35 protein-coding genes (1 of these 35 only partly in view) are annotated in these 57,671 nt (G+C 40.6%); 29 read left to right on the top strand and 6 right to left on the bottom strand.

Annotated elements, in window-relative coordinates:
• Window positions 1-42: 42 nt before the first annotated feature.
• Together DC498_RS18655 and DC498_RS18650 are read left to right on the top strand one after the other, a co-directional pair.
• Complete coding sequence (locus tag DC498_RS18655) at window positions 43-330, top strand: DUF3817 domain-containing protein (protein WP_116875665.1); 288 nt, start codon at window positions 43-45, stop codon at window positions 328-330.
• 101 nt (window positions 331-431) lie between these two features.
• Window positions 432-1,811: a sulfatase family protein gene (locus DC498_RS18650; RefSeq protein WP_165813892.1), complete on the top strand. Its 1,380-nt coding sequence runs from the start codon at window positions 432-434 to the stop codon at window positions 1,809-1,811.
• A gap of 123 nt (window positions 1,812-1,934) precedes the next feature.
• Here DC498_RS18650 and DC498_RS18645 read toward each other — a convergent pair whose 3' ends face one another.
• On the bottom strand, window positions 1,935-2,462 hold the full coding sequence (locus DC498_RS18645) for a hypothetical protein (RefSeq protein ID WP_116875663.1): 528 nt from the start codon (window positions 2,460-2,462) through the stop codon (window positions 1,935-1,937).
• A gap of 160 nt (window positions 2,463-2,622) precedes the next feature.
• Between DC498_RS18645 and DC498_RS18640 the strand changes: the two genes are divergently transcribed.
• The 4 genes from DC498_RS18640 to DC498_RS18625 all read left to right on the top strand — a co-directional run bounded on the left by DC498_RS18640 (window position 2,623) and on the right by DC498_RS18625 (window position 12,324).
• Entirely contained in the window at window positions 2,623-4,404 is a 1,782-nt protein-coding gene (locus DC498_RS18640) for an alpha-L-rhamnosidase-related protein (protein WP_206197695.1), read from the top strand.
• A 67-nt stretch (window positions 4,405-4,471) separates the two neighbouring features.
• Window positions 4,472-7,309 (top strand): glycoside hydrolase family 78 protein, encoded by a 2,838-nt coding sequence (locus tag DC498_RS18635; protein WP_116875662.1) that lies wholly within the window; start codon window positions 4,472-4,474, stop codon window positions 7,307-7,309.
• Between the two features lie 348 nt (window positions 7,310-7,657).
• On the top strand, window positions 7,658-10,756 hold the full coding sequence (locus DC498_RS18630) for a SusC/RagA family TonB-linked outer membrane protein (protein WP_116875661.1): 3,099 nt from the start codon (window positions 7,658-7,660) through the stop codon (window positions 10,754-10,756).
• A 44-nt stretch (window positions 10,757-10,800) separates the two neighbouring features.
• On the top strand, window positions 10,801-12,324 hold the full coding sequence (locus DC498_RS18625; protein WP_116875676.1) for a RagB/SusD family nutrient uptake outer membrane protein: 1,524 nt from the start codon (window positions 10,801-10,803) through the stop codon (window positions 12,322-12,324).
• A gap of 78 nt (window positions 12,325-12,402) precedes the next feature.
• Here DC498_RS18625 and DC498_RS18620 read toward each other — a convergent pair whose 3' ends face one another.
• The 3 genes from DC498_RS18620 to DC498_RS18610 form a co-directional block, all read right to left on the bottom strand.
• Window positions 12,403-13,233: an aminotransferase class IV gene (locus DC498_RS18620; protein ID WP_116875660.1), complete on the bottom strand. Its 831-nt coding sequence runs from the start codon at window positions 13,231-13,233 to the stop codon at window positions 12,403-12,405.
• Window positions 13,230-14,360 carry a DmpA family aminopeptidase gene (locus DC498_RS18615; protein WP_116875659.1) on the bottom strand — a complete coding sequence of 377 codons (1,131 nt, stop codon included), beginning with the start codon at window positions 14,358-14,360 and terminating at the stop codon, window positions 13,230-13,232. The genes DC498_RS18620 and DC498_RS18615 overlap by 4 nt, the downstream gene beginning before the upstream one ends.
• 193 nt (window positions 14,361-14,553) lie before the next feature.
• Window positions 14,554-17,196, bottom strand: a complete 2,643-nt coding sequence (locus DC498_RS18610; protein WP_116875658.1) for a DUF7133 domain-containing protein — start codon at window positions 17,194-17,196, stop codon at window positions 14,554-14,556.
• Between the two features lie 550 nt (window positions 17,197-17,746).
• Between DC498_RS18610 and DC498_RS18605 the strand changes: the two genes are divergently transcribed.
• The 20 genes from DC498_RS18605 to fbp all read left to right on the top strand — a co-directional run bounded on the left by DC498_RS18605 (window position 17,747) and on the right by fbp (window position 52,141).
• Window positions 17,747-19,117 carry a hypothetical protein gene (locus DC498_RS18605; protein WP_116875657.1) on the top strand — a complete coding sequence of 457 codons (1,371 nt, stop codon included), beginning with the start codon at window positions 17,747-17,749 and terminating at the stop codon, window positions 19,115-19,117.
• Window positions 19,118-19,145: 28 nt separating this feature from the next.
• Window positions 19,146-20,228 carry a hypothetical protein gene (locus DC498_RS18600; protein WP_116875656.1) on the top strand — a complete coding sequence of 361 codons (1,083 nt, stop codon included), beginning with the start codon at window positions 19,146-19,148 and terminating at the stop codon, window positions 20,226-20,228.
• A gap of 119 nt (window positions 20,229-20,347) precedes the next feature.
• Window positions 20,348-20,926, top strand: coding sequence for an RNA polymerase sigma factor (locus tag DC498_RS18595; RefSeq protein WP_116875655.1), 579 nt, complete (start codon window positions 20,348-20,350; stop codon window positions 20,924-20,926).
• 101 nt (window positions 20,927-21,027) lie between these two features.
• A complete protein-coding gene (locus DC498_RS18590; RefSeq protein ID WP_116875654.1) occupies window positions 21,028-22,236 on the top strand; it encodes a FecR family protein in 1,209 nt (402 codons plus the stop codon).
• Window positions 22,237-22,458: 222 nt separating this feature from the next.
• Window positions 22,459-25,860, top strand: coding sequence for a TonB-dependent receptor (locus tag DC498_RS18585; RefSeq protein ID WP_206197694.1), 3,402 nt, complete (start codon window positions 22,459-22,461; stop codon window positions 25,858-25,860).
• A gap of 18 nt (window positions 25,861-25,878) precedes the next feature.
• Window positions 25,879-27,831, top strand: coding sequence for a RagB/SusD family nutrient uptake outer membrane protein (locus tag DC498_RS18580; protein WP_116875652.1), 1,953 nt, complete (start codon window positions 25,879-25,881; stop codon window positions 27,829-27,831).
• Between the two features lie 35 nt (window positions 27,832-27,866).
• Window positions 27,867-31,001: a SusC/RagA family TonB-linked outer membrane protein gene (locus DC498_RS18575; protein ID WP_165813891.1), complete on the top strand. Its 3,135-nt coding sequence runs from the start codon at window positions 27,867-27,869 to the stop codon at window positions 30,999-31,001.
• Window positions 31,002-31,057: 56 nt separating this feature from the next.
• Window positions 31,058-32,821 (top strand): RagB/SusD family nutrient uptake outer membrane protein, encoded by a 1,764-nt coding sequence (locus DC498_RS18570; RefSeq protein WP_206197693.1) that lies wholly within the window; start codon window positions 31,058-31,060, stop codon window positions 32,819-32,821.
• A 208-nt stretch (window positions 32,822-33,029) separates the two neighbouring features.
• Window positions 33,030-34,472 carry a hypothetical protein gene (locus DC498_RS18565; RefSeq protein ID WP_116875650.1) on the top strand — a complete coding sequence of 481 codons (1,443 nt, stop codon included), beginning with the start codon at window positions 33,030-33,032 and terminating at the stop codon, window positions 34,470-34,472.
• Window positions 34,473-34,479: 7 nt separating this feature from the next.
• Window positions 34,480-35,643, top strand: coding sequence for a hypothetical protein (locus DC498_RS18560; protein ID WP_133176898.1), 1,164 nt, complete (start codon window positions 34,480-34,482; stop codon window positions 35,641-35,643).
• Between the two features lie 20 nt (window positions 35,644-35,663).
• Window positions 35,664-37,646: a hypothetical protein gene (locus DC498_RS18555; protein ID WP_206197692.1), complete on the top strand. Its 1,983-nt coding sequence runs from the start codon at window positions 35,664-35,666 to the stop codon at window positions 37,644-37,646.
• Between the two features lie 97 nt (window positions 37,647-37,743).
• A complete protein-coding gene (locus tag DC498_RS18550; RefSeq protein ID WP_206197691.1) occupies window positions 37,744-39,522 on the top strand; it encodes a hypothetical protein in 1,779 nt (592 codons plus the stop codon).
• 111 nt (window positions 39,523-39,633) lie between these two features.
• Window positions 39,634-41,364 (top strand): hypothetical protein, encoded by a 1,731-nt coding sequence (locus DC498_RS18545; RefSeq protein WP_133176897.1) that lies wholly within the window; start codon window positions 39,634-39,636, stop codon window positions 41,362-41,364.
• Window positions 41,365-41,566: 202 nt separating this feature from the next.
• Window positions 41,567-42,823, top strand: a complete 1,257-nt coding sequence (locus DC498_RS18540; RefSeq protein ID WP_116875647.1) for a glucuronyl esterase domain-containing protein — start codon at window positions 41,567-41,569, stop codon at window positions 42,821-42,823.
• A gap of 4 nt (window positions 42,824-42,827) precedes the next feature.
• Window positions 42,828-43,763 (top strand): sugar phosphate isomerase/epimerase family protein, encoded by a 936-nt coding sequence (locus DC498_RS18535; RefSeq protein WP_133176896.1) that lies wholly within the window; start codon window positions 42,828-42,830, stop codon window positions 43,761-43,763.
• A gap of 394 nt (window positions 43,764-44,157) precedes the next feature.
• A complete protein-coding gene (locus DC498_RS18530) occupies window positions 44,158-45,645 on the top strand; it encodes a sugar ABC transporter ATP-binding protein (protein ID WP_116875645.1) in 1,488 nt (495 codons plus the stop codon).
• A gap of 111 nt (window positions 45,646-45,756) precedes the next feature.
• Window positions 45,757-46,689, top strand: a complete 933-nt coding sequence (locus DC498_RS18525; protein ID WP_116875644.1) for an ABC transporter permease — start codon at window positions 45,757-45,759, stop codon at window positions 46,687-46,689.
• Window positions 46,690-47,145: 456 nt separating this feature from the next.
• Entirely contained in the window at window positions 47,146-48,090 is a 945-nt protein-coding gene (locus tag DC498_RS18520) for a sugar ABC transporter substrate-binding protein (protein WP_116875643.1), read from the top strand.
• 348 nt (window positions 48,091-48,438) lie between these two features.
• Window positions 48,439-50,883: a mechanosensitive ion channel domain-containing protein gene (locus DC498_RS18515; protein WP_116875642.1), complete on the top strand. Its 2,445-nt coding sequence runs from the start codon at window positions 48,439-48,441 to the stop codon at window positions 50,881-50,883.
• Between the two features lie 253 nt (window positions 50,884-51,136).
• Entirely contained in the window at window positions 51,137-52,141 is a 1,005-nt protein-coding gene (fbp, locus tag DC498_RS18510) for a class 1 fructose-bisphosphatase (protein ID WP_116875641.1), read from the top strand.
• A 58-nt stretch (window positions 52,142-52,199) separates the two neighbouring features.
• Here fbp and DC498_RS18505 read toward each other — a convergent pair whose 3' ends face one another.
• Both DC498_RS18505 and DC498_RS18500 read right to left on the bottom strand, forming a co-directional pair.
• Window positions 52,200-52,526, bottom strand: coding sequence for a hypothetical protein (locus tag DC498_RS18505; protein ID WP_206197690.1), 327 nt, complete (start codon window positions 52,524-52,526; stop codon window positions 52,200-52,202).
• Between the two features lie 279 nt (window positions 52,527-52,805).
• Entirely contained in the window at window positions 52,806-53,261 is a 456-nt protein-coding gene (locus DC498_RS18500; RefSeq protein ID WP_133176895.1) for a hypothetical protein, read from the bottom strand.
• A gap of 165 nt (window positions 53,262-53,426) precedes the next feature.
• Here DC498_RS18500 and DC498_RS18495 point away from each other — a divergent pair, with 165 nt between their 5' ends.
• The 3 genes from DC498_RS18495 to DC498_RS18485 all read left to right on the top strand — a co-directional run.
• On the top strand, window positions 53,427-54,698 hold the full coding sequence (locus DC498_RS18495) for a dienelactone hydrolase family protein (protein WP_116875639.1): 1,272 nt from the start codon (window positions 53,427-53,429) through the stop codon (window positions 54,696-54,698).
• Between the two features lie 186 nt (window positions 54,699-54,884).
• The gene (locus DC498_RS18490; protein ID WP_116875638.1) at window positions 54,885-57,209 is read left to right on the top strand and encodes a PSD1 and planctomycete cytochrome C domain-containing protein; all 2,325 of its coding nucleotides are present in this window, start codon (window positions 54,885-54,887) and stop codon (window positions 57,207-57,209) included.
• A gap of 36 nt (window positions 57,210-57,245) precedes the next feature.
• On the top strand, window positions 57,246-57,671 hold the 5' end (the start) of the coding sequence (locus DC498_RS18485; protein ID WP_116875637.1) for a DUF1501 domain-containing protein. Its footprint extends 1,029 nt past the window's final position; 426 of the gene's 1,455 nt are visible here — the first part of the coding sequence; the start codon lies at window positions 57,246-57,248; the stop codon falls past the right edge of the window.

Raw genomic sequence — 57,671 nt, 5'->3', positions numbered from 1 at the left:
ATAAATTTACATTTGCGCTTTATATAAAGCATATTCATTCTTATGTCATCTACCTTGCATACATTCAGAAAAATTGCATTTGCCGAAGGCGTTTCTTATATATTGTTGTTGTTTATCGCTATGCCGCTGAAATATTTTTTTAATCAGCCTGCTGCTGTTAAATACGTAGGCTGGGCGCATGGGGTATTGTTTATTGCATATGTTGGCTGGCTGATAGCCTGTTGGGTAAGATACAAATGGAGCGTTAAGAGGTGTTTACTTTTTTTTATCGCTTCATTATTGCCCTTTATGCCCTTTGTTGTAGAAATACGATTAAAAAAAGAAGAATAGGATTGCTGCATTTTTGTGTGTTGTTTTATACATCGCTTACCAGGTAAGCGCAGGATAATTGATGTTACGTATATATGTATATTAGCAGGAGCTTAATACATATGAAAAAATATATACTTGGCTTATCAGTATTGATTTCTTTTTTTATTCAAGATAGCTTTGCACAGGAAAAAGAGCATCACTCACGTCCCAATATTATTTTTATTCTTACAGACGATCAGCGGTATGATGCATTAGGTGCGGCAGGTAATAATATTATTCACACTCCTAATATTGATTCTATTGCACAGCGCGGTGTATTATTTCGCAATGCGTATGTTACTACAGCTATCTGTTGTGTAAGCAGGGCAAGTATATTAACCGGGCAGTATATGTCCCGTCATAAAATTGAAGATTTTGCAACACCTTTTAGTGATGCTGCCATTCAGCAAACCTATCCCTTGCTGTTGCGCAGTGCAGGGTATAATGTTGGCTTTATAGGAAAGTTTGGTGTGGGTGCTAAATTACCTGCTGCTGCTTTATTTGATTACTGGAATTGTTCAATGGACTTTGACCAAAAATATTACCTGGATGATAGTAACGGTAAGCCTGTGCATAACACGGATAGCGTAGGAAGTTCAGCAATCGATTTTTTGCAGCAATATGCAGGCAAAGAAAAACCATTTTGTCTTTCCATAAGTTTTAAAGCGCCGCATGAGTTAGATGGCCATCCGCCAACATACCCGGTACAGCAAAAATTTCTGAATTTATATAGTGATGTAAATATTCCGGAACCATTGACAGCAGGCCTGAAATACTGGAACAGCTTTCCTGATTTTTTTAGAACAGACAACAATATAGGAAGAGAAAGATGGAAACCGTTGTTTTCTACTCACGCATTATACCTGCAAACAGTAAAAAGTTATTACCGTTTGATAAGTGGTGTTGATGACGTTGTTGGCAGGATAGTACATACCCTAAGGCAATTGAACATAGACAGGAATACTGTCATTATTTTTATGGGTGATAACGGTTTTTGCCTGGGAGAGCACGGACTTCAGGGTAAGTGGTATGGATTTGAAGAATCAATCCGCGTACCCCTGTTATTATATCATCCCGGCAGTAAGCAGCTAAAGGGTGTAAAAGATGATCGTATAGTATTGAATGTTGACATTGCGCCGACCATTTTATCATTGGCAGGTATTTCAGCATTGCCGGGTATGCAGGGCAAAAGTTTGTTTGATATTATGGATGGAAAATATAAGCGTGATGATTTCTTTTATCAACATACATTTTTAGGCAGTCCGCGGTTGCCAAAGGTAGAAGGCGTAGTTTCAACTACATTTAAGTATCTGCAATATACAGAGCACGGTTACGAAGAATTGTATGATTTAAAAAATGATCCTCACGAAACTAAAAATCTTGCTTCAGATAAGAAGTATAAAAAGCAGTTAGCTCAAATGAGAGAAAGATATAATTATCTGAAACAGGAAGCTAAATAGATTGCCGTGCTTACTCCTTTCGGGGATTGTTTGTAAACGCTGCTACGATGGAGCATAAAAGTTCCTGATAGGGGGAGTATGGATTTTAGCATTTGACTGATGAAATACTTATTAAAGCAACCGCTACACCTGCGTATTTCCTATTGTATTAATTGCTTTTACCTCTGCTTTTACCTTTGTCTTTTTTATGAGACGATCGATCCATAAAATAAGTGCAAGCGCTATTAAATTAATTTCTATTTCAAGCCTTTCAGTTTCAATATTGAAATTGAAGGTAAATGAAGAAATTCCTGCGCCAACACTGAAATCATATGAATCGGTAAAATCAATTCCTATGGATAAATATATACCTGATGCATATTTAAAGGCGTAACCCATAACAGCAAAACTGAACAATTGAAGCAGTTGGTTTATAAGTGAGACCTGTAAAGCATTTTTCTTATTGTAAAGACAGCATATTCCTGCATAAATAGAATAAGCAAAAAAGAGAATAACCAACAAATACATTAACAGAACCTGTAAGCTGAATGTACCGTTTTTAAAGATTCCCCAAACTATAATTATTATTCCAACTAAACCTCCAGCTACCTGGTAAAGCCCAAGCGTTTTTATTAACTGCGGCTGCATTTCGCTATAAACTGGATGTTTCATAATTGGGGTTCAACAACCGGGTTGATTATTTGTTGTTGCCCCAAATTAATTAATAATTATAATTCCAAACTTATTTCCTGCTCTCACCTGCATTCATCAGGATAGCACAGGATGAACGTTTTCTTTTTTGCCTTTACCTTGACGGCGAAATTGTATTGCCATGAGGTATATTATTCGCTCTAAAAAATTCCTTTTTTCTTTTTTTGTTTTCAGCATAGTATTCAGTTCAACAATGCATGCGCAGTTACCACCGGTATTTGACCAGGCAACTGCAGCAACTGCACAATCTGTTGAAACCGTTATCCGCTATCTTTCTCCACAAAAAATACTCTGGCAAACGGAAAATGCCGGAGAGCAGATTAAAAACGCGCAAAGATTATTAAAGCCTGGTAACGGGCAGGCTGATCTTGCCAACAGGGATATGTGCGTACTTAAAAGCACCTGGGGCATTAAGCCTGCATTGCTATTTGATTTTGGCAGGGAACTGCATGGCGGCTTGCAGATTGTAACCGGTATGTATCCTGGTAATAAACCTGTAAAGCTTCGTGTTCGTTTTGGTGAATCTGCCAGTGAAGCCATGAGCGATATAGAGCCAAAGCAAAACGCTACCAACGATCACGCCATGCGTGATATGATTGTTGAAGTGCCCTGGCTGGGAAAATTGGAGATTGGCAATACCGGATTCAGGTTTGTTCGTATTGATATGTTAGATGCAAATGTGGAATTGCAATTAAAAGAGGTAAGAGCCATTTTTACTTTCAGGGATATCCCTTATCTCGGCTCATTTAATAGTAGTGATACTTTGCTGAATAAAATCTGGATGACAGGAGCCTATACCGTTCATCTGAATATGCAGGATTATTTATGGGACGGTATTAAGCGTGACCGCTTGGTGTGGGTAGGAGACATGCATCCTGAAACATCAACTATAGCAACGGTATTTGGTAATAATGATGTTGTTTCCAAAAGCCTCGACCTGTCAAGAGATATAACACCCATTCCCAACTGGATGAATGGTATCAGCACCTATTCTATGTGGTGGATCATTATTCATCGTGACTGGTATATGCATAACGGTGATTTAAATTACCTGCAGCAGCAAAAAGACTATCTCCTTAAGCTGATTGATCATATCATTACTAAAATTGATAACAACGGAAAAGAAACATTGGATGGAACAAGATTTTTAGATTGGCCCTCAAGCGAAAATGCAAAAGGCGTTGATGCAGGTTTACAGGCAATGATGGTATGGTCGTTAACTGCCGGTGCGGAGTTATGTAAAATATTGAATGAACCTGCCGCTGCGCAAAAAAGCGAAGCTGCTGTAGCCCGTTTAAAAGCATATGTGCCTGATGCCAATAATTCAAAACAGGCGGCGGCTTTAATGGCGCTCACCGGGTTAATGCCTGCTGATAAGGCTAATAAAGATATCCTGAGCGTAAATGGTGCGCATAATTTTTCTACTTTTTATGGTTACTATATGTTGCAGGCAAAAGCCTTGGCAGGCGACTACCAGGGAGCCATAGACGCTATTCGAGAATACTGGGGCGCAATGCTTGGGCTTGGTGCTACAACCTTCTGGGAAGATTTTAATCTGGACTGGTTGCCTAACGCTTCCCGTATTGATGAATTGCCAAAGCCTGGGCAAAAAGATATTCATGGCGATTATGGCGGTTATTGTTATGTAGGATTCAGGCATAGTTTAAGTCATGGATGGGCATCCGGGCCAACACCATGGCTAACCGAACATGTGCTGGGTATAAAAGTGATGGCGCCCGGTTGTAAGGTAATTAAAGTGCAGCCCCATCTCGGCGATCTGCAATTTGCTGAAGGTACTTTTCCAACACCTCTCGGTATCGTTAAGGTTAAGCATACAAAATTGGCGGATGGAAAAGTGAATACTGTTATCAATGCGCCTAAAGGCATAAAAGTAATAAAGTAGTATATAGCAGGCAGGTTGACCCTACTCTAACTGTCTTCGGCCAGGGCCTTGTATAAAATAAATAATTATGAAAAAGATATTTCTGCTTACAGTTGCCGCATTGTTGGCCTTAATGAGTTATGCTCAGTCAGATATTGCAGCAGTAAATCTAAGGGTGGAATATAAGCCCAATGCATTTACGGATGTGGAAAAACCAAGATTTAGCTGGGAGTTAACATCCTCGGTTAATAACCAGGTGCAAACTGCATGGGAGCTTATTGTAGCATCTTCTGAACAGATACTACAATCTAACAAAGGTGATGTGTGGACTTCAGGAAAAGTAAATAACAATATAACTAACCAGGTTGAGTATAACGGTAAGTTACTGCAGTCTGACAAAAAGTATTATTGGAAGGTTCGCAGTTGGGATAAGAAAGGGGTTGCGGGCAAATGGAGCAAGGCTGCAAGCTTTAGTACAGCGCTTTTGAAACAATCGGATTGGAAAGCTTCGTGGATAGGATTTGATTTAAATAATGAATCGATAGATAAGGAATATCATTTACCTCCTGCTGCATATATGCGTAAGGAAGCACAAGTAATAAATGAAATTAAAAAAGCAAACCTGTATGTTTCATCGCTTGGGATATATGAGTTTTACATTAATGGTAAAAGAATAGGGGATGACTATTTTGCTCCGGGATGGACTGATTATAATAAACGAGTTTATTATAACGTATATGATGTAACAAAGGACATAACAAAGGGGAAAAATGTATTGGGAGCAATTGTTGCAAATGGATGGTACGCCGGTTATTTGGGGTATGCGTTACTGGTAGGTTCACCAACTACCTATGGTTTTTATGGAAAGGTTCCCCTCCTGAAGGCCCAGGTAGAGATTGAATACAAAGACGGACGAAAGGAAACGATTATAACAGATGGCTCGTGGAAAGCTTCTTCTGGTGCAATACGTGAGGCAGATATACTTAATGGGGAAAGATATGATGCGAGACGTGAATGGAAAGGATGGAATACAGGAGGTTTTGATGACGCCCAATGGCAGCAGGTATATACAGATAATAAAAATGCGGCTCTTTTACAATTATATCCAGGCAACCCGGTAAAAATTATTGAAGAGCTGAAACCATTGTCTGTAATTGAAAATAATGGAAAATATATTATTGATCTTGGACAGAATTTTTCAGGATTGATAAAATTTACATTAAATGGAAATAGAGGAGATAGCGTTGTGCTGAGATATGGTGAAATGTTGCATACAGATGGAAGGCTGGTTACAGAAAATCTTCGCCGTGCAAGGGCAACTGACACATATATTTTTAAAGGTGAAGGCAAGCCGGAAACATGGATGCCTGCATTTACTTATCATGGATTTCGTTATGCTGAATTATCAGGTTTAAACCATAAGCCATCGGTTAATGACATAAAGGGTATGGTGTTAAGTTCCGCTACACCAACTGCAGGAAATTTTGAAACCGATAATGCCATGCTGAACCAACTGTATAAAAATATTGTGTGGACGCAACGCTCTAATTATGTTGATATACCAACCGATTGCCCGCAAAGGGACGAACGTCTTGGCTGGACGGGCGATGCGCAGATATATATGCGTTCCGCAGCATTTAATAATGATATCGCAGCCTTTCATACAAAATGGATAACAGATCTGAACGATGCGCAGTGGAGCAATGGCGCATATCCCGTATACGCGCCTATACCTTCTGAAAACGGTGTGGCAACCATCCGTAAGTCAGATACCTATTCGCCGGGTTGGGCAGAAGCTGGTATTGTATGCCCTTACAATATTTATAAAATGTATGGAGATACAAGAATCATAAAAGAAGCATGGCCATATATGGAAAAATATATGAGCTTTCTTGAAACAAAGGGCAAAGGAAAATATGTTTTTCCTGAAGCTAGTTTTGAAGAAGTAGATCCAAAGGGAGGTTTTGGCGACTGGCTTTCAGTAGGTAAAAAAACACCACCAGACATGTTGGCAACTATGTACTATAACTATTGCGCATTATTGATGGCGGAAATGGCAGACGGTATTGGAAATATGGAAAAGGCTGAACATTACAGGAATATCTCAAAAAAAATTAAAACTGCCTTTGCTGCTCATTATATGGATACCGATGGAAAATTAAAAACAAATGCGGCTGCATATGGCGATGGGAAAGGATATGTAGATGGAAGTCTCGGTTTTTCAGGACATACACAAACGGCATATGCCAACGCTATATACCTGCAAATTCTATCCGAAGATAATGTTGTAAAAGCAGGCAATTATTTAAAAGAGCTGGTTGCGGAAAATAATAACCAGATCAGTACCGGCTTTTTGGGCTTCAAACCCATGTTTCCCGCACTTTCGGCTACACATAACAGTGAGCTGGCTTATATGTTGTTGAAAGATACGGCATATCCTTCCCTGGGTTTTGAAGTAGTGAATGGTGCTACCACCATTTGGGAAAGATGGGATAGTTATATTAAAGGAGAAGGGTTCAGGCATAATGCAAGCATGAACTCATTCAATCATTATGCCTTTGGTGCGGTATGTGAATGGATGTTTCAGAACATGGCAGGCATTAGTCCAGCAGATGCAGGGTTCAGAACATTTATCATTAAACCGGAAATAGCCTCTTCGGGAATAAATTATGTTAATGCATCGTATCACTCCATTAACGGTGAAATACGGTCATCATGGAAGAAAGAAAATGGAAAATTAATACTTCGTGTATCCGTTCCTGTTAATACAGATGCTGAGGTTGTAATACCTTCCGCTCCCGCTAAACACATTCGTATCAATAACAGGCCAATTAATGAATTTAATCATCGCAGCACCGGGAAGATAGAAGAGCTCATTAGTATAAGTCTTGGGTCGGGTAACCATAATATCATGATAAACGAGTAAAAAACATCTACAAAACCAGCATAGAACAGGATGGTCAAGTAAAATGTCATTTTTACATTTGTTTAACACGTTTAAAAAACGATTGAAATATTATTAACGACTAAAACTGCCTGATATGAGAAAAGTAATTTCTTCTTCCTGAAATTTTGTTGAATAATTTCCATCTTATTTTTTGCCAGAGAGAGCTTTTGTAAGCAATTTGATTTTTATCCTTACACAATACATATCCGTTCTCTTCTACAAATTCTTGCTGACTTTATTAGCTTAAAGCTCATCTGTTATTAATCAGAAGATTATCACATTAATACTTCTGAAGGGTTTCTATTTTTCATACTAATAAAAATTGCCATGCTGAAAAAGAAAATTAACTATTACGTTAAATGTATCTCAACTATTGTAGTTGCGATGTCTCTGATCGTATGCTGTGCATATGCACAGGATCGGACAATTACCGGTACGGTTACAGATGAAGCCTCATCTGCAGGAATCCCCGGGGTAACAGTGCATGTAAAAGGCACAAGAATTTCCACTCAAACAGATCCTAATGGAAAATTCTCATTGAATGTAAAAAATGGAAAAATACTTGTTTTTTCTTATGTTGGATACCTTGAAAAAGAAGTGGCGATAGGAGGAGGTTCAGAAGTGAATGCATCTCTCGCGATAGATGCAAAGGGTTTAGGAGAGGTTGTGGTTGTAGGCTATGGCAGCCAGACAAAAAGAAATGTAACCGGCGCCGTTCAGAATATTGACGCTAAAGAAATTAAAGATATTCCGGTATCACAGATGACGCAGAAGTTGCAGGGTAAACTTGCGGGTGTACAGATAAACCAAACCACCGGTAAGCCTGGACAAGGTATGTCTGTAAGGATTCGTGGGCAGGTGTCTGTAACTGCGGGTAGTGATCCACTATATGTTGTTGATGGTTTCCCGATTACGGGCAACATTTCCAATTTGAACCCTGATGAAATTGATGATATATCAGTATTGAAAGATGCGGCATCTACTTCATTGTATGGTTCAAGAGCTGCAAACGGTGTTGTGCTCATCACTACAAAAAAAGGAGTGAAAGGCAAAACAACTGTTGGATTAAGTGTGTATGGCGGTATACAGGAAGTGCCTAAAAAAGGGCGCATAAAAATGATGAATGCTGAAGAATTCGCACAGTTTAAAAAGGAATATTACGAAGATGCAGGTCAGCCTGTTCCGGTTGAGTTTCAAAACCCTTCTGAGTACAGAGACAAAAACAATGATTGGTATGATGCTTTATTAAGAAAGGCCCCCATACAAAGCTATAGTCTGTCTATTAATTCCAATACAGATAAATTAAGCACCTCAATTGTTGCCGGCGTATTTAATCAACAGGGCGTTGTATTAAATAACGAATACAAGAGATTTTCTTTCAGGATGAACACAGAATACTCAATTACTGATAATCTGAAGATTGGCTTTAATATTGCCCCGTCTTATGTATTTGATAATACGCCAAGAACAGACGGAGACAGGGGTACAGGGATTTTATTTAATGCATTACACACCTGGCCGGTGATGCCTATCCGTGATGCCAATGGTGAACTCACGTTGTATAACAACTTTCCGGGCAGCACAGGTAATATCTTTAACTATCCCAACTGGGTGAGAGCAGCGGATGAACTGGTAAATGAAACAAAGTATAATTATCTTGTTGGTAATGCTTATATACAATACAAGCCAATAGCAGGGTTAACCCTAAAATCTACGTTTAACGTTGAAAACTTTTCCTCCAAGTTTTTCTTCTTTAATCCATCTACTGCCACAAGCGCAATCAATGTGCCAGTGCCTACTACAGCGGTATCTATCAGGCAAAATATTGAAGGACGTTCTTTATTGAATGAAAATCTTGCCACATATGCCAAAAGTTTTGGTGAGCATAATTTTGAATTACTGGCAGGGTTTACCAATCAAAAATTTTATGCAGAACAAACGCGTATTCAGGCAGATACTTATACTGATGACAGGTTGCCGACACTGCAGGGCGCTATCAATATAAACAGAGGCGGAACGAATAACGCGTATAATGAATGGTCGCTTGTATCATATCTCTCAAGATTAACTTATAACTTCAGAGGTAAATATTTATTAACCGCTGCTATACGTAGCGATGGTTCTTCCCGTTTTGGCAGCGCTAATAAGTGGGGTACATTCCCATCGGCTTCTTTAGGCTGGGTTATTTCAGACGAGAACTTTTTTAACAGTATCAAATCCATAAACTTCGCGAAGCTGCGTGCCAGCTATGGAGTGATTGGTAATAATAATATCGGGAACTATACGCAGTATGCATTGGTGAATAATACCATTAATGCTGTATTTGGCTCTACTGTAGCTACTGGCGCAGCTGTCACTTCTCTTGCTAATCCAAAACTTACATGGGAAACAACCAAGCAATTTGATATAGGGTTAGACCTTGGATTTCTCAACAACAGGATACAATTCATCTATGATTATTACCTGAAAAACACTACCAATCTTTTGTATAGTGTTCAGATTGCACAGGAGTCCGGGTTTACCAATTACAACGATAATATCGGACAGATAAGATTCTGGGGACATGAGTTCGCAATAAATACTATAAATATTGATGCCAATAAATTCCGCTGGACCACCAATGCTAATATTTCTTTCAACCGTAATAAAGTTATTGCGCTTGCTGAAGGGCTTGACAGGGTATACGGCACCTTCCATATCACCCAGGTGGGTAAACCATTCGGGCAGTTTTATGGATTGATTGCAGATGGCGTATATATGAACCAGCAGGATCTTGATAATTCTCCACAGGTGCCCGGACGTTCAAATGTGGGTACCATTAAGTTGCTGGATTTGAATAAAGATGGAAAGATTACCTATGGAGGTGATAATGATGACCGTACCATTATAGGTAGCCCATTTCCTAAATTTATTTATGGTATTACCAATACCATTCAATATGGAAAATTTGATTTTACTATTGTTGGATCTGGTTCATACGGTAATAAATTATTGATCCGCCATTTGTACAGCACTGCAAATCTTGACGGCGTATTTAATATGGTAGAGGAAGCAAAATACCGTTTCAGATCACCTGAAAATCCAGGTAAAGGATTTTTTGGAACTACTGTTGGCGGCGGTAACTATACCGGTATAGAAAGAGACTGGATGAACAGCCGCTTTATTGATGGCGCTTCATTCTTTACGATCAAAAATATTACCCTCGGATATAATGTTGGAATAAAAAGCAAGGCAATTAAATCTGCGAGAATATATGCTTCCATTCAACAGGCATATGTATTTACGAACTACTGGGGTGGTCCTAATCCTGAAACAAGTGCACAGGGAGATGGTAATGGCGATGGAGGTAACCTGAGTCAGGGTGTTGATCTGTCCAACTATCCTGTTCCGCGTACATATACATTGGGACTTAATCTTAATTTCTAGACTGATTGAGTTAAATGGAATTCTTTAAAATTAAACTAAGAGCAATGAAATCGCAGATAGCAATAATCATATTTTCAGCAGCAATATTTGCCGGGTGCAAAAAGTTTTTGGACCTGAAACCAGAAACAGCATTAACATCTGAAACATTTTTTAAAAATGAATCAGATTTTAAACAGGCTGTTAATGCTGCATATGTTCCACTAAGACCAATTTTTAATGACAGGTCATGGGTATTGGGTGAAATGCATTCTGATAACACCTACTATCCCCGTAATATTTTATTTGGCGCGGTAGATGCTACAGAAAATGTGGCAGATTTTGCCATGCCAAATTCCGCCAGTTCGGTTTCAGGCATTACGCTTACTACCAACGGACATGTGTTAAACCAGTACAGGCTGGACTACCAGATCATTGCCCGTACCAACCAGATACTGGCAGCTATTGATGGTGTAGATTTTGATGCTGCGTCAAAATCCAATTTAAAAGGTCAGGCATTATTCTTAAGAGCCTTTGCTTATTTTGAACTGGTACGTTATTTTGGTACTGCTCCGTTACACCTTACTGTTGTAGGAAACAGGTTAGAGGCAGCGGCAGAACTAGCCAGTAAAGAACAATTATATGCGCAGGTAGAAGCCGATGCGAAAGAAGCCGCTAATTTGCTGATGCCTAAATCTTCACAGGAACCGGGCAGGGTAACCTCAGGCAGTGCTAAAATGCTGTTAGGCGATTTATACCTGTGGCAGAAAAAATATCCTGAAGCAGAAACTGTTTTAAAAGAAATTGTAACCAGCGGAGAATATAATCTGATGCCCACTTATGATAAAGCATTTTCAAATACTTCTGACAATAAGAATAATGCAGAATCTGTTTTTGAAGTGCAATACATGGAAGGGGCTGCAGGATATAACGGTAGTCTTATATATAATTTTCTTCCACGACCAATGACAAAAGGAGAGCTGCAGCCTATTACACAAACTTCTAATCCACAGGATCTGTCAGGAGAAGGTAATAATATCCCTACACCAGATATTATTGCGGCATACGAAGCTAATGATCAGAGAAAGGATGCTTCTATAGCTTATGTTACACTTAGCCAGAGCCTGAGAGACAATAAAGTGTATCCTTATATCAAAAAATTTGCGAAACCACATTCAGTGCATGGAAATACCGGTAACAACTGGCCGGTATACAGGTATGCAGAAGTGCTGTTGGCATTGGCAGAAGCGATCAATGAACAAAACAGACCCGGCGATGCAGATGATTACCTGAATTTGGTGCGTAACCGCGCAGGTCTGGCAAACACTTCTGCATCTTCACAAGCAGATATGCGGGAGGCTATTTTTAAAGAAAGAAGAGTAGAGCTGGCATTTGAGAATAAGCGTTGGTTTGATATTGTGAGAACTAACAGGATACAGGAAATTATTGTTCCATACGGAGCCAGGATTAAAGCTAACCCTAAGGACTACTATTTTCCTGATGGGGCTGTACCACCCAATAATGCTTTTACTATTTTAGACCCGTATTACGGGTTACCGGCTGATGAGTCCGCATTATCACCTTATTTCTAATAAAACCTGTTTTCAACTGGGGCTATTAATTTTAAACCCGGCAAAAATCTTCGGATCTTTGCCGGGTTTTTTATCCGGCTATTTTATTGTCCTCTCTTCCATTTGAGTAAAAAGCTTATATAACGCCTTTGTTATTGCACCTGGTCTTCCGTCTCCGATTTTTATTCCATCCATTTCAACTACAGGTAAAATGCGTTTTGTAGTGCTTGTCATAAATACTTCAGCCGCGTTTTTCAGTTCGTGTAAAGGAATATCGGCAGTGGCCGCAGGTAAAATTTCAGGAGCTAAGGCTAAAACTTTTTTGCGGGTAATACCTGCAAGCACATTGTTTGCCGGTGTTAATAATTTCCCTCCGCCATTTACCATAAATATATTTGATCTTGGAAATTCCGTTATGAGATTGTTTTTAACATACAATACATCATCCGCCTGTTTTTCTTTTACCTGCTTTTGCAACCATACTCCCATTACATAATTGATAGATTTAACGGCTGGCAGATCACGCATATATTCATGTGTAATGATTTTTATACCATGTTCTTTTTTTTCTTCTGAAACCGGTATTAAAGGCTGCTGTTGTATAATGAGATTACCCTGGGCTGGTGTGTAACCATCGGGTGAATAGCCGCCGGTTGCTGTTATTCGTATGCCGCTTTCCGGGATGTTATTCTTCCCGATTAAGGCATAGATCACGTTTTTTAATTGCTCCCTGTTAACAGGAAGGGAAATAAACAACGTTTTTGCAGAATTAAAAAACCTGTCAAGGTAATCATCCAGAAACAAAGGTTTATTGTCACGTGTTCTGAAGAAATCAAATACACCATATCCTCTTTGTACGGCAAGATCATTTACATTAACCGCAGCTTTATCTTCTTCTAAAAAATGATCATTAATGTATATCCAACTCATGGCTGATACCTGTTGTATTTTTTCAAAATAGAAATCACCTGCTCTTTGGGCAATGCTTCAACAACATGCCCATTGCGGCCCTTCATTGTTTTAGCAGCGAATAATGAATTGATCACTGCTTCTTCGGTTGCTTCAATAGCAGCAAGAAAAAGTGGAGACATATCATCATTGAATACTGTTGAGGCAGTATATAATTTTTCAGTAGCTGAATGAGGAATACGAACACTATCGGCAGATGAAAAAGCAATTACATAATCTCCGCTGCCATTGCTGGCAATTCCCCCTGTTTTTGCCAACGCCATAAAAGCACGTTTGGCAAGTCTTTCAAGATTGTTTGCGTTAAGCGGGGCATTGGTAGCAACTACAATCATGCAGCTCCCGTCAACGTTGTTATTCAGCTCGTCGTTCAAATAATATTTGCCTAACTCTTTTCCTACAGGAACACCCGCTATTTCAAGTACGCCTCCATAATTGGTTTGTACAAGCACGCCTACGGTATATCCGCCTGAAACTTTGGGCAGTACTCTTGACGCCGTGCCAATACCTCCTTTAAATCCAAAACATACAGTACCGGCCCCCGCGCCTGTATTGCCTTGCTCAACTTCCCCGGTCTTTGCGTCTTTTATAGCATCCAGCACATCATTTTCAGTAACATGTCTTCCTCTTATATCATTCAGGTACCCATCATTGGTTTCGCCCGCAATAATATTTACACTCCAGATATTTGCATTTTCCTTTTGAGACAAAGTGTAAGTAATACCTGCGTTTATGGCAGTAGCTACGCTTAATGTGTTTGTTAAAATGATAGGGCTTTCAATATTACCCAGTTCTTTTACTTGTGTTATCCCTGCAAGTTTTCCAAATCCATTACCAACATAAATTGCCGCAGGCACTTTCTGCTGAAACAGGTTGCCGCTATGAGGAAGTACAACCGTAACGCCTGTTCTGATACTATCAGCCCGGATCAATGTTTTTTGCCCAACCAAAACTCCCTCTACATCAGTAATGGCATTGTATTTTCCCCTGGGTAAAATTCCGGTTTTAACCGGAAAGCGATGCTGAGATACCTGCGCCTGAGTGATAATAACACAACATATAAGTTGAATAAGTATCAATTTTATCTTCATGATAATAAAGTTATAAAGGTATAGTTGTTAGGTTAAAAACCAGGATTGATTTATTAAATGAGGAACGGGTTTCAATTTTATAAGAATTGAAACCCGTTTCAAATATATTCAGAATATCCAGGTAATTATCTTGAAGTTTATGGTTTGTAGTTTAGCGTACCCCTAAACTACAAACCATAAACCCTACACTATCTTATCCCTTCTGTTGATATAAAAATGTGATCAGCGAAGCAAATTCTTCATACGATAGAGAATTGGCTAATCCCGGTGGCATAATGGATGTTTTTAATTCCTCCCTGCTTTTAATATCTTTTGTATTGATGTTATGAACAGCACCTGTAATATCACGAAGGGTGAGCTTGTCTGATGATTCGCCTGTTACAAAACCCATTACACTTTTGCCGTCTTTCGTAGTTATTGCTACAGAAGAAAAGCCTTGTGATATAGAGGCATTCGGTTTAAGAATAGATTCCGCGATTTGTTTGCGGCTCATGATAGAACCAATCTGCCCCATAAAAGGACCTTTCATTACTTCACTTTTACTGAGACTATGACAAGCCGGGCAACCCTGTTGTATAAAAATTCTTTTACCATCGGCAGCATTACCTTGTATCTTATCCATTGCCAGCATCACATCTTCAATAGATGTTTGACCTATTTGCCCTTTTTTGTTTCTTATTTTATTCAAATCAATTTTTGTTTCTTCTGCTTTTTCAAGTTCCTCGTTTCCGCCAAATTCATCAATGCCCATTCTGAATTTTCCGTTCAGGTCAGCATAAAACTCCTTTTGCTTTTTATCCGCCTTCTTCCATTCATTCATCATCAGATTTTTGATGGGATCTGATGATGCCCATGTTTCCGCTTGATAATATGGACCATGATCATCTGGTCTTGTGCTCCACCAGTACGAACCATCATAAGGTGTTTCTTCTTTATACAAGCGTGCAAGTGTAACAAGTATCTGGCTTTTCAAAGAAGCGTCTTCTGTTTTATTATACGCGGCAATTAATCCTTCAACAGCTCCGGGATCGTGCATGTAACGTAAAGCCCATAATGCAATAGTGGAATTATCAGCGCCCACAGCCTTTATGCATGCGTCAACCGCATTGAGTTGTACAAGCGCACGAACAGCAAGATGAGGAAGTATAATATCCGCATTGGGTGTTGCATGCGGGCCTTCTACTCCTTTTGCCGGCGCTGTAAAAGATGCAGGAACCGGTGTCTGTAATAAAGCTTCTGCGGCTTCTGCTTTTCCAAGTCTGCCTAAACCAATGATCGCTGCTGCTTTTACGCGTTGTGATGTATCGCTTAAGGCTTTCATAAATGGCTCAGAAGGGACATCGGCAACAAAAGGTTTTCTGTCTGCCAGTGCACGCAAGGCAAACTCTTTTACTGCCGCATCATTGGTGAGCTCCGTAAGGTTTTTAATTCCGTTTTTGCCTGCAATTTGCGCATAGGTAAAAATGCCTGCAACTCTTGCATATAGCGGAAGCGTTTTATCATCAGCAACTTTCCATGCTGCTGCTGTTGCCTTGTCTCCGCCACGGGCCATTAATTCCTGTTGCGCGGTTTGTCTTGCTACAGCGCCATCTGCTTTTAATAAAGCACCTAATTCATCAATTGATAATTTCTGAATATTCGGAAAAGGTTTGTATGTCCATCCTTTTGGAACAGCCCTGACAACAAAGCCTTTGCTGGAGTCTCCTGTGTATCCTGCGCCATTCCATGCAGCCATATATAATCTTCCTGATCCGTCAACATCCAGGTCTGTAATTTGTGCAAGCTGAATAAAATCTTCTTCTTGCTGTGTAAAGCTCGGACCTGATGGTGTTACGCGATGTAAATACAATTCATTTCTTCCCCAATCTGCCATCATCGGCACATTATTATATTTTGCAGGCCAATTGGGGTCATCCATAAACAAAGAACCCGTGCCTGATCCTCCGCCAAGATCTACCAATCCCGGCAGAATTTCTTCTGTAAAATGTTTGAATAATAACGGATATCCATACTCGCCGGATTGTATATGATGGCTGAAACGTATATTCCATCCTTTACCATCATTGGTATTATCGCGGGTGAAAATATTCATATAAGGATCAATGGCAACATCATAAATATTCCTGGTGCCATGCGTGTATATTTCCATTTCTGTGCCATCCGGCCGAACCCGAACAATACCGCCGCCAAGCATGGTAAGCTTTTTGCCGGTTCTGTCAACAGCTTCGTGAAAACCAAAATCACCAACAGCAATATATATCCAGCCGTCAATGCCCATGCGGATACCGTTTGTTGCATGGTCTGTTCCGCGGCTTCTGATAAAGTTTACATTGCTGATATGTTCTACAATAGGTTTGGGAGGACCATCAGCAAGCCCGTCATGATCTTTATCTTCAAACAAAACCAGGTCCATTCCTGATGCCAGGCTATCTGTAAATACAGTGTGCAATACATATAATTTATCTCCCAAAGAAATGATACCTCTTGGGTTATCAACCTTTGCGTATTCAGTATGGCTGTCTACAATGCCATCATTATTGCAATCAACCAGCTTAATAATGCGTCCCCTGCCCGGTGCTTTTCCCAAAGAGCCCATCATATCTACTCCAACATATACTTCGCCTGAAGGTGCGGTAGTTATACAAGCGGGACTCGGCGTTAAATCCGGCCCGGCAAAGCCAATAATATCAAGGTCTTTTGGCCAATTTGATTTTGTAGCAAGCGAATCAATTGAAAGCAAAGCCTTGTCTCTTTCTTTTGGTTCACAATCAGGAACATTGTTACAGGCTGAAAGAAAAGCGGCTGCCAGTAAAGCGTAAATAAAATTTCTGGTCATAAGCGACAATAATTAAAGGGCGTTAAAATAGTGAATTATATGCAATTTGAAGAGATTTCAAATTAATAGGTGTATTTCAGGTTTTCTCAATGTATTATTCCCCCGCAGATGAAATGCTGCCGGCAATCAGAAATCGCAAATCCTCCTTAGGTATGACCACAGAGATATGTTCAGCAATAGTTCAATTGTTCAGTATTAGTACTATTGTTCAATTTGTATTTTCCGGCTTGTCATTCCGATGCAGGAGGAATCTATGTTTTAACGATGGGAAAAATTCCAGATGAGGAAATCTGTTATCCTCTTTTTCGTCATTGCGCGTCGCACAATCAAACTTGTAATATTAACCTGTTGCGCGGCAAAGCAATCCGGGTTTTTATATGAGATTGTTTCGCCCGCCATAAAATGCTTTCAATTCAACCTTCATACAGGCGGGCTCACGATGATGCGAAAATGTTTTGATTGCATGAGGGTGCAGGATAGTTGTGCTGTTTAGTGTTAATAGATTTGATTTATTGGAATTTTAAAAATCCCTAACGACAAATTGCTTGTAATGAAAGCCGATTTTAAAATTATCTCCTTTGCTAAAATTATCTTTTTCGTGTATACTGCACCGTTGCAGGCGCAAACAGTTGTACCGCTGGACAGGGTGGAGAAAATGAGCTATATAGAAAACGGGTTTATAAAACTGGGCATTGATCTTAATCTTGGAGGCGCTATCACATATTTATCTGATAAAGTAAAGGATGAGAACATCATCAATAACTGGGATTGGGGCAGGCAGGTGCAAATGTCCTTTTACAGCGGGCCGGTGCCCTTTGAGCCGGATGGTAAAAAAGCACATAAAGCCTGGACATTTATTGGCTGGAATCCCATTCAGTCAGGCGATGTTGCGGGTAATAAATCCAAAGTGCTTGCACATAAAAATACGGGTATATCATTGTATGTAAAATGTATACCCATGCATTGGCCTTTGGACAATGTGCCGGGAGAATGTACTTATGAATGCTGGATAACGTTAGACGGCAATGCTGTACGTGTAAAGAGTCGTATTGTAAACAATCGCCCTGATAAACAGCAATACGCTGCAAGAGGACAAGAGTTGCCTGCGGTTTATACCAACGCGCCATGGCACAGGCTGATCACCTACAGAGGCGATAAACCTTTTGCCAATGATACGCTGAGTTTAATTGCAAATCATAATTCACCAAAGTCATCTACTATACAATGGGCAAACTGGCAGGCAACAGAAAGCTGGGCTGCTAATGTAGATGATAAGGATTGGGGACTGGGTGTGTGGAATGAAAGCGTGCAGATATTCTCAGGGGGATATTATGGTGACAGCAGCTTTGAAGGCGGCAGCAAAAATATACCAACCGCATATATAGCGCCCAATAGTATTGATATACTTGACTATAATATTACCTATGATTATAACTATACATTAATAGTTGGGGATATTAAGCAGATACGCGAATATGTATATGCACACCATCACACATCATTACCGGCATACCATTTTAATGATAGCCGCTTGCAATGGTATTACCAGGGCACTACCGATAAGGGATGGCCGATTAAAAATGGGTTAGATATTATATTGAAGAAAGATGCAGTGATGATTGGCCCGGTAACATTGTGGAAGGCGGAAGATGCGCCGGTACTGATGTTTACTGCCACATACCCCGCCGGCTCACACTCCATTAAAATATACTGGAAGCCTTTCGGAAAAGATTTTGCAGAAGCGTGCAGTACGGAGTTTGATTTTCGATCAGACGGAAAGCAACATACTTACAACATTCCATTACATCAGTCTGCACAATACAAGGGCAATCTAAAACAGCTAAAAATTATTATAGCAACAAAGCAGTTAAGCACAAATAATAATTCAGCCCTGATCCATAGTATCGTTCTTGGTAAATAAAATCAACATTTAATATTTACAAAAGCGCATGATAAAATTTGTAAACATTACAGCATGTATTGCGGCCATATTATCAACAATAATATGTGTTGATTCCCAGGCACAACAGGTGTATTACAACGATGGGCGACCATCCGCATCGCTTCGCATGCCCTGTAAAGATGAAGGTATAGTGATGCAGTATGGTGATGGTAAAGACAGTTGTGATACCTATGGTGCAAGAGAAGCTGTAGTGAATAAAGAAGGCGACACCTATTACCTGTTTTATGATGGCGCAGGTAAAGATGGATGGATATCGTGCCTGGCAGAAAGTAAAGACTTGCGCAAATGGACAAAAAAAGGAACTGTTTTATCGCTGGGAGATGCTGCCCGGAACGATTATAAAAGTGCATCTTCTCCCTGGGTAATAAAGGAAGGAAATGAGTGGCATATGTTTTATATAGGCACACCTAATACAACGCCGCCGCCTTATCGCATACCTGCATTTCCTTATCTTACTATGAAAGCGAAATCAAATTCTCTGCGCGGCCCCTGGATAAAACAATATGATGTTACACCGCTGCCGCCAAAAGAAAACAGTTATTATACCGTTACTTCAAGTCCTGGTTTTATAGTGAGACATAATAACGAATATATTATGTTTTTCAGCGCTGCAACCCATGATAATAATATTACCAAACGTACATTAGGTATAGCACGAACGAAAGACCTCAACAGTTCGTGGAAGATCAATGATCAGCCCATCTTTCCGTTAGATGAACAGATAGAAAATTCATCTGTATATTATGAACCTGCTAATAAAACATGGTTTTTGTTTACCAATCATATAGGCATTGATGAAAAATATGGAGAGTATACCGATGCCATCTGGGTATACTGGTCGAAAGATATATACAACTGGAACAGGGATAATAAAGCGGTTGTGCTTGATAGTTCAAATTCAGTTTGGGCAAAAGGAGCGATAGGTATGCCTGCAGTTATTAAAGCAGGTAATAAACTGGCATTGCTATATGATGCAGGTGAAGGTGAAGATTTCGGTCACATGTTCAGAAGTATAGGATTGGCGTGGATGAATTTACCATTGAAAGTGCCTGTTAGAAAAAGTAAATAATACATGATGGGATAATGATAAACCTGGTGGATGAATGATGGTAGCGGTAAGTACAGGATGGTTATATAAATAAGGTCTGCTAAATTAGCTCCTGAATTAACGATGCTTAATATAATATTATGCTTGCTCATAATATCCATACTGAAACTGAACTGATTGATTTATTGAATGAAGGTAATAAAGATGCCTTCTCTGCGATATATGAACTTCATGCATCTTCTTTAATCAACTTTGCTGCTTCCCGTTTATCTTCTTTTGAAGAAGCCCGTGATATTATTCATGATGTTTTTGTGAATATATGGGATAACAGGGCAACGCTCCGGATTACCAGCTCACTTAAAGCATATTTATTTGCTGCAGTGCGTTACCGCATAATTGATCATATAAGAAAAAATGCCAACCGCAAAGAATACGCGGCCATGATAGAACAACTCTCCGGTATGCTGGTAGTTGATGAAGAATCCGGAATACTCACAAAAGACCTGCAGCATACACTTGAATATACCATAGAAGATCTGCCTTCGCGGACAAAAGAAATTTACAGGCTGAGCCGCAACCACCATCTCCCTGTAAAAGAAATTGCCTTTAAACTTGGTTTATCTGAGCAAACAGTAAAAAATCAACTTTCAGCGGCACTTCATCACCTTCGACATTCATGGAAGAAACTTGCTGTGATCATGCTGTTTTTTTTCCATTAGAATCCTTTTTATTTTTTTTAACACCTGTAGTACTATCCCGTTTTTCAAACGACTACCTATAGTATTGTATACCAGGATGGGTGCAAAACAACGAGCAAATAATGACAGATCCTCAAATTATTCAGGAATTACTAAAGCGCTATAACGAAGGAACTGCAACGGCTGCAGAACAGGAGATTGTGGAACAATGGCTGGAGGAAAATAAGATAGCGCATAATGAGTGGATGCAAATGGATGGTGAGCGACGTGAAAACCTGGTAAAAGAAATACAATCAGATCTTTTACATTATATCACAGAAAGGGAAAATGCGTATAAAGGTTCGGTATACCCCTGGTACAGGCGGTTTTATTTTCACCTTGCCGCCGCATCAGTATTGATTTTATTTGCCGTTGCCGGCTGGTACTATGCCAACAAAGAGCAGAACAAGCCTGAAATGGTTAAAACCGAAAAAGAAATCAGGCCCCGGGAGGTTATGCCCGGCACTAATAAAGCGGTATTAACACTTGCAGATGGCGGCACGGTTGAGTTGAACGATGCTGCTAACGGAGTGCTGGCAAGCCAGGGAAATACAGAGATACGCAAACAAGGCAGCGAACTGGTGTATGATCAGCAAAACAATGCGGCTATAAAAATCCCTGCTTTTAATATGCTCACAACACCAAGAAGCGGCCAGTATAATCTTGTGTTACCTGATGGTACACGTGTTTGGTTAAATGCGGCTTCTTCAATAAAATATCCTGTTGCTTTTACGGCAGATAGCAGAACTGTTGAAGTGAAAGGTGAAGTATATTTTGAAGTGGCACAGCTAAACAAAGGAGGAAAAAAGATTCCATTCAGGGTAAAAGTATTTGGGGAAAATGGAGAAGCGAAAGGATTGGTTGAAGTGATGGGTACGCATTTTAATATAAATGCCTATAGCGAAGAATCAACCGTAAATACCACATTGCTGGAAGGCAGGGTTAAAGTTAGCACTGCTGCTCACCCTGATGAAAATGTGGTATTGAATGTTGCACAACAGGCCCGCATCAGTAATAGCAAAGGCTCAATTAAAGTATTGGATAACGTAAATATTGAAGAAGTGGTAGCATGGAAAAACGGGCTTTTTATGATGAAGAAAGCGGATATCCCGGTGGTGCTGCGGCAATTGGCGAGATGGTATGATGTGGAAATTGTTTATTCCAATGGAATGCCGGCGGGAAAGATTACAGGTGATATTCCAAGAAATATGCCGCTTGCGGAAGTTTTAAAAGTGATGCAATTGAGCGGTGTAAAATGTAAAACAGAAAACAGGAAAATAATTGTAGAATAAAAAAATAATAAATATAGTTTTTAAACAGGACGGTTAATTAAAAAGGGAACTCCGTGGGGGCGGAATTCCCGTAATCAGGTTAAACGTCATGATAATAATCCGGACTGATCATTTCATTAATTAAACCCAACAAACAAATCTATGCAATTGATTGCTTATTGCAAAGCGTCGCCGGGTTGCTTGCCGCGGCGCAAGTTCTTAAACTCCAAAATCTGGCTGGTTATGAAGCTGACCATCGTGCTAATGATTGCTGCTTGCTTACAAATTCAGGCCAAAGGGTATTCGCAAATTACTTTATCGGCGCGGAATGCCTCTTTGGAAAGTGTTTTAACGCAAATCAAAAAACAATCCGGGCTTCACCTGGTATACCGGGATGAATGGCTTCAGGATGCCGGTAAAGTAACTGTTCAACTCAGTAATGTTTCTGTTCAGGAGGCACTTAACGCGTGTTTTAAAGATCAGGCGTTAACGTACGAACTGATCAACAAAACAATTGTAATCAAAAAAACAAATGCTGTATTTCCGCCTGCGGCAGCGCAACAGGATATTATTGTAACAGGCAAGGTGTATGACGATAAAGGCAATCCCCTTGCTAATGTCAGCATTGTGGTAAAAGGATCTACGAAAGGCGTGTCGTCGGCTGCAGACGGCTCTTTCAGTATTAGCGTGTCTAACCAAAGCGCTGTACTTGTATTTTCATACGTAGGCATGGAAATAAAAGAGGCTTTCATACCGGCAAACAGGAATATAAATGTTGTATTAACGCCTCTTGTTAGCGCTATGGAAGATGTGGTTGTGGTGGCTTATGGTTCTCAGAAAAAGATAACGGTTACAGGCGCTGTATCAACCGTAAATTCAGAACAGCTTAAACAAAGCTCCTCAGCAAGCCTGGCAAATGCACTTGCCGGTCGTTTGTCTGGTCTTACGGCTATACAATCCGGTGGAGGTCAACCTGGGCGCGATGACGCTACTTTATATCTGCGTGGTGCTGCTACTGTAAATGGTAACAGCCCGTTGATATTGATTGATGGAGTACCCAGGGATAATATACGCACCATTGACCCGAATGAGGTAGCAAGCATATCTATATTAAAAGATGCATCTGCCACTGCTGTATTTGGTGTTCGCGGTGCTAACGGCGTTATCCTTATTACAACCAAAAGAGGTACGCCCGGCAAAGCTCAGTTAACGGCAAGTGTAGATCAGAGCTTTAGTTCATTTACCCGTGAGCCGGAATGGCTTCATTCGGTGGATTATTTAAAATTGCGCAACGAGGCGGCTAAGAATGATGGGATTGCCATTCCTTACTCTGATGAGCTTATTAGTAAGTTTGAAAATCCGCTGCAGGGGCTTGATCCCAATGCCCCTGATTATGCAGAACAGGTTGCATACAGAAATTATATTTATCCTGATCATTACTGGTATGGTGAACTGATTAAAAAGAATACACCGCAAACCCGTGTGAATATTGGGGTAACAGGCGGTACATCAAAATTAAGTTACTTCGTAAATGGTGTGTACCTGCACCAGGGCGGTAACCTTAATACCGAGCCGAAATCAAAGCTGGGATATGATCCTTCTTCCTGGATGGACAGATATAATTTCAGGGCAAATCTTGATTATAAGGTAAGTCCTTCATTCAAAGCATTTTTAAATATCGGCAGTTATATAGAAAAAGTGAATATGCCTTCTGCAGGTACTTATCCGGGTTATGATACGAAATGGATGATGACGGATTTGATTTATCAAACCCAAACCATATTGCCTATTACGCCTGGTCCTACCACACTGGGAGGATATGGCGTTCCCGAAGACGCGGTAGTCTATCCCACATATCTTGACCGTACGGCGTTTGAGATCATGAACCGCCAGGGTTTCAGAAACGAAATGCGTTCAAACCTTAATACGTCACTGGGTGCGGAATGGGATTTAAGCAAGCTGGTAATTCCGGGATTGTCTGTGAAGGGTATGATTTCTTACGATGCAAAAGCTACCAGCGCTATGGACGGGTATAAAAACGAGCGGCTATATGCAGCGCAGGTGAATTATGAAACAAACGAACTTTCTTACGCGGTTCAACGCAATGCCGAATCTTTCCTGAATATATTGAAAGGGTATGATTCCCGTTATAATATCAACATGCAGGCATCTGTCAATTACCAGAATTCTTTTGGTAAACATAATGTAGGCGCGTTGGTATTGGGGCAAAGAGATTACTGGGAAACAACAGCAGGCGAAATACCATATAATGTGATTGGACTGGCTGGAAGGGTTACCTATGACTATGATAAAAGATACCTGGCAGAAGTGAACCTGGGTTATAACGGGTCAGAACAATTTGCACCGGCAAACAGGTATGGCTTTTTCCCTGCCGCATCTGTAGGATGGGTAATAAGCAATGAGCCCTTTTTCCAATCCCTTTCATACACGGTTTCTAACTTAAAATTAAGAGCTTCCTATGGTAAAGTGGGTAATGATAAGATCGGCAGCTCAAGATTTTTATACCTCGATAATATTACTGTTGGAGGCGGACCATTATCTACTCTGGGAAGAGGTCAGGGCATAAATCAGGGATTATTAGGTAATCCTGCTTTGTCGTGGGAGGTTGCCACCAAGCAAAACTATGGCGTTGAAGTAGGGTTATTTAATGAGCTTAATATTTCCTTCGATTACTTCTTTGAAAAAAGAACTGATATCCTTATCTCACGCGGCACAGTGCCGGCGTTACAGGGTGTGCCATTGGGTAATATACCTAAAGTAAATATGGGTATTGTAGATAACAGAGGGTATGAAATAGAAGTGTCTTATAATAAGAGGTTATCAAAAAATTTCTCCTTCATGGTGAAGGGTAACCTGGGGTATAATCATAATACCGTTAAATTCTACGACGAGCCCATCAGCGATGATTCTTATGCTTATCGTTACCGCACTACAGGTTTTTCTTTGGGACAGGCATGGGGGTATAAAATTGATTACTCCAATGGTAATGGTTATTTCAACAGCCAGCAGGAGCTGGATGCCTACCTCGCTAAAACAACCTATGGTTTTGGAACACCACGGGTAGGAGATTTTGTTTACCAGGATCTGAATGGCGATGGCATTGTGAATGATAAAGACCTGGCGCCGATAAAATATACCAGTATACCCGGCCAGATATATGGGTTGCTTTTACAGGTTAATTATAAAGGATTTGAGTTCAGCAGCTTTTTCCAGGGTGTGAGCAAGTATTCCACTAATTATGCCAACCAGGGCGTGTATGAAAATATTAAGCTGGGTACTTATTACAGCTATCATACCACAGCGTGGACACCAGAGCGTTACGCGGCAGGTGAAAAGATTACTTACCCCGCGTTAAGTACGAATACTACTACTAATCATCGCGCTAACGATTTCTTTATTATGGACAGGTCATTCATTCGCCTTAAGAATATTGAACTGGCCTACAATTTCACACCCTCGTTATTAAAAACACTCAGGGTGCAGGGTGTAAGGACATATATAAGCGCTTACAATTTCTTTACCTGGGATAAGCTGAAGCTTGATCATCTTGATCCGGAAAACAGTGAATCGCTGGGCTATCCTGTTACCAAGTCTTTAAACTTTGGTGTAAATATTACTTTCTAAACCTTACACAGAAGCGATATGAATAATCAAAAATATATACAACAAACCCCCGGCACACTATATATACCAGGCGTGGGGCGTTATATAAAACTTGCCTTGTTTTTATTTACTATGCTGCTGTTTGGCGGAGCATGTAAAAAGGCGCTTGACCAGGCGCCGGATGGTAAAATTTCACTGGATGAAGTTTTCCAGGACAATGATAAAGTGGAAGCTTTTTTAAATAGCTGCTATAATAATCTTCCTGTAAAAGGAACACGTTATTTCTTTTGGTCACGAGGACCAGTTGATTGGAGTGATGAAGCATGGGATACGGACGCGGAAGCAGAATCATGGATCATGTCGGGAAGGTTTTACAACGGAGATGCATCTGCATCCAGCTTTCCCGGAACAGATATCAGCTCAGATGCAGGTAATGGTGATTACTGGAACCGCTACTGGAACGCTATACGTAATTGCTCATATTTTTTACAGAAAATAGATAATGCTGCTGTTAATAGTGAAGAAAACAGACAGCGGATGAAAGCAGAGGCGTACGTGCTGAGAGCTTATTACTATCATGAATTATTAAAATGGTTTGGCGCTGCTTTACCTATTATGCGGGAGCCATATGAGTTTACCGCAGATTTTTCGACTCTGGAAAAAGCAAGCTATTATGATCTTACAAAATTTATAATGGAAGATTGTGATGCGGCATTAGCGATATCAGCTTTACCAACACGTATCACAACTGATGAGCCATACAGGGTAACAAAGGCATTGGCAGAGTCCATAAAGTCAAAAATGATTTTGTTTGCTGCCAGTCCTTTAAATAATGGCGGGCAGAATTATTGGGATGAAGCATATGAAGTGAATAAAGCTTCTTTGCAAAACCTGCGTAGCTGGGGATATGAGCTATATAATAAAGTGAATTTCCCGGCAACCTATATGTCTGATGACGCATATATCGGGCCGGCAAAAGACCAGTATTCTGCTTTATACAACGAATATTTTACCCAATCCGCGCAATACTCACCAACTGCGGTTGATAAAGAAACGATTTATCAGTCACGCGAAGGACAGGGAAATATCTGGAACATTGATGGCATCGGGGCACAGGATGGTTATAAAAGCGGCACATGCCCAACACAGGAACTGGTAGATGCTTACGAAACCACAGACGGCCAGCCAATACTAGACCTGGATAATCCATACCTGGATGAACAACATTTGCAGCCTAATTATAATCCGGATAATGCATTATATAACCCCAACGATCCTTATGCCAACAGGGATCCCCGTTTTTATGCTTCTATTTACTATAATGGTTCTAAGCGTAAAGCATGGTGGGGTTTTGCAGAAGCGCCTGAATCATACGAAAATTATCCTGCACCTGCAGGTAACAGGGCCAGGGTTATTGCTACATATAAGGGAGAGCCTCAAACCGGTATAGACCCTGCGGTAAGAAAAGCTACCAGGACAGGATATTTTGAAAGAAAATTTTTACATCCCAACTCAGGAGGAGATAATCCTGTAGGAGGTGCAAACTGGAAATACTTCAGGCTTGGTGAGATCATTTTAAATTTTGCGGAAGCAGCTGCAGAAGCAGGCAAATTAGATGAGGCCCGCGCCGCGGTAAATGAGATCAGGAGAAGAGTAGGTATGCCTGATCTTCCGGCCAACCTGAGCCAGGCTCAATTGATTGCAAGGGTTCGTAATGAAAGAAGAGTAGAATTAGCGCTTGAAGAGAACAGGTATTTTGATGTACGCAGGTGGAGCAATCCTTCTGACGATTTATCAAAAACTGATCAATGGGTAACCGCAATGGAAATTACCCGAACCGGGACAAATGCCTACACCTACCAGAGAAGAGTGGTAAGGCCTACAGAAAGGAAAAATTATACCAATAAATTTTTATGGTTCCCGGTACCATTGTCTGAGGCAAACAGGCTTGCCGCTATTACGGGCAATGACTGGCAAAACCCCGGATGGTAATTGTACTTTTTCTTAAAAGACTTAACGAAACTCAAATGAAATACAATATTATAAAATTTACAATGCTGTGTTTTACCGTGTTCGTGGCGGTAATGCAGCAAAATATATATGCACAGGATGCCGCGGCTATGGTTACCGGTAAGGTTATAGACCAATTTGGCAAGCCAATGTATGGTGTTGTGGTTAACTCAGGCAATGGCAGAAATGGAACTTCCACTGATAAAAACGGGGAATATACGCTACCTATTAATGATGGAAGCAATACAGTAATTTTTAAATACACCGGCTACAGTACAAAAGCAGAAACAATTAATGGCCGGGAAAGTATAAACATTGAATTACACCCCGATACCCATAAGCTTGACGAAGAAATTCAGTTAGGGTATAACAGCCAGTTGCGCAAACATTTTGCAGGTGCCGCTGCAACAGTAACGGGTACAGAATTAGAAAGAGCACCGGTAGCTAATTTTGGACAAACTTTAGCCGGCCGGCTTCCTGGTTTAACAACACTCGAAACATACTCCGAGCTCTCCCGTGCTACTACTTCAACGGCTGTTCGCGGATTCAGCTTTGCCCGGAACAACGGGCCACTTGTAGTAGTAGATGGTGTGCTTGTACCTTATAACAGCAATCAAACACTTGAATATATTTCTCCAACAGAAATTGAATCCATTACGGTATTGAAAGATGCTTCAACGCAGGCATTGTATGGTATACTTGGTGGTAATGGGTTGTTGGTAGTAAAAACCAAAAGAGGCAGAAAAGGAGATTTGGAAGTAAGAGCAAGAATAGATCAATCTGTACAGCAGGCAACAACAACACCTGCTCATTATGATGCGGCAACGTATGCTGAGTTAAAAAACCTGGCTGCAAAAAATGATTACGTGCCTGATGTTACTAATCCATTTGAAGCGCCTTATTCACAAGCTGATATTGAAGCTTACAGGTCAGGATCAGATCCGCTTTTGCACGCCAATAATAACTGGTATAAAATGTTTATGAAAGACCTGGCAAGAATGGAGCGTGTGAGCTTAAATCTTACCGGTGGAAGCGATAATATTCAATATTACTCCAACATAAATGTAATGCACCAGGGTGGTTATTTTAAAACAGATCAAACACGCTATGATCCTGATGCTAATAATTTATGGGTGAATTACCGCACCAATGTAGATATGAACATCAACAAATGGATAAAGGCATACGTAAGACTGAGTGGTAATATTAAAAGAGAACGTAACCCTGGCGGCGCAGGCAACCAGGCTGTATACAGCAGTGTGTTTTTAATACCTTCTAACGTATTTGGCCCGGTAACGCCCAGGATTGAAGATGCAAGCGGTAAGGTGATTGATGAAGGCGGGCAGGTAATAAGCACAGCCACCGTTCATAATCCTACCTATGGACTACTGAATCATACCGGCTATGTCAGGCATACTGTTACCAATACTACCTCCCAGTTTGGAGTAGATCTGAACCTGGATTTTATTACAAGAGGGCTTTCGTTAACCGGTACATTTAACTATCAAACCAATTCCGTTGGAAGCTTATATACTTCCCAGAACTTTGAAAGATATGCGAGGGATTTGAATATTACAGACTCTCTTGCTTTTAAACAGGATGGAACAGAATTGAACACGCCTCTTGCTTATGCAAAAGGGCATTCATTTTATTACCATCTTACTTATAATGCACTGTTGAATTACGACCGGAAATTTGGTAAGCATAATGTCCGTGCATTAGGTTATATGTTTTTCCAGGATCTGACAAAGACTGATGTAAGCGCTCCTTTTTCATTCCCTTACAAGCGTTTTCATACCGGTGCGGAACTGATGTATGATTATAGCGAAAAGTATTTTGTAAAACTTGATCTCGGTTATTCCGGTTCTGATCAGTATGCAAGAAGCTCAAGGTATGTTTCAACACCATCTGTTGCCGCAGCATGGATGATAAGTAATGAAGCTTTTCTGAAGAATAATCAAGTGCTGACTTTATTAAAGATCAGGGGCTCTTATGGTAAAACAGCTAATGATCAAAGTGGATTGAACCGGTTTGCATATATGGATAATGTGCGGTTGCAGGGTGGTGGTCCTATCGGCTATTTGCAATACCTTGTTGTAGAGAACACTAAGGGAGATCCAAGGATCAGCGCAGAAGTATCTACCAAAACCAATGGTGGTATAGATATTGGGTTATTTAATGCTATAACCATTAATGCGGATATCTTCAATGAGAAGGTGGATAACATGATCGTACCCGCCACCGGAGCTATCCCTGCTTACCAGGGTATTCCTCTGGGTAATTACCCATCACTAAACCAGGGTAAATTTGAAAATAAGGGTTTTGAAGTAGCGATTGATTATACAAAGGAGTTTAATAAAAACTGGGGTGCATCAATAGGCGGTAATCTTTCTTATTCAAAAAATACTATCCTGAGTATAAATGAAGCGCAAAAAGCTTCAGACTATACTTATCTTAAACAGCAGGAAGGATATTCTTATGGACAGGCATTCGGTTATCTTGTAGATTACAGTAACGGCAATGGTATGTTCAATACACAGGCTGAACTGGATAATAATACACTTGCTTACTCTTTTGGTACTCCAAGGCTCGGAGATTTGATATATAAAGATTTGAATGGCGATGGTAAAATTAATGACAGGGATGTTGCACCTATAGGAAATGGAGCATTACCCAAATATATATATGGTATAACCGGCCGCATAAGGTTCAAATCTCTTGAACTTAATATGTTGTTCCAGGGTGTTAATCAATTTACAACAATATACAGTGGAACCGGCGTTTATGAAACATCGTACGATGGTGTTTTTGGAGCATTGCATAGCCAGTCATGGACAGCAGAACGCTATGCAGCAGGCGAAGAAATTCTATACCCTGCGCTTTCAACCAGGCAAAGTGTTAATCACCAGGCAAGTGATTTCTTTGAATATGACAGATCGTTCATCCGTTTAAAAAATCTTGAGCTTTCGTACACATTCCCCGGCAGTGTAGCCCATGCTATTGCTTCTCAGAATATAAGACTGTTGCTCAGCGGGCAAAACCTTATTACCTGGGATAAAATGAAAAGCAAGGATTTTGGACCGGAAGGCAGTGGTTACCTCGGTTTCCCGGTATACAGGGTTTATAATATAGGATTAAGTGTAACATTTTAATGTAACCGGAATCATCAATTATGTACATAACGAACTGTACAGCTAAAATGAAAAGAATGAAAAAATATAACAGTATACTGATAGTTGTCATGTTAGCATTTGGCATACTATCATGCAATAAACAACTTGATTTGCCTGCCGATGGCAGAATATCGCTTGCCAATGTATTTAATGATTATAACCAGGTGAGAGGGTATCTGAATTCCTGTTATGGGTATTGTCCCGCGCCATATATGGACAGGGCTTCTTATACCGATGAAGCGCAGGACGCCGATGATATTACCGCCGGTTCAAAATACAGCATATGGTATAGCGGTAGTGTTACAGGTTCTGATTACGCATCCTATTCTTCTGATGGCAGCCCCTGGACGAATTTATATATCGGTATCAGGAAGTGCAATACATTTATCGAAGGAATGAAAACCGCCCAAGTAATTGCAGGCGAAGATGAAAAACAAGGCTGGGTTGCCCAGGCAAAAACACTGAGAGCTTTGTATTACCTTCAACTTATTAAAAGGTATAATGCTGTTCCGTTGATTACAGCACCGTATGAAATTGAGCATGATTTTTCTTCTGACAGAAAAGCTACTTTTTCAGAAGTGGTAACACAAATACTTACTGATTGTAACGAAGCCCTTGCGGCGCCAAATTCAGCTTCCGGTTTTTCCTGGCAGATATATGATAACCAGTTCGGCATTATGCACAGGGCAATACCTTATGCTATTATGTCGCAGGCGGTAACCTATGCTGCAAGTCCTTTGTTTTCCGATGGAACATATACATGGGATAAAGCATTGGAAATTACTTCAGAGGCCTTATACCAGTGTGCTGCCAATGGGTATACATTATTTGATGTATTTTCCGGCGCCGGCGAAGCGCAAAATATTTATGCAAGTTATTTTCTTACCTCTTCCAACGATCGCCGTGCGGTTGATAAGGAAACCATTTACCAGGGCGGGGCGCAAATGCAGGTTTGGAAATATGCAGGGCTTCCTTCTACTGATGGAGTAGACAAGGCAGGACCTTGCCCTACCCAGGATTTGGTTGACGCATACGAAATGGCAAATGGTGAACCTGCTATACTTGGCTATAGTGATGCAGCGCATCTTGTACCAATTATTAATCCGGCATCAGGCTATGATCCTGCAAACCCATACGAAGGAAGAGACCCACGTTTTTATGCTTCTATTTATTATAATGGTGCACTGCGCCATCTTGATCAACCATCAGGATATACTATTCAAACTTATGCGGGCGGAGACGAAGGTATAGCTACAGATGACAGGAAACATACACGTACCGGTTATTATTTGCGCAAATTCAATAGTCACAGGTCAGGTATAAGCAACCAGTCTGATGGCGCTATACGCTTGTTCAGGTATGCGGAATTGATTATGAATTTTGCCGAAGCAGCTTATCAAACCGTTGGCCCGGATGCGACAGTAACGGTAAACGGTTATTCTTTGTCTGCTAAAGAAGCAGTAGATGCAATAAGGGCAAGAGCTGGTATGCCGGCTTTGCCTGCAGGGTTAACAGCGGAAGAATTTGAAAAACGTTACCGCAACGAACGCAGGGTTGAGTTTGCATTTGAAGAACATCGCTTTTTTGATGTGCGCAGGTGGAAGGTTCTTGACCAGACAGACAAGTTCGTTACCGGTATGCGCATCACTAAATCAGGATCTGATCTTACTTATACAAGATTTAAATTTTCTGACAGAAATTCTTCATCTGTAAAATGGTTGTTATACCCTATAGATCAATCAGAAGTAAATAAAATGATGGGATTGGCCGGTGAGAACTGGCAGAATCCGGAGTGGTAATGGGCTATCAGCTTTCAGGTATCAGCTGTGAGCCTCAAAGTCTGAGGTGTTAGCAAGCTATAGGTTATACTGTATTGAATAGTTAAAAGAAAATGTGAGAAGTGCTGATAGCTGATACCTGAAAGCTGACAGCCCATAGCTCATAGCAGTTTTGGGGCTATTTTTCATACCTGCCGCTCCTGCAAAGGGGCGGTTTTATTTCTATCTTATGAACAGGCTTTTAATTATAGGTTTAATGCTTACTGTTTGCAGTTGCAGTAAGGCGATAAGGGCATCAGTTGATGGCGAAGTAACGGATTCAGCATATAAAAATATTTTTACGGTGCAGCCCGGATGGGAGATATATACAGGTGGGGTATATCGTTATGGTCCTTCCATTATTCAAAACACAGACGGAACAATTGATGCATGGTTTGCCGCGCCGGGTGGAACATTTGGTGATAGGATATTGTTGCATGAAGATGCCGGAACGCAAACTGCTATTGCCCTGAACGGTGCAGATATAGCAGCTCAAAAATTTATAGCTACGCAATCTTTTTACGCCATAGCTGTAGCATGTCCAAACTGGAACTCAACCAACAGCAGCATTACACTTAGTCTTTATCAATGGAACAGCGACTATGCTTCAACGATAGCTTCCGCGCCTTTGGCAAAAAAAGTGTATAGCAATTACCAGGATAACCAGAATCTACAGATTGCAAGTGATGAAAGATTCGCCGGAGGTAATTATTTGTGGGTGCTGACCAACCCATCGGGCACAGCAGGCGTTTGGAAAAAAGAGGGAGAGGTGAGCAATACTCAAAACTTCAAAAATGGTGAAGTGGTTGCAGGAAGTTACCAGTCTTTTTTATTGCTTAATCCTTCTTCGGGTGCGCATTACTGGGACCAGGCTTCTTATATGCGTTCAACAGATGGCGGGAAAAACTGGTCAGCAGAAAAGATGGTATTAAAGCCTACAGAAGGCACACGCGACCAGCTTTCTATCTGCGATCCCGGCGTGATAAAGCTGGGCAATTATTATTATGCAGGCTATACTTCTACGGAAGATGAAAGAGGCTTGTTTAACCATGCTTATGTTGCAAGGTCAACATCTCCTGAAGGTCCCTGGGAAAAATGGGATGGTAATGGCTGGAGCAATGATCCCCAACCCGTAATCACGTTTAATGGCGATGCTGATGCATGGGGCGCCGGAGAACCTTCAATGATTATTAATAACGACACCTTATTTTTCTATTATACCTGGCACGATAAAAATATACTTGAGACACGTGTTGCCATCGTAAATGATCCTGGTGAAAATTGGCCGGCACAGCTTCAACAGAAAGGAACGGCTGTTGATAAAACGGCTATTGCAGCTGCTGATCACTGTGATGTGAAATACCGGGATGACCTTAAAAAATATTATGCTATTCATACCGCTTCCAGGCTTACAGCGAACAGTTATATTGTTTTGTGGGAATCAACAGATGGTTTATCGTTTACCAAAATAAAAGAAATAAGAGCAGGGCTGAAACCCTACCTGCATAATTGCGGATGGAGTGGCGATGAGCAAGGCCATATCAATCCCGGAAAACAGCAATATATTTCTTATGCCTATGGCCCCAATTGGGCTAACTGGAACACCATGTGGCACCCGATAAGTTTTAAATAGAGATATAATGACTATAGTAGTAAGAATTTGTACTGTCGTTTTGTTATTCCTTTTCAGTGTTAATTGCGGAAAGCAAAAAACTCCCCCATCTGTAAATTTACCTACCGATACCTTAACTACAGGTAACGCTGAAGACACTACGCGATATATAGCTTTATTTTATTTTCCTGTTTTCGGTGATTCCATGTATACACCCCAGTTATTATCACCATCGGGTGATGCATGGATAATGAAAGGACAAACGCCTGCATACAGTCCTGTAGGACAATTCAGTTTTTGGGGCAAACCGCTTTTTGCAGCAACTCATGGAGATGGTACGATCAAGAACAATTATATATATTATTTTAACGGGGATCCTGCACAAACCAATAATGCTTTACTTGATTATCATGCAGATTTAATTACCGCTGCCGGCGTTGATTTAATAGTGCTTGATTTTACCAATGGCGCAAGAGATTTTCCAAATGGGCCTTCATATGTTTCAGCAACAACCGCTTTGTGTAACAGGTGGCAGGAGCGTAAAAGAGATAATTTACCTATTCCTCAAATAGCGTTTTTTGTTCAAAATACCGGCACCTTAAGCGTGGTGGAATCTCTTTATTTTGATAAATATGATGATGATATTTTCTTTAAATATTCAGAAAAAAAATTGTTGCTGGTTGCGGATGCGCTTGGTAACGGTAACAATGCAGATGTTAATCAGCCTGCTGTGCCATCAAACGGGAAGTTTGCCAATTATACAACACGTCATTGCTGGGGTTTAGATAACTCTGGCAAATGCTGGCAATTTAAAGTAAACAGTAATTTGCCACCACAGGCATTTTATTATAATGGAAAACCCGAGCAGATGTGCGCGCCGGTAGCAACACAGGCAACATATATGACAACGGATGGAGAAAATGTTATGCCTGATACAAAAGGAAGGGATAATGGAAATTATTTCAGGAAGTATATGGAAGCTGCCGGAAAAGTAAAGCCACGTTTTCTTTTTATACACTCCTGGAATGAATGGGCTGCGGGTAACTGGGGCGAAAGCCAGCAAGAACCTGCTTTTGTAGATCTGTGGCTTGCAGAATACAGCGCTGATATTGAACCTATGGATGGCGGACATGGCGATATGTATTATCAATTGATGAAGGATGAGATAACAAAATACAGATACATTAAATAATACCATTGTAATCAACAATTATGAGCAAACAATTTTGGTTAATACTTTTTTCGCTTATAGGTTGCTGTTATATACAGGCTCAGCAGCAGGAATATTACCGTGATATTTATCCGGATACCTGGGTTGCTACCGATGCGCTGGGCAGAACAATGCCTGATGTAAAAACAGTAGGAGATATTAAGAAAGATCAGCGTCGCGTAGTGGGTATATTTTATATTACCTGGCACACAGATAACCTGGCTAAGCTTAAAAGTCCGTATAACGCCGATGTAACAAAAATTTTGAAAGAAGATCCTTCTGCAAGATTGGATGCCAAACATCCCTTATGGAAAGAAGGTTCTTATCACTGGGGCGAACCGGAGCTGGGATATTTTTTAAGTAAAGATGAATACGTGATTAGAAAAGACATGAGCATGCTGGCAGATGCGGGCGTGGATGTATTGGTGATGGACGTAACCAATGCGGTTCGTTATTGGGAACAATGGGATGTATTATTCACTACTATGCAAAAAATGAAAGCGGAAGGAAATAAAGTACCACAGTTCTGTTTCTGGGCTTTTAATGGCCCGGTAATAACAGTAGTGCAGGATTTATACGACCGGATTTATAAAACAAAAAAATATGAAGACCTCTGGTTTTACTGGGATGGAAAGCCGTTGTTATTATATAATGCAGATCCATCTGTTGACGCTAATGGAAAAGGAGTAGATAATCCTAACCCGCATTATGATTCAGCGGCAGTTACCAATAAAAACCATCCGCATTTCGGCGACCCTGATTACACAGAGAAATTGTATAAAGATTATACCAAGGATGTAAAACAGTTTTTTACTACCCGCAATATGTGGTGGGGATATTACAAATGGGCCGGCCGTCGCTTTGTAGGCACGGAAGATAACTGGAGCTTCGGCTATGATATGGGGAATGAAGACGTGAAAGCAATGAACCCGGATAGCCTTGTATCCACCCATCTGGGAAAAAGAGAAGAAGCCGCGGTTACGCCTGCGCAGCATCCGTCAAGCTTAACCGGTAAATCATGGACACGTGCTCATGGCGAACCTGAATTAAATGAATATGATCTTCCCAAACCAACCTACGTGCCCTGGTTAAAAAAAACGGTTGAGCACCCCGAAGGGTATGGTATTTATTTCCAGGAAAGATGGGAGGAAACGCTGAAATCTGATCCGCAGTTTTTATACATCAACGACTGGAACGAATGGACAGCGGGAAAATATCAGCCCGATGGTGGTAAGACTACGAAGTTCATGCGCCGCGATAATCCTTATTTTTTTGTTGATCAGTATAACTCCGAATTTAACCGCGCCATACAACCCATGAAAGATGGCTATACTGATAATTACTATATGCAGATGGCACAGAATATACGCAGGTATAAAGGTGCAAGAGATATTGCTGCTTCAAAAGGTTTTACCACTATTACACTGGATGGCAATAATATTGAATGGAAAAGCATTATACCTGAATACAGGGATACTAAAGGCGATATTACACACCGCGATGCTATTGGTTATGCCGGCATTCGCTATACCAACAATTCCGGCAGAAATGATATTATTACCAGTAAGGTAGCGGTAGATAAGAAACAGGTATATTTTTATGTAGAAACATTACAGGCGCTCACACCATATACCGGTAATAACTGGATGCTGTTGCTGATAGATGCAGATCAAAATGCAAATACCGGATGGTATGGATATGATTTTCTTATTAATAAAGAAGTGAAGTCTGATCATATCACAACCCTGAAAAAATACAATGGCGAAAGCTGGGAAACGGTTTCGGATATCCCTTACCGTTATGAGGGGACTGTATTGGAACTGGCTGTTCCAAGAAAACTGTTGAAGGCGGAGGGCAATGCTATCAGCTTCGATTTTCACTGGGCTGATAATCCTGCTGATTTAAAAGACCCCATTTCGCTTTGTATTAATGGAGACAGTGCTCCGAACAGGAGATTTAATTACCGCTTCAAATGGATGAAATGATATTTTATGAAACATTAAGAAGTTAAGAATAGTTAGGCCGTTCTTAATCTTCTTAAATGCTTAATGTTTATCTTTTACATACTATAAAAATATAGCAATGAAATATGTTTTTCTTTTTTTTGTAATGATGAGCGCTTCCATAGTAATGGCACAACTGCCCGGTACCAATGCAATAGCCACAGATGCATTGGGAAGAAAACTGCCTTCTGCCAAAGAAGTTGGTGAGCCAAAGAAAGATAAGTTTGTAGGATTATTTTACTGGACATGGCATACACAGCCCGGTTCAAAAAATCCACCTTTCAACGTAACAGAATATCTTGCCCGTGATCCCAAAGCGCTTGATGATTATAATAATCCCATCTGGCCCAAAAGAAATAGTCCCTGGTTCTGGAGCGAGCCATTGTTTGGATATTATCTTGATACTGATGCATGGGTATTACGCAAGCATGCTGAAATGCTTGCTGATGCCGGTGTTGATGTATTGATATTTGATTGTACCAATGGCAATATCACCTGGAAAGAATCGTATATGAAGTTGTGTGAAGTATTTACACAGGCAAGAAAAGATGGCGTGAAAACACCGCAGATAGCTTTTATGTTACCTTTTTGGTTAACTGAAGGCGGTAAAGAAATCATTCGTGAGATATATAAAGATTTATACAAACCTGCTAAATACAAGGATTTATTTTTTATGTGGAAGGGTAAGCCATTGATTATGGCAATGCCCGAGTTTGCAGATGATATGAAAGACAAGCCCTCAGATCCTGCACTGACAAAAGAAATAAAAAATTATTTCACTTTCCGGCCGGGACAACCTGTATACAATAAAGGTCCCGAAAAAAATGACCACTGGGGCTGGCTGGAAATTTATCCGCAACATGGATTTGTAAAAACGGCCAATGGTGGTTTTGAGCAGGTAACCGTTGGCGTTGCGCAGAACTGGAGCAAAGCAAGAGGCTTAACTGCTATGAATGCACCGGGTGCTTTCGGGAGAAGCTATACACATGCCAATGGTCATGATAGCAGTGCTTACGCCGTGAATTACGGATTAAACTTCCAGGAGCAGTGGAACAGGGCTTTGGAGATTAATCCTGAATTTGTTTTTATTACCGGTTGGAATGAATGGATTGCAGGACGCTATGATGTATGGCAGCAGCAAACCAATGCTTTTCCTGATGAATGTAACCAGGAAGGCAGCCGTGATGCAGAGCCAATGAAAGGAGGGCATGGCGATAACTATTATTACCAGATGGTGAGCAATATCCGCCGTTTTAAAGGAGTGCCGGCAGTGCAAACTCCTTCTGCGCCTGCAACCATACTTATTGATGGCAGGTTTAGCGAGTGGGGCGCTGTGCAACCCTCGTATACTTCACCAAAGGGTAATACTATGCATCGCAATAGCTCCGGCTGGGGCAGTTTGCATTATACAAATACAACAGGCAGAAATGATATTGTATTATCGAAAGTGGCAAGAGATAAAGACAATATTTACTTCTACGTAGAAACCGCGGCAGCGCTAAGTCCTGGAACAGATGCGGGCTGGATGCGTTTATTTATTGATATTGATAATAATAAAAATACCGGCTGGGAAGGCTACGATTTTTTGATCAACAGAACAAGCCCCGGCAAAAAAGCCGTAATTGAAAAAACAGATGGCGCATGGTACTGGCAGCCTGCAGGTGAGGTAGAATATGCAGTGAACGGAAATAAGCTGGAAATAAAAGTGCCTAAATCACTAATAGGCGTAACCGGCGAACCGGATTTTAGTTTTAAATGGAGCGATAATATGCAACAAGAGGGAGATATCATGGATTTTTGGCTCAACGGCGATGCAGCACCGGCGGGAAGGTTTAATTTTCATTACAGCGGGAAGTGAGGCAGGTTGCGAGTTTCAGGTTACAGGTTAATGGTTAATGGTTGCAAGTTGTACACCCGGCACATCATCCGCCAATCTCAAATTTCAAATTTTAAATTTCAAATCCCTCACATGAAACAGCTTTTTTTATTAACTACTTCGTTTATGCTTTGCTGTTACCTTTATGCACAACCGCTGGCAGGTACAGATGGGTTAGGCAGAACATTGATACAAAATAAGGCAGCCGGTGATGTAAAATCCAACAGGCGTGTAGGAATGTTTTATTTTTTATGGCAGGGAGACAAAGGTTCTCCAACGGCTCCTGTTTATTGGGATCTTGATGAGATATCCCGTAACAGCCCGGAAGTATTTGAAAAGCAAAATCATACTAAATGGGGTGGTAAAATCGGTGACTATTATTTTTGGGGAAAGCCAATATATGGATATTATAAAGGAGATGATTACTGGGTACACCTGCGCAGTATACAATTGCTTACTGATGCCGGTGTGGATTTTTTAGTAATTGATGCAACAAACCGCAATACTTATCCCGTGCAATCAGATGCATTAATGCGTGCAATTGAAGCTGTGCGTAAGCAGGGAAAAAATCCACCTGAGATCGTGTACTATACCAATACACAGTCTGGTGCAACCATGCAGGAAGTATATGATTTTTATTACAAAGAGGGTGCTCCTTACCGTTATCCCGGTTGCTGGTTTTATTTAGATGGCAAACCGTTAATATTAGGGGTGTCTAAAGAAGCTGCCGGTACGAATTATGAAAAGTTTTTCACCATTCGTGAATCTCAGTGGCCTACGGTACCGCAGGTAGTGGATGGTTGGCCCTGGATCAGCTTTAAACGTATACCTGAAGTACATTACAATCATCGTGGCGAAAGAGAAATACTGAATGTATCTGTTGCGCAGCATCCCAATCCAACAGCAGGTATGGGCGGCTCAGCGTTTTATGGCAATATGGATAATTGGGGCAGAAGTTATCGCAGTAACAGTCATGGTAATCCCGCAACGGATATCGCTTACGGATACAATTTCCAGGAGCAGTGGGATTATGCTTTAAAGGAAGATGTACCGTTTATTTTTGTAACAGGCTGGAACGAATGGATAGCAGGACGCTGGAAAAGTCACGACAGCAACCTTGAGCATTCCTGGTTTTGCGACCAGGCAAACCCTGAGTATAGCCGCGATATTGAGCCTTCATTAAGCGCCGGGTTGAAAGATAATTATTATATGCAACTGGTAAATAATATCAGGCGTTACAAAGGGCTTGAAAAAAATCTCCCTGCGCAAAATTTCACCATCAAACAAATGAAAGATTGGGATAAGGTACCGGTAATGTATACCGATTATACCGGGGATACGGAACATCGTAATCATCCCGGCGCACAAACAAATCCGCAAACAGTATATACAAATAATACCGGGAGAAATGATTTTCAGATGATGAAGGCAGCGCACAATGCAGGTAATCTGTATTTCTATGCAGAAACAGTACAGGATATTACTGCGCCATCCGGCGATAACTGGATGACGCTATGGATTGATGCTGATAAAAATGCAAAAACAGGCTGGCAGGGTTATGATTATCGCATTGTAGAGGGGAAAAATTTACAGCAATTTATCAATGGTAACTGGAAATCCATAAGCAAGAAAACAATGAGATATGTTGTTGAAAAAAATAAGATAATGATCACTGTGCCGGTAAAATCACTTCAATTGCTTTCAAAATCATTACAATTTGAATTTAAATGGAGCGATAATATGCAGCAAGCCGATCCGCTCGACTGGTATATAAACGGGGATGCCGCGCCGGGAGGAAGATTTAATTATCAATATGGGGGATAATTTGAAAATTGTTCAATTTGAAAATGGAAGAGCAGTGAGTATGAGGGGGATCAGCCTGATTTTTCATTTGAAGCAAATACATATTGCTGCGGGAAAAGGAGTGCCTGGATCACGCTTTCAGGCTCCTGCTGTTAAAAGTGCACCTGTTGGTTAGCCTTCCTTCCCGATTTTTATTTACATTCGGGTATAACAATTCCTGCTGATGAAAAAAATAGTTTTCTTATTCGCATCATTGGTGTTTTTATATGGTGCAATTGCACAAGATAAACCTGCAGACACAACATATACTTTACCGGATGCTTTAATATCACAATCAGGTAAAAAAATAACTTCTGCAAAAGACTGGGAAACCATCCGCCGTCCGGAAGTACTGAAACTATTTGAAGAAAATGTGCAGGGCAAGACTCCCGTCAAAAAGATTCCCCTGAAATTTGGTAGAATGTCCATAAATGCAACAGCACTAAACGGAACGGCTACCCGAAAACAGGTAAGGGTATATTTTTCAAAAGATGAAAAATATTACATGGATATCTTGTTGTATCTGCCCAATAATATTCAAAAGCCTGCACCTGTATTTTTAGTTTTGAATTTTGGAGGCAACCAGGCGATACATGCAGATACGGGCATTCTTATTTCTAAGCAATGGTTCAGGTATGCGAATGCGCCGGCTTATGTAAATCATCTTTCAACTGAAGCATCAAGGGGTATACAAAGTAACGATTGGCCGGTAGAGAAAATTTTGGCTGCAGGGTATGGGCTGGCAACTATATATTACGGCGATCTGCAGCCTGATAGCGCAGGAAGTGTGGATGCAGGTATCGCGCCATTGTTTTATAAAGCCGGCCAAACAAAACCGGCAGATAATGAATGGGGGGCTATTGGTGTGTGGGCCTGGGGGCTAAGCCGGGCAATGGATTATTTGCAGTCAGACAAAGATGTTGACGCAAAGAAAGTGGCGGTTGTTGGGCACTCACGGTTAGGCAAAACCGCACTTTGGGCCGGTGCACAGGATAAAAGATTTGCTATAGTTATCTCAAATAATTCCGGGGAAGGCGGGGCCGCTATTACAAGAAGAAAATATGGTGAGACCATCGCTGTGATGAATAAAGCTTTTCCACATTGGTTTTCTGCCAACTTTAAAAAATATAATGATCGCGAGAATGATCTGCCGGTTGATTTTCACGAACTGATTGCATTGATTGCCCCGAGACCGGTATATGTTGCCAGCGCATCAAAAGACCAATGGGCCGATCCGGTCGGGGAATATTTGTCAGCATATCATGCAACACCTGTGTATGCATTATATGGTTTGAAGGGATTAGATACGCCGGTTGCTCCGGGTGTCAGCCTGCCGGTTGGTGATGGCTCAATCGGGTATCATCTTCGCGAAGGCGAACATGCGATGAGGTCATATGATTGGGAGCAGTATATCCGTTTTGCAGACAGGTTTTTCAAATAATAATATGCTGTTTCCCGGAATAATATCAATACCAAAGAAAGTAAAGCCATTTGCTGTTTTGTTGATATGGATATTGCTGTGCAGTGTAAGCTTTGCCCAACAACAAAAAAGGCAAAGTGTTTTCGCGAAGAAAAACTTAATAGCATGGTGTATTGTTCCTTTTGACAGTAAGGAAAGAAATGCAGCGCAAAGAGCCGAAATGCTGAACAGGCTTGGCATTACTAAGCTGGCGTACGACTGGCGCGAAAAGCATATTCCATATTTTGATGAAGAAATAGAGCAACTTAAATCGCATGGCATAACCTTGCAGGCTTTTTGGTATGCATCCGGCCCTTCACCTGAAAAAGATGAAAACCTGCAAAAGATCCTCGCTGTATTGAAACGGCATAATGTGAAGACGCAATTGTGGAGTATGTTTATACCCGGCCCCGGGTTTGATACGCTCACACAACAGCAGAAAGTGGAAAAGATATCTGTGGCTGTAGCTTACATTGCAGATAAGCTGAATGAAATCGGCTGTACTTTAGGATTGTATAATCATGGCGGCTGGAGCAGTGAGCCGGAGAATCAACTGGCAATGATTGAATATCTTAAGCGTCCCAATATTGGTATCGTATATAATTTCAGTCATTCAGAAGAACAGATACACCGTTTCCCTGAGTTTTACCCTAAGATATTGCCGCATCTGCTTGCCATAAATATTACCGGCTTAAAGGGCGGTTACCCGGCACAGGTAGTGCCTGTGGGTGAAGGGAACATTGAAGCGAAGATGATAGATATCATCAGGAAGAGTAACTATAAAGGCCCGATAGGCATCATCAATGAAAATTTTGCTCCTGATGCGGAAGATGGATTGAAGTTGAATATGGAAGGGCTTATGAAAATATTAACTGATCAGCGAGATAAAGAGGCGTTGAAAACTTACCGGCAAACAAAGTAGATAATTAAGGGAATCTCCATTCTGAAAGTTGCAAGAGATTGCTTCACCCGCCGCAAAATGCTTTTAATTCAGTCTTCATGCGGGCGGGTTCGCAAAGACGCGGGAGTGCTTGAGTTTTGCAGTCAGTGTTAAAGCAAGTTTTGCAATTGCTCAACATCCCGATCAATACTATCAGTACTGAATCAAAGTGTATAGCTAATATACCTGCTGAGATAAAACATTATTACCTTCATAACCAGGTTTCGCCACCATTCCTAACCTTATTACCTTCAATGATTTTTAGAGTGCCGCACTACAATAAAATTTAGAATGCACCCGCTCGAACTAAGAATTATTATTTATCTTGTTTCCTTCATTAATATGAAACCCTCTTCAGACAAAATCAACTCCTGCTATGGACAGTAATTTTCTTTTAAGTGTAGAAGGCGTTTCAAAATCTTTTCCGGGTGTTAAGGCCTTGAATAATGTTCAATTAAATATTGAAAAGGGGAAAGTGCATGCATTAATGGGAGAGAACGGTGCAGGCAAATCAACATTGATGAAGATACTGATTGGGATGTTGCAACCTGATAGCGGGAAAATGATATTCAAAGGTGAGCAGGTTCGGTTTTCCGCTGTGCATGAAGCTATAGCAGCCGGTTTTTCCATGATCCACCAGGAATTGCTTCCTTTCCCAGAGCTTACGGTTGCTGAAAATATTTTTATGGGTCGTGAACCTGTATACGGTTGGTCAGGCTGGATAAACAGGAAAAAATTGTATGCTGATGCAAAAGCCCTGATGAACAAACTGGGTGTAACCATTAGTGTTAATCGCTTAATGAAAACATTAAGTGTTGCCGAAATGCAGATGGTAGAAATAGCGAAAGCAATAGTTAATAAGGCTGAAGTGATCATTATGGATGAGCCTACCTCTGCTATTTCAGGAAGAGAGGTAGATATATTGTTCAATATTATTCATGACCTGAAAAAAGAAGGTATTGCCATTATTTATATCTCTCACAAAATGGACGAGATATTTAAAATCGCTGATACTATTTCGGTTATGCGTGATGGTGAGTATATTGGTACATATCCTGCAGCTTCATTAAACAACCAGCAACTGATAAACCTGATAGTGGGCCGGGAACTGAATACTGTTTTTGAAAAGCGGGCAGCTAACCCTGGCGCTCCCCTGCTTTCTGTACAAAACTTATGTAGTAACAATTTTGCTGACATAACTTTTGAAGTGCGCCAGGGTGAAATACTAGGCATTGCCGGGCTGATGGGAGCAGGCAGAACAGAAATAGTGCAGGCAATATTCGGGATAGATAACATTTCTTCCGGTATTATTAAAGTCAAAGGCAGGGAAATAAAAATTGCCTGCCCCGGGGATGCTATCCATAATGGTATAGGATTGATAAGCGAGGACAGAAAACTCACGGGACTGGTTTTGTCATCTTCAGTAAAACATAATATTACACTGGCAGCATTAAAGAAAACTTCACCGGGCATTTTTCTTGATCTTGAAAAAGAAAAAAAGGTAGCTGATGATCAGGTGAGAAAATTCAATATTAAAACACCTTCTTCAAACCAGGTAGTTAATTATCTCAGCGGTGGAAATCAGCAAAAAGTGGTAATAGCTAAAGTGCTGTTGAACGATCCTGATATTATTATTTTTGATGAGCCTACAAGAGGCATTGATATCGGCGCAAAAACAGAGATATACAAAATGATAACTGAGCTGGCAGGGAAAGGGAAAGCGATTATTATGATATCATCTGAATTAATTGAAGTGCTGGGTTTGAGCGACAGGATACTTGTAGTACGAAAAGGAAGGATATCCAAAGAACTGAATAAAGAAGAAGCAACACAGGAAGTAATTATGGAGTATGCGATGGAGTGAGCAGGCAGCTATCAGCTATCAGTGTCTTATAGCTCACGGCTCACGGCTCACGGCTCATAGCCCATAGCTGATAGCTGACACCTGAAAGCTAAAACCTTTAAACTATTTTAAATGAATCTTGCTAAAAATTATTTATCTAAATACGGCATACTGATAGCGTTGCTGGTGATCTGTATTATATTATCTATAGCTACGCCCTATTTTTTTACAGCTCAGAATCTGATCATTGTTTTACGGCAGGTATCTATTAACGGTATACTGGCAATAGGTGTAACATTTGTAATCATTGCCGGCGGCATTGATCTGTCGCTCGGATCGGTAGTGGCGCTTACCGGTGTTATAGCAGCAAGCTTTGCGCATCCTGGTATGTATCCTGTTATTGTTCCGGTTATGCTTGCTTTGTTATCCGGAGCTTTGATAGGAGCAATAAATGGTTTAACGATCACACTTGGTAAAGTAGCGCCATTTATAGTTACACTTGGCATGATGACGATTGCCCGTGGGTTAGCCTTAGTATTAAGCAACGGGCGTCCGGTAACCAATCTCTCCCCCTCATTTAATTTTATTGGTGGTGGCGATGTCCTGTATATTCCTGTGCCCATTCTGTTGTTTGTATTAGTGATATTAATATCATCGGTTATACTTAAATACACCCGCATCGGCAGGTATATTTATGCGGTAGGCGGAAATGAAAATGCCGCGAAGGCTTCAGGCATACGCGTTGGCAGGGTTAAGCTTTTTGCTTATATCATGTGCAGCGGGCTTGCGGCGCTTGCGGGCATAGTGCTTGCATCACGCATTACTACCGGGCAGCCTAATGCCGGTATTGCTTATGAACTGGATGCTATTGCTGCGGTTGTGATTGGCGGAACAAGCTTACTCGGTGGCAGGGGAAGTATTGCAGGAACAGTAATAGGAGTTTTAATTATAGGTGTAATCAACAACGGGCTTGACCTTTTGAATGTTTCATCCTACTACCAGCAAATTATTAAAGGAATTATAATAGTGGGTGCTGTTTTGCTCGACAGGAAGAATGCACGTTGATACAGGAGTTTCGCTTTTAAGTTGAATAATTATACAGTTTTCTTTAATGTTGGTAGTAAAACATAAAAGAGCTCCTCTGTCATTTCGAGTACCAAACCTGTTTCAGGAAAAATATAAAGATGACATTAAAATGGCAAAGGAATGCAATAACAAAAAGATTGATTTTCAGTCTCGCTATAGCGATGTTATTATAATCCCGCCTATACGTTGCATTTAACTAAAGCATCTTGCGGCGAGAGAGAAATCTGCCAGGCCTGGGTACTAATGCTCAACATTTTCACTACTGCCCAACGGATTTCTCACCCGCCGCAAAATACTTTTAATTCAATCTTCATGCGGGCGGGATCGAAATGACGATACCGCAATCGTTTTTTCTAAAAGCGAGAAACTTGGATACAGGATATCTCATCGCCGAAAAATCCTTATCTTAACTTTTTAAAATGCATAAAAAGTCATATGAAATTTAGTCCGGTATTATTCACTGCTATACTAACCGTTTCAATATTTTCAGCTTGTAATCAACAGGGCAGTAAACAAAATAATGGTGAAAAATCATTGACCATTGGAGCGTCTATGCTAAGCCTGCAATCAGAATTTGTGGTGAATGTAAAAGATGCGATGGATGACGCTGCAAAAGAAAAAAATGTAAACCTCATCGTTAATGATGCGCAACGTACTGCCGAAAAACAGGTGCAGCAAATTGAAACATTTATTGCTCAAAAGGTTGATGCCATTATATTAAACCCATGTGAGGTTGAAGCAAGTTCACCGGCTGTTGAAAAGGCAAAGGCTGCAGGTATACCGATCATTAATGTAAATTCAGAAACAACAGCTAAGCCGGATGGTTTTGCCGGTTCAAGAGATGAAGAATCAGGAGAGATAGCAATGGAGCAGATTGCAAAGCTTTTGGGTGGCAAAGGCAATATTGTAATTATGGATGGATATATGGGGCAGGCAGCGCAGATTAAAAGAGCCATCGGCGCCAAAAATGTTTTGAGTAAATACCCTGGTATAAAAGTGCTGGCAGAGCAAACGGCTGAATGGGACAGGGCAAAAGGCATGAACCTGATGGAAAACTGGATACAATCTTACGGGGATAAAATAAACGCTGTTTTTGCACATAATGATGAAATGGGTATGGGAGCATTACAAGCGTTGGAGCAGGCTAAATTAAAAGATAAAATAATTGTGGTAAGTATTGATGCCATTGCAGATGCGCTGCAGGCGGTGAAAGACGGTCGCTTGGATGCAACTGTGTTCCAGGATGCAAAAGGGCAGGGTGCCGGAGCTGTTGAGCTTGCGATCAGGCTGGCTAAAAAAGAACCTGTTGAGCAAAAAGAAATTTTTATCCCTTTTCAGTTGGTAACCAAAGAAAATGTGGACGGATTTATGATGAAGTGACACAGAAAAAATACATTGGCATTTGTTTCGTCTTCCTGGGTAATTTTTTTATAGTAGTGCTATGTCAAATGTGAAATGTGAAAGCTCGGCTCACGTTTCACCTCTCACGGTTTACGAAAATGAACAGACATAATTTGCTTGGCTTAACAGTAGTATGCCGGGTTCTGTGCATCTATGAGCAAACAGAAAACATCTACGAATTAAACACGCTTACTTTCAGGTCAAATAATTTCTTACCTGGCAATACAAGAAACTCAGGCAAATTCCGTTGCTACTTGCAAAATGCGAAGTATTTCATAATCTCTTGTAGTATTTTCGTTTTTTAATGATTACGAAAAAATCAATGTAATGAAAAGCCTGTTACGGGTATGCCTGTCTGCATACTTTTTTATAATATGCTTACCTGATGTGCAATCCCAGGATACTATTCGTTCGGGAAGAGACCGGTCCCGTTTTCAGCGGGATTCTGCTAACCATAATACTGATACCGCTCGTTTTAGAAATGGTGATACCAGTCGTTTGAGGCGTGGCGGTGGCATGTCGGTTCTTTTTACAGATTCTACCCAGCTTACCACCAGCGATTACCAGGTACAGATTGAGAAATCATATATACTGCTTGATAAAATTGGTAATAACAGCAACCTTGGCCCCGGCATTAAAAAAATGGTGAGCAATATGAATGATAATGATTCTATTCTTGCCGTGCTGAATGATAATATTACCAACAACAGTAAAGTGATGAGCTTCAGAAATCTTGAAGTATACAAGACCTTGTTGAATAATATTAGTGATGAATTAGACAGTTATGATGAAAAGCTGGATAGCGCCGATGCCCGCCTGACCCTGCTGAAAAAAGATATGCGAACGCTGATAGGAGATACCATCATAAGAGAAATGATGAGTGATTCGGCATTGAGAGAACAATTTTCAACACAGCTTAAAGAATTGCGCAGCACATGGAGGCAAAATACAAGAACGCTTCGTAAAAACCAGGCTTTGCTTGAGCAACTGCAAACCCGCGTATCTGCAAGTTCCGTACTTACTATCCAGTTGCTTGAAAAAGTGGAAAACCTGCTGATGTCGTCAACGGCAAAAATATTCGGAAAGGAATATAATTATATATGGGAAAGATCTCCTGACAGTGTTTCTCAGCAATTGCAAAGTTCATTCGATAAGGTTTATGAAGGAGAAAGAAAGGCTACCAGTTATTATTTCAAAGATTCCGGCCCACGGCGGCTGTTGCTCCTGCTTATTGCCGCTGCCTTTTTTGTATGGGTATTTCGTAATATAAAGATCATTAAAAAGCATAATGCGCTTGGTGCAGTAAGGGATATGGACTTTTCGTTTATCCTTACCAGTTATATTGTTTCTTCTTTTGTGGTAATGTTTGTAATTGCACCTTTGTTTGATCTGCATGCGCCTTCCGCATATATTGAACTGATGCAATTCCTGCTGGTGGTTGTGCTTACCATTATTTGCTGGAAAATATGGCCGCGCAGGCTATTCTATTACTGGATAGGCATCGTATTCCTTTTTATCGCGTTTTCATTCATGCATCATATTCTTGCACCAGACCTTTTTCAAAGAACCTGGCTGATCATATTGAATGTGCTTTCTATTGTATTGGGCTCTTTATTTTTACGGCAAATGCAGCAGCATTTATATCTCAAAGGATTTATCCGCTTCGTAATTGTGCTGCATAATATAATGAACATGGTTGCTGTTATATGCAACGTATTCGGCAGATTTTCGCTCGCTCAGATACTCGGTAATGCTGCTATATATTCCTTTACGCAGGCGATAGGGCTGGCAGTGTTCAGTAAAGTTTGTATAGAAGTAATACTGCTGCAGATAGCAGCAGGGCGTATTAAAAGAGGCGTGTCAATCCGGTTTGATTACCAGCATGTGCTTGATGGATTTCGTAAACCAATTTTATTTCTTGTAGTGATACTATGGCTGATTGTGTTTACCACCAACCTGAATATCTATAATTCATTATTCGACAAGTTGGCGGAAGTATTGCAAAAGCCCAGGAGCATTGGGAATGCAAATTTTTCTTTTGGTGGCGTATTGCTTTTCTTTTTTATTATCTGGATGGCACACCTGTTGCAAAAATATATTGGCTATTTTTTCGGGGAAACCGGTGAAGATGATGATATATCTGATAAAAGTAAACGTTCAAAATTGCTGATCACAAAACTTATATTGCTTTGTGCAGGCTATTTTCTCGCTATTGCTGCCTCAGGGTTACCGCTGGATAAGATCACGATTGTTGTAGGGGCATTGGGCGTAGGTATTGGATTGGGATTACAGAGTATCGTTAATAATTTTGTATCAGGCATTATATTGATCTTTGATCGTCCTATCCAGATTGGTGATTCGGTGGAGATCGGGAATAAAGCGGGAAGGGTAAAAGAAATAAACCTCAGGTCAAGCACATTATTAACACCCGATGGCGCGGAAGTCATCATTCCAAACGGCGATATTCTTACACAGCATATTGTAAACTGGACTTTATCAAACAACCAGCAGCGGCTGGATATGAGTTTGACTGTAACAGGCAGTACCGATATGGAAAGAGTGGCGGCATTGATAAAGAAAACCATTTTGAGCTCGTCGTATATTTTTGAGAACAGGGAACCACAGGTTTTATTTACGGGAGTGCTTGAAGATGGATTTAATCTGAAAGTATTTTTCTGGTCTGAAGATGTATATAAATCTGCCGAAGCAAGAAGCGAGATCACCCTGCTTTTACATGATAAATTAAAGACAGAAGGACTGAGTGTGAAGTAAGCAAAGGAGAAAGGTGGAGGGTAAAAGGTTAAACAAATAAAAAAACATTGTACAGTTTAATCAATGTGTTTTCCCCTGCTTTTCTAAAGGTTATTTCCTGGTGATGTATGACTCTGTATTTACTTTCACGATGCAGGGTTCAATCAGGTTAATAGATACGCTGTAAAATAAAAGTATATTTCAGTGGGAACATTTCAAGGTTCCCATTGCTTTCTTTCTTATACTTTCTTTTCTTTGTATGAAAACCTACTTCATGTCCAGGTATCATAACGTAATGACTTTAGATGAATTTACCATTCAACAGTTGAGATTATTTCCTCATGCTACCGGAGAACTGTCCGGGTTGTTAAGAGGAATAGGACTGGCGGCAAAGCATGTGAATATTGAAATCAATAAGGCAGGTATAGCAGATATACTTGGGGCTGCAGGAAGTATAAATGTGCAGGGAGAAGTGGTGCAAAAGCTGGATATATATGCCAATAATGTTTTTATTGATGTATTGCGCTCAGGCATTAACTGCGCGGGGATTGTGTCTGAAGAAAATGATGATGTAGTGATATTTGATGATGCAAAAAGTAATCAGTCGAAATATGTGTTGTTGATAGACCCTATTGACGGGTCGGGCAATATTGATATTAATATCTCAATAGGAAGCATATTCAGCGTATATAAACGAGTGTCTGAATTAGGCAAACCTGCCACGATTGAAGATTTTTTGCAGTCGGGAGTAAACCAGGTAGCAGCAGGATATGTTATTTACGGTTCTTCCACCATTTTAGTGTATGCCACCAAACGTGGCGTTAATGGTTTTACATTAGATACCTCAATCGGTGAGTTTTATTTGAGTCATCCGGATATTAAAATACCAAACCACGGGCAGTTTTATTCATTTGATCACCGCTATTATCATCATATTACACCAGCGTTGAAGCGTTATGTTGATTTCTGCATGTCACCGGAAAATAAAAACGGGCCATATTCAAGCCGGTATTACGGTTGTATGGTAGCAGATGCGCATAGGAATTTATTAAAAGGAGGGTTATTTTTTTATCCTTCTGTTGAGGGAAAGCCCAATGGAAAGTTGAGACTTTGTTATGAATGTAATCCCATGTCGTTTTTAACAGAGGTAGCCGGGGGGAAAGCCACTAATGGCAAACAACGTATTTTAGAAATCCAGCCCTCGCATATACATCAGCGTAGCCCCCTGTTTGTTGGTTCGGCCGGGATGATGGATGAGTTGCAAACCTTTTTAAAATAATTTTACGATATAAAAAAAAGGCTGCCTTTGGCAGCCTGGCGTACGAATTAAAAACCTGCTATTTCCTTGTGTGAGCATCGTGTTTTTGGCGATAGATAGCACGGCTTGAGCGATTTTGTTCCCTATGTAATTTTGCTCTTTCTTTCCTTGTAACTATACCATCAGCCTTTGCTTTCTTTTTGTCTTTTTGAATTTTTGCCTGGCGTGCTTCCATTTTTACTGTTTCACGTTTGGTAAGTTTACCATCCTTCGCGCCTTTAGCTATACGTTCCTGCTGGTTAACCTGGCGTTTATGTGCGCGGGGTGTTTTTGTTTGCGAAAATCCTGCTGATGCAAACGCTATTAATGCGATGATAAATCCGGAAGTAATAAAAAACTTTTTCATAAAGGGGCATTTAATGTTATGCTACTACAGACATGCGCGGTTACGCAAAGTTTAAATACAGTCAATATTTTTTTAAGAACGGACATGATTTAGCATTTGTCAATACAGCTGGCAAAAAATGATAGTATTCTAAATTTCAGTGGAAGTCAGCATCTTCCCTGACAGGAAAATAATATTGACAGCAGAAATTAATACTGACTGGAAACTTCATCACTTATACCCAATGTTATTGTTTTTGGGGGTAACATATTTTACAATCACGTCCAAAACAGAATATTGTCATTTTTTTAAATCCGGGTGAGTCATTTCCGCCAGCCTGGTTTCGTCTTCCTGTATTTTCTTTTGTAAAGACGATATATTGTTTTCCAGCTTTTCAGCTTTTTTGGCTGCTTTTCTTGCATCTTTTGCATCGTCCGCTGCTTTTGATGCTTTTTTCCTTGCTTTTCTTGCTTTGGTTTTATCTAATGCATCATTATTTAATTTAGATGCCGCTGATACATTTTCATCTGCTGAAACCTGCGCGTCTTTCTCTTTTTTTACTGCTATGCGTTTTGCATCCTCTACTTCTTTTTCGAGTTTTATTAATTCCAGTTTTCTTTCTTCAAGCCGCTTGCTGGTTTTTAAAATTTCTTTTTGCGCTTTTTCACTAAGTGTAGGATCCGGAATAACAGATTGGGCATTGGCGAAAGTATACATAAGTCCACAGCATAATAAGAGTACAAAGGTCTTTTTCATAAAAAATCATATTAGTGAATTGTAAATGATTGCTCATGAAAGAAGGGCAACTATTATGCCTCAACATGCAACCGTTTGCTATATACTAAATGCTTTTGTAATCGTGGAATTATTTACCCAGCCGGTTAAATAACAATTAGTAACTTGATATATAATATGCTTTGAATGAAGAGTCGTCGTAAGTTTTTAAAGGTGGCTGGTATAACCAGTTTAAGTGCCGGGAGTATGGTAAAGGCATTTTCTTCTGTTCCTCTAAACATATTACACGTTGCAAATAATAATACAATGTTACCTGGCGAAAATCAGATAAGCCTTATAGGCAATTACGGACAATGGGCAACCGGGCTTACCGAAAATAAGTTGCCCTCATTTTCTTTCAGAAATGATAAATGGAATGATATAGATAAATGGAAAGTAGTTGCCAAAAGGCAACTGACAGACAGGCTCTCAGTTCCTGTAATAAAAGCACCTGCATATAAAACTATAAAGACATACGAATATGATGGTTTGAAGATAGAGGAGCTGCAATGGCAATTGCCATATGGAAGAGCAACAGAAGCTTTGCTGTTAAAGCCCGCGAATGCAAAAAATAAGTTACCGGCCATACTTGCTTTTCACGATCATGGTGGAAATAAATATTTTGGGGTCCGGAAAATTACCCGTACCGCTGATGCACAACATCCTTTAATGACAGCGCACCAGAAGGAATATTATGATGGAATGGCGTGGGCAAATGAAATAGCCAAACGTGGTTATGTGGTATTGGTTGCAGACGCGTTTCCTTTTGCAAGCAGAAGAGTAATGCTGCAGGATGTTCCTTTGCATTTAAAAAATGGGTTAACGGATGATGATCCTGAAAATCCTGACCGCATTCATGCCTATAATAAATGGGCTGCTGAACATGAGCATATTATGGCGAAATCTTTATTCAGCGCCGGTACCACCTGGCCAGGTATTTTTTTTGCTGAAGACAGGGCCGCACTTGATATGCTATCTTCAAGAGCGGATGTGGATAGTGAAAGAATCGGTTGTTGCGGTTTATCAGGAGGCGGAATGCGAACTGTTTTTATGGGCGGACTGGATGAAAGAATTAAATGCGCGGTATGCGTTGGATTTATGACAACATGGAAAGATTTTGTGCTTAACAAATCTTACACACATACCTGGATGACTTACGTGCCGCTACTGCCTAACGAATTAGATTTCCCTGAAATATTAGGGCTGCGTGTGCCCTTGCCAACATTGGTATTAAACGATATTGATGATGAACTGTACACGCTTCCTGAAATGAAACAGGCTGATCTTATACTGCAGCAGGTATATAAAAAAGCAGGTGCAGCCGGTAAATACAAATGCTCATTTTATGCAGGACCTCATAAGTTCGACTACTCTATGCAAAAAGAGGCTTTCGACTGGTTTGATAAATGGTTAAAATAAATAACTTACACAATGTAAGGTGATGTAGTGGATATTATACCTTACTGCTATATGCTATATAACAAATTCTTTACAAAATTGCAGTATGGAACAGGATGGTTGCCCCCGGGATTTTAAGTATTTTGTAGCGTTAAAAAGAGGTTTTCACTTCAATATTTTGTGAAGAAGTAAAAGTTTAGCTGTCATATGAAGTTCCCCGGAAAGATATTTTTTGCATTTGCCGTTGTTGCAGGATTGATAGTGTTGATTGAATCATGTGGCAACGAAAACTCCGGACAGACCGCTTCTGTAAAGTTGCCGGAAACAGTTAGCTATAATTTTGATATTCGCCCTATTTTTTCAGATAAATGTTTTGCATGCCATGGTCCTGATGCCAATAAACGCGAAGCCGGTTTACGGTTAGACATTGCCGATAGTGCGTTTAAGGCATTGAAAGAGCATCCGGGTGCGCATGCGTTAGTAGCAGGTAAGCCGGAATTATCGCAGGCTTATTTAAGATTGGTGGCTACCGATTCTACCCAGTTAATGCCGCCGGTAAAATCTAATTTAAAACTCACAGAAAGGGAAATTCAGCTTATAGAGAAATGGATAAAACAGGGTGCGAAATATGAAAAGCACTGGGCTTTTGCTGCTCCCCAAAAATCTCCTTTGCCAAAAGTGGATAATGATAAATGGCCAAGAAACGAGATTGATTATTTTATACTTGCCAAGCAGGAACAAAGAGGTTTAAAACCAAGCGAAGAAGCTGATAAGGAAAGATTGTTAAAAAGATTAAGTCTTGATCTTACCGGGCTTCCGCCTACTATTGAAATGATGGATGCATTTCTTACAGATAAAAGTGCGGATGCCTATGAAAAAATGGTAGATAAGCTTATGGCTGCTCCCCAGTATGGAGAAAAGATGTCGCTTCATTGGCTTGATATAGCCCGCTATGCTGATTCGCATGGTTACCAGGATGATGGTTACCGCACACAATGGCCGTGGAGAGATTGGGTAATTCATGCTTTTAATGAGAACATGCATTATGATGAATTTGTAACCTGGCAACTTGCAGGTGATCTGCTGCCTGATTCCAGCAAAGAAAAATTACTGGCTACAGGCTTCAACAGAAATCATAAAATAACAGAAGAGGGTGGAGTGATTCCCGAGGAGTACAGGACAATGTATGTTACTGACCGCACCGATCTGCTTGGTAAAGGGCTATTGGGTATTACACTTGAATGCGCACATTGCCACGATCATAAATACGATCCTTTTTCCATGAAGGATTATTACAGCATTTTCGCTTTCTTCAATAATGTGAAAGAAGTGGGAATAGAATCGGTGATTGGCGGGCCTGAAACCTATGCCAAAAAACCCTTGATGGAAATTACCAATGAAGATGTAAAAACAGTTTTGAACTTTATCAACAAGCAGGACACGAATAGACTTATCGTATCTGTAATGGGCGACCTTGACACCGTTCGTAAAACACATATCCTGATCCGTGGTAATTATGATGCACCGGGAGACGAAGTGCAACCCGGAACGCCTGAATCTATTCTTAAGTTTAATAATGATTATCCTAAAAACAGGTTGGGGCTTTCAAAGTGGTTATTTGATAAAGACAATCCGTTAACATCAAGGGTATATGTAAATATCTTATGGCAGGAATTTTTTGGCAGAGGTATTGTAAAAACTTCCGGCGACTTTGGAATGCAGGGAGAGTTGCCTACACATCCAGCCCTGCTTGATTGGCTGGCGGTTGACTTCAGGGAGCATAACTGGGATGTTAAACGCCTCGTAAAGCAAATGGTTACTTCAGCAACGTACAGGCAATCTGCCGTTACTACGAAAGAGAAACAGGCGATCGATCCGGAAAATATTTATTTGTCTCACGGGCCACGGTACCGGATACACGCCGAATTTATACGGGATGTTGTATTAGCAAGCAGTGGTTTATTGAACAAAGAAATTGGCGGTCCAAGCGTGAAGCCTTATCAGCCGGCCGGGCTATGGGAAGGAGCTACTTCCGGAAGAGGATTGTTATCTGTATACAAACAGGATCATGGCAAGGAATTATATCGCCGTGGTATGTATACATTAATAAAGCGTACCGTTCCTCCGCCATCAATGGCCATTTTTGATGCAAGTAACCGGGACATGTGTGAAGTAAGGAGATTGAGAACCAATACTCCGCTGCAGGCATTGGTGATGATGAATGACCCCACTGTGCTGGAAGCATCAAAAGTACTTGCGGGAAAACTGCTGGCAGAAAATACCGATGTAAAAGATAAGGTTACAAAAGCTTTCCGTTTGATCGTTTGCAGAAAACCAACGGAGAAAGAGTTGCAGGTGCTGGAAAGCTATTTTAATAAGGAAGTAAATACGATTGCTGATTCAACGGTCAAACGTGTACTGGCTGTTGGCGAGGCTGCTGTGCCGGATGATGAGGATAAAAAGAAGCTGGCGGCAATGATGCGTGTGGTGTCTACTATTTATAATCTTGAAGAAACAATTACAAAATCTTAGTGCTGTAAGGCATTGCAAATAATTTAAAGTTTTTGTATGGATAAAGAAATTTTAGAACACGGGTTCAGCTGGAACAGGCGCCGTTTTCTTTCTACTATGAGCCTTGGTATCGGTAGCGTTGCTTTAGGTTCACTATTAATGCCTAACCTGTTTAAAAACGGGGGAATAGAAGAGGAAGCGTTTACACCGGGCATTCCTCATTTTGCTCCAAAGGCAAAACGGGTAATTTATCTTTTTCAGAATGGTGCGCCTTCGCAGCAGGAACTGTTTGATTATAAGCCTAAGCTCCGTGAAATGACCGGGCAGGAAATTCCTCCTTCAGTAAGAGGTAACCAGCGTTTAACCGGTATGACTGCCAACCAGTCTTCGTTCCCGCTTGTGGGTTCATTTGTTGATTTTAAACAATACGGTAACTCACGGGCATGGGTAAGCGATTTAATGCCGTATACCGCTAAAATAGTA

Origin of the sequence: Terrimonas sp., from assembly GCF_003075435.1 — a bacterium.
Lineage (GTDB): Bacteria > Bacteroidota > Bacteroidia > Chitinophagales > Chitinophagaceae > Agriterribacter.
The sequence above is the reverse complement of the archived record's forward strand: the minus strand, read 5'-3'. Positions and strand labels throughout refer to the sequence as shown.

Bases quoted from the DNA above. Each gene is read 5' to 3' on its own strand.
- DC498_RS18655 (WP_116875665.1), top strand. From the start codon at position 43: ATGTCATCTACCTTGCATACATTCAGAAAAATTGCATTTGCCGAAGGC.
- DC498_RS18650 (WP_165813892.1), top strand. From the start codon at position 432: ATGAAAAAATATATACTTGGCTTATCAGTATTGATTTCTTTTTTTATT.
- DC498_RS18645 (WP_116875663.1), bottom strand. From the start codon at position 2,462: ATGAAACATCCAGTTTATAGCGAAATGCAGCCGCAGTTAATAAAAACG.
- DC498_RS18640 (WP_206197695.1), top strand. From the start codon at position 2,623: ATGAGGTATATTATTCGCTCTAAAAAATTCCTTTTTTCTTTTTTTGTT.
- DC498_RS18635 (WP_116875662.1), top strand. From the start codon at position 4,472: ATGAAAAAGATATTTCTGCTTACAGTTGCCGCATTGTTGGCCTTAATG.
- DC498_RS18630 (WP_116875661.1), top strand. From the start codon at position 7,658: ATGCTGAAAAAGAAAATTAACTATTACGTTAAATGTATCTCAACTATT.
- DC498_RS18625 (WP_116875676.1), top strand. From the start codon at position 10,801: ATGAAATCGCAGATAGCAATAATCATATTTTCAGCAGCAATATTTGCC.
- DC498_RS18620 (WP_116875660.1), bottom strand. From the start codon at position 13,233: ATGAGTTGGATATACATTAATGATCATTTTTTAGAAGAAGATAAAGCT.
- DC498_RS18615 (WP_116875659.1), bottom strand. From the start codon at position 14,360: ATGAAGATAAAATTGATACTTATTCAACTTATATGTTGTGTTATTATC.
- DC498_RS18610 (WP_116875658.1), bottom strand. From the start codon at position 17,196: ATGACCAGAAATTTTATTTACGCTTTACTGGCAGCCGCTTTTCTTTCA.
- DC498_RS18605 (WP_116875657.1), top strand. From the start codon at position 17,747: ATGAAAGCCGATTTTAAAATTATCTCCTTTGCTAAAATTATCTTTTTC.
- DC498_RS18600 (WP_116875656.1), top strand. From the start codon at position 19,146: ATGATAAAATTTGTAAACATTACAGCATGTATTGCGGCCATATTATCA.
- DC498_RS18595 (WP_116875655.1), top strand. From the start codon at position 20,348: ATGCTTGCTCATAATATCCATACTGAAACTGAACTGATTGATTTATTG.
- DC498_RS18590 (WP_116875654.1), top strand. From the start codon at position 21,028: ATGACAGATCCTCAAATTATTCAGGAATTACTAAAGCGCTATAACGAA.
- DC498_RS18585 (WP_206197694.1), top strand. From the start codon at position 22,459: ATGAAGCTGACCATCGTGCTAATGATTGCTGCTTGCTTACAAATTCAG.
- DC498_RS18580 (WP_116875652.1), top strand. From the start codon at position 25,879: ATGAATAATCAAAAATATATACAACAAACCCCCGGCACACTATATATA.
- DC498_RS18575 (WP_165813891.1), top strand. From the start codon at position 27,867: ATGAAATACAATATTATAAAATTTACAATGCTGTGTTTTACCGTGTTC.
- DC498_RS18570 (WP_206197693.1), top strand. From the start codon at position 31,058: ATGAAAAAATATAACAGTATACTGATAGTTGTCATGTTAGCATTTGGC.
- DC498_RS18565 (WP_116875650.1), top strand. From the start codon at position 33,030: ATGAACAGGCTTTTAATTATAGGTTTAATGCTTACTGTTTGCAGTTGC.
- DC498_RS18560 (WP_133176898.1), top strand. From the start codon at position 34,480: ATGACTATAGTAGTAAGAATTTGTACTGTCGTTTTGTTATTCCTTTTC.
- DC498_RS18555 (WP_206197692.1), top strand. From the start codon at position 35,664: ATGAGCAAACAATTTTGGTTAATACTTTTTTCGCTTATAGGTTGCTGT.
- DC498_RS18550 (WP_206197691.1), top strand. From the start codon at position 37,744: ATGAAATATGTTTTTCTTTTTTTTGTAATGATGAGCGCTTCCATAGTA.
- DC498_RS18545 (WP_133176897.1), top strand. From the start codon at position 39,634: ATGAAACAGCTTTTTTTATTAACTACTTCGTTTATGCTTTGCTGTTAC.
- DC498_RS18540 (WP_116875647.1), top strand. From the start codon at position 41,567: ATGAAAAAAATAGTTTTCTTATTCGCATCATTGGTGTTTTTATATGGT.
- DC498_RS18535 (WP_133176896.1), top strand. From the start codon at position 42,828: ATGCTGTTTCCCGGAATAATATCAATACCAAAGAAAGTAAAGCCATTT.
- DC498_RS18530 (WP_116875645.1), top strand. From the start codon at position 44,158: ATGGACAGTAATTTTCTTTTAAGTGTAGAAGGCGTTTCAAAATCTTTT.
- DC498_RS18525 (WP_116875644.1), top strand. From the start codon at position 45,757: ATGAATCTTGCTAAAAATTATTTATCTAAATACGGCATACTGATAGCG.
- DC498_RS18520 (WP_116875643.1), top strand. From the start codon at position 47,146: ATGAAATTTAGTCCGGTATTATTCACTGCTATACTAACCGTTTCAATA.
- DC498_RS18515 (WP_116875642.1), top strand. From the start codon at position 48,439: ATGAAAAGCCTGTTACGGGTATGCCTGTCTGCATACTTTTTTATAATA.
- fbp (WP_116875641.1), top strand. From the start codon at position 51,137: ATGTCCAGGTATCATAACGTAATGACTTTAGATGAATTTACCATTCAA.
- DC498_RS18505 (WP_206197690.1), bottom strand. From the start codon at position 52,526: ATGAAAAAGTTTTTTATTACTTCCGGATTTATCATCGCATTAATAGCG.
- DC498_RS18500 (WP_133176895.1), bottom strand. From the start codon at position 53,261: ATGAAAAAGACCTTTGTACTCTTATTATGCTGTGGACTTATGTATACT.
- DC498_RS18495 (WP_116875639.1), top strand. From the start codon at position 53,427: ATGAAGAGTCGTCGTAAGTTTTTAAAGGTGGCTGGTATAACCAGTTTA.
- DC498_RS18490 (WP_116875638.1), top strand. From the start codon at position 54,885: ATGAAGTTCCCCGGAAAGATATTTTTTGCATTTGCCGTTGTTGCAGGA.